This is a genomic window from Verrucomicrobiota bacterium (genome assembly GCA_027622555.1).
In the GTDB taxonomy this organism is placed as follows: Bacteria; Verrucomicrobiota; Verrucomicrobiia; order Opitutales; family UBA2995; genus UBA2995.
The window spans coordinates 1-42681 of record JAQBYJ010000041.1; the positions used below are offsets into that span (position 1 = coordinate 1).

Annotated in this window: 26 protein-coding genes and 1 pseudogene; 5 read left to right on the top strand and 22 right to left on the bottom strand. The window is 48.4% G+C overall.

All coding sequences use genetic code 11. The annotated features are described in order from the left end of the window. Positions 1-39: 39 nt before the first annotated feature. The 22 genes and pseudogenes from O3C43_12230 to O3C43_12335 form a co-directional block, all read right to left on the bottom strand. Positions 40-708 carry a sulfatase-like hydrolase/transferase gene (locus O3C43_12230; protein ID MDA1067260.1) on the bottom strand — a complete coding sequence of 223 codons (669 nt, stop codon included), beginning with the start codon at positions 706-708 and terminating at the stop codon, positions 40-42. Between the two features lie 139 nt (positions 709-847). Continuing rightward, positions 848-1618 carry a ThuA domain-containing protein gene (locus O3C43_12235; GenBank protein ID MDA1067261.1) on the bottom strand — a complete coding sequence of 257 codons (771 nt, stop codon included), beginning with the start codon at positions 1616-1618 and terminating at the stop codon, positions 848-850. Positions 1619-1815: 197 nt separating this feature from the next. Beyond that, a complete protein-coding gene (locus O3C43_12240) occupies positions 1816-3294 on the bottom strand; it encodes a sulfatase (GenBank protein ID MDA1067262.1) in 1479 nt (492 codons plus the stop codon). A gap of 247 nt (positions 3295-3541) precedes the next feature. Then, the gene (locus O3C43_12245) at positions 3542-5650 is read right to left on the bottom strand and encodes a PQQ-dependent dehydrogenase, methanol/ethanol family (protein ID MDA1067263.1); all 2109 of its coding nucleotides are present in this window, start codon (positions 5648-5650) and stop codon (positions 3542-3544) included. 85 nt (positions 5651-5735) lie between these two features. Further along, the gene (locus tag O3C43_12250; protein MDA1067264.1) at positions 5736-7787 is read right to left on the bottom strand and encodes an NAD(P)-binding domain-containing protein; all 2052 of its coding nucleotides are present in this window, start codon (positions 7785-7787) and stop codon (positions 5736-5738) included. A gap of 344 nt (positions 7788-8131) precedes the next feature. Further along, positions 8132-8269, bottom strand: a complete 138-nt coding sequence (locus O3C43_12255) for a hypothetical protein (GenBank protein MDA1067265.1) — start codon at positions 8267-8269, stop codon at positions 8132-8134. Between the two features lie 425 nt (positions 8270-8694). After that, positions 8695-9051 (bottom strand): DUF488 domain-containing protein, encoded by a 357-nt coding sequence (locus O3C43_12260; GenBank protein ID MDA1067266.1) that lies wholly within the window; start codon positions 9049-9051, stop codon positions 8695-8697. Between the two features lie 70 nt (positions 9052-9121). Next, the gene (locus O3C43_12265) at positions 9122-10591 is read right to left on the bottom strand and encodes an amidohydrolase (protein MDA1067267.1); all 1470 of its coding nucleotides are present in this window, start codon (positions 10589-10591) and stop codon (positions 9122-9124) included. A 507-nt stretch (positions 10592-11098) separates the two neighbouring features. After that, positions 11099-11395, bottom strand: a pseudogene (locus tag O3C43_12270) (glycerophosphodiester phosphodiesterase family protein). A gap of 438 nt (positions 11396-11833) precedes the next feature. Next, positions 11834-12544: a DUF6090 family protein gene (locus O3C43_12275; protein ID MDA1067268.1), complete on the bottom strand. Its 711-nt coding sequence runs from the start codon at positions 12542-12544 to the stop codon at positions 11834-11836. A gap of 18 nt (positions 12545-12562) precedes the next feature. Next, entirely contained in the window at positions 12563-14026 is a 1464-nt protein-coding gene (locus O3C43_12280) for a sulfatase (protein ID MDA1067269.1), read from the bottom strand. Positions 14027-14260: 234 nt separating this feature from the next. Next, a complete protein-coding gene (locus O3C43_12285; GenBank protein MDA1067270.1) occupies positions 14261-16411 on the bottom strand; it encodes a PQQ-binding-like beta-propeller repeat protein in 2151 nt (716 codons plus the stop codon). An 18-nt stretch (positions 16412-16429) separates the two neighbouring features. Continuing rightward, a complete protein-coding gene (gene dgoD / locus O3C43_12290; GenBank protein MDA1067271.1) occupies positions 16430-17698 on the bottom strand; it encodes a galactonate dehydratase in 1269 nt (422 codons plus the stop codon). 126 nt (positions 17699-17824) lie between these two features. Next, positions 17825-18646, bottom strand: a complete 822-nt coding sequence (locus tag O3C43_12295) for a TIM barrel protein (GenBank protein MDA1067272.1) — start codon at positions 18644-18646, stop codon at positions 17825-17827. A 127-nt stretch (positions 18647-18773) separates the two neighbouring features. Next, positions 18774-19625, bottom strand: coding sequence for an isochorismatase family protein (locus O3C43_12300; GenBank protein ID MDA1067273.1), 852 nt, complete (start codon positions 19623-19625; stop codon positions 18774-18776). Positions 19626-19757: 132 nt separating this feature from the next. After that, complete coding sequence (locus O3C43_12305) at positions 19758-21092, bottom strand: sulfatase-like hydrolase/transferase (protein ID MDA1067274.1); 1335 nt, start codon at positions 21090-21092, stop codon at positions 19758-19760. 57 nt (positions 21093-21149) lie between these two features. Further along, a complete protein-coding gene (locus O3C43_12310) occupies positions 21150-22070 on the bottom strand; it encodes a peptidyl-alpha-hydroxyglycine alpha-amidating lyase family protein (GenBank protein ID MDA1067275.1) in 921 nt (306 codons plus the stop codon). Positions 22071-22228: 158 nt separating this feature from the next. Continuing rightward, entirely contained in the window at positions 22229-23746 is a 1518-nt protein-coding gene (locus O3C43_12315; GenBank protein ID MDA1067276.1) for a sulfatase-like hydrolase/transferase, read from the bottom strand. A 31-nt stretch (positions 23747-23777) separates the two neighbouring features. Continuing rightward, positions 23778-25964, bottom strand: coding sequence for a sulfatase-like hydrolase/transferase (locus O3C43_12320; protein MDA1067277.1), 2187 nt, complete (start codon positions 25962-25964; stop codon positions 23778-23780). A gap of 38 nt (positions 25965-26002) precedes the next feature. Beyond that, positions 26003-27406: a sulfatase gene (locus O3C43_12325; protein MDA1067278.1), complete on the bottom strand. Its 1404-nt coding sequence runs from the start codon at positions 27404-27406 to the stop codon at positions 26003-26005. A gap of 175 nt (positions 27407-27581) precedes the next feature. Then, positions 27582-28922: a sulfatase-like hydrolase/transferase gene (locus O3C43_12330; protein ID MDA1067279.1), complete on the bottom strand. Its 1341-nt coding sequence runs from the start codon at positions 28920-28922 to the stop codon at positions 27582-27584. Positions 28923-29050: 128 nt separating this feature from the next. Then, positions 29051-30670: an arylsulfatase gene (locus O3C43_12335; protein ID MDA1067280.1), complete on the bottom strand. Its 1620-nt coding sequence runs from the start codon at positions 30668-30670 to the stop codon at positions 29051-29053. 377 nt (positions 30671-31047) lie between these two features. Here O3C43_12335 and O3C43_12340 point away from each other — a divergent pair, with 377 nt between their 5' ends. The 5 genes from O3C43_12340 to O3C43_12360 all read left to right on the top strand — a co-directional run bounded on the left by O3C43_12340 (position 31048) and on the right by O3C43_12360 (position 42635). Further along, positions 31048-32430, top strand: a complete 1383-nt coding sequence (locus O3C43_12340) for a sulfatase (protein MDA1067281.1) — start codon at positions 31048-31050, stop codon at positions 32428-32430. A 239-nt stretch (positions 32431-32669) separates the two neighbouring features. Next, on the top strand, positions 32670-34106 hold the full coding sequence (locus tag O3C43_12345; GenBank protein ID MDA1067282.1) for a sulfatase: 1437 nt from the start codon (positions 32670-32672) through the stop codon (positions 34104-34106). Positions 34107-34286: 180 nt separating this feature from the next. After that, positions 34287-38540: a c-type cytochrome gene (locus O3C43_12350; protein ID MDA1067283.1), complete on the top strand. Its 4254-nt coding sequence runs from the start codon at positions 34287-34289 to the stop codon at positions 38538-38540. A gap of 102 nt (positions 38541-38642) precedes the next feature. Further along, a complete protein-coding gene (locus tag O3C43_12355; GenBank protein ID MDA1067284.1) occupies positions 38643-38918 on the top strand; it encodes a hypothetical protein in 276 nt (91 codons plus the stop codon). A 168-nt stretch (positions 38919-39086) separates the two neighbouring features. Continuing rightward, positions 39087-42635: a hypothetical protein gene (locus O3C43_12360; protein MDA1067285.1), complete on the top strand. Its 3549-nt coding sequence runs from the start codon at positions 39087-39089 to the stop codon at positions 42633-42635. The last annotated feature ends 46 nt before the right edge of the window (positions 42636-42681 follow it).

The window sequence follows — 42681 nt, forward strand, 5'->3', positions numbered from 1 at the left end:
TCATATATAACCTTCTTATTGTATATAAGCAACTGACTGTCAATGAGTTAATTTATCAAAGTGCCCTTTATTCTTTTGGATAAACTCCAAAGTACGATCCATCAGAAAATCGGTCGCATAGGATTCCTCATCGGCTTCGCCCACTTGGTACCCGGGAATCCCATCTCTTCCAGCCGGGGCATCTACGCGAGCCCCGTCCTCCGTTTCTTCAAACTTTTTATAATGCCCGCGATTGAACATGAAACGGTTGTCTTGCCAACCGAACTTACGCTCAGGTTCCCATTGCGGCTTGCCGTCACCATCCAAATGCCATTTCCCGATATAGCTCGTTGCATATCCGTTTCGTCCCAGGACGTCCGCAAAAGTAACCATATGGCCGTGCATGGGGATATCGTTGGTAGGAACCCCAGTCAGATGCGGATACATACCAGTGACGAATGCGGCTCGCGAAGGTGAACACACCGGTGATGTCACATAAAAGCTCGTGAGAAGCGCGCCTCCCGTGGCCAAAGCATCAATGTTTGGTGTATCTACCTTCACACCCTTCCCCCACATAAACGCCTGATCCTCCGACATCTGATCCCGATAGCAGCCCAGTGTTCGGAAGTTGTGCTCGTCTGTCATGACGATGACAACATTGGGTTTGCTGGCTGCAAAGGCGGATGACCAAGTTAACAGAACAAGAAAAACGGTAATAAAATGTTTCATATACATTGATACTTTAAAGTGAAATCCTGAACAGATATCTGAATATAGAAATGTACAAGCTGCTTTAGCTGCGAATTGTAGCTTGTAACAAATCGCAGCTAAAGCAGTTCCTACACTTCCTTCTAAATTCTGCCTTCAATTACTCCTTCCCAGCAGCCCACAGAAATCCGTGTGACAACAAGTTAATGAAAACAGGATCTCCAAAGGTGGCATCTGAATGACCGTAGGTCGTACCGAATACGCGGGTACCCTCAAAATCGTTAACCCAGACAACGGGATAGTCGTTTCCATCCTTTTCACTTTTCGACGTCGCTAAAGCTGTGGCGCTCGGCCAAAGTTTTTCAATGATGTATAATTCATCCATAGGCGTTACCCAATCGCCAGGCGTACCCTTCATGGCCGGATGATTCTTTTTTAAAACCTTCACAGCATAATTACTCTGGTGATCATGCTTTTTACTGGTCACTCCGAGAAACTTGCGCCAATCATCGGCTTCGATATCGCGATAGGTGTGCATCGCACAATGAATTACTATTCCCGGCACACCGGCATTTTTATGACCGTCCGCTACTTGCTTAATATAGTTGGTATTGGTAACTTGAGCAAAACACTCGTTGTGAATTACAATATCATAAGGCTTCGCCCAATTCGGATCTGAATAAAACTCCGACTCGTGATCTTTTCCAGTTCCTCCTTCATGGAGAATCGTCCAATTCACATCGGTAATCTTACTGATACCTTCAGTTATGGCGCTCGTTTGGTAGTGGTAATTGTGACAGCACCCGCCTGTAATAATGAGCGCTTTAATCGGTCCAGCTGAGGCCGGTTTCGAAGCGTGACGAGCGGCTGATAATGAAGAAGCCAACAAGGCTCCAAGAGCCAGAATTCCCAGGGTTTTAAATAGTTTCATAAGGTAAATAATTAATCAGAGTCAAAAGCTAGCACCTCAACGAGCCTTTGAAAAGGATTACCTAGCAGATTCTGAAGGAGGCAGATAATTTAGAAATTGAGACCCAGCCGGCGAAGATTCATAAAGAAGATCTCGGGGTAAAGCCGATTAGTGAAACGCGTGGTTTTTTATGATTACTTGGATGAAAAAATATTTCTTCACCGCGGCCCATGCCGATTGATCTCGGATGCGAAATTCGATTCGCCTGGTGTTTCGTGTCGGTAGCTTTGGTTCGCCACAACCCGTTCACCGGTTTCTTTGTGGAATTCATCCTGAGTTATGAGTGCGGGATTTGAGTCTCCGGTTTCCTGCATCCAGATCTGCAATACTCCGGCAAGTGCTTTTTGAATTCCTGCATAACTATCGTTTTCCGCAAGGTTGTTCGTCTGGTAAATATCTTCATTCACTTGGTAGAGCTCTTTATCGGGACGCGGAGCGATAAACACATCTTCCTGCACCGGGTTTAGCTTACCTTCCTTAAAGGCCGCCAAAAGTTGTTGATGCGAGGGCGACCTCACGGAGTCAGCCGGTCCCTGCCAGGCTTGTTCAGAGCGAAAATTCTCAAGGTATAGCCAATCCCTGGTTCTAACACTTCGCCCCAAGGCCTCGTAGTCATGCCAGTTGTGTTCTGAAAAGGCATACTGCCGAATCTCAGCTTTATTGTCGGTGAACAGTGGCAACATGCTGACACCTTGAAACGTTTCACTGGTTTCGCCTTCGGCTACCTCGACGATAGTCGGTGCCAAATCGATTACGCTCACCAGGCTATCACAGGTACCGGTGGCCTCAATACCGTCTGGCCAGTGCGCAACCAACGCTGTCTTCATGCCTGAATCATGCAAACGTGTTTTCGCCCGGGGAAATGGGCGTCCGTTATCGGCGAGTACAAAAATCAAAGTATTATCCAACACATCTTGCTCTTTCAATTCTTCGACTACTTGCCCGATGAAGTAATCGAAGCGCTTTATTTCATTGTAATAACTAGCCAGGTCCTGGCGGGTTTCCGGAGTGTCTAAAAGAAAAGGTGGCACAGTAACATCGGCAATATCAGTCATGGGACCATATTGATCCGGCTTCCAGTCTTTATCCCCATCCCACTGCCGATGCGCATCACTGGATGCAAACCAGAAAAAGAACGGTTGGTCTTCAGGACGCTCCTGAGTGACTTCGACCCAAAAAGCTTCCCCACCCTGATTACCTGGTTCTTTGCCGCCATCCTCATGATCCCAAAATTCTTCGTGCGATCCGTCCTCACGCTTCATGTGATTCTTACCGGATAGGGCAGTGTAATAACCTTCATACTGTAAGAGCTCCGGTAACCATGGCAGGTGATCAGCGATTGCGAGATGCAACTCTGCAGCCTTTCCATTGTTATGAGGGTACCGACCCGTTATAATACTGGAGCGACTGGGACTGCAGCTACTGGCCGTCAAATAAGCGTTGGTAAATTTCAATCCGTTGGCCGCCAGTGCGTCGATATGGGGTGTCCTTACTCCAGTGTTTCCATAACAGCCAAAATCATTCCAGCTAACATCGTCAGCGATGAAGACAATGATGTTGGGTTGGTCTTGAGCGGAAAGACTGGCAAGGAGAAGGGCCAAACCAAGCAAAAGGCATATTAATCTTCGATGAACCATGGGACGACATTGGAAACTAGGTCCGCCATTAATTCTAGCTCAAACTTCCGATTAATACAACAAGCAGCACAGCAAGATGCTATCGACCCACTAACATGACCGATGGCACCGTCAGACTCTTAGCGACAGGAGAGAATTTTTTAGAGAACGTTGTGTTCCAGTGCCAAGCTGGGGCATGGCATTCCCAGAAAATGTCGCGAATAAATTTGCTCCTACATTTTGCAGAACACGAAATCGAACACTACAATTAATTATTCTCCCTTTGCTCAATTCGCTTTGTCAGCGCCTCGGCCAATATAAAGTGTTTCACATCCAGAATATCCTGATCCGATAATCGGTCGCCAAAGTTTGGCATGCCCTTTCCCAGAAAAGCGCCCTGCCCGACAATCATAGGAAAAAGCTCAAAGGTTTCCCGTGTAGCGGTTTTTAAATCCGGAATGATGCCACCAGCATGGCATTTTCCACAGTACGCACCATAAATCTGCCTCCCGTTTGCCAGTTCTTCCTCGCTGGCCTCGAAGGAAAGATCAATCAGTGATCTCGAAGTAAGTTCAGGAAATTCGGGAATTTTTTCATCCCTTCCAAGGGCAAATGTATAAACTGTTCCTGGATTGATCTGCTTCGTTCGGGGTGTCTGGTAAATTCCATATACCCCACCCCAGCCAACTGCGATGGTCAGATACTGAATACCGTCCACCATGTAAGTAATGGGCGGGGCAATGATGCCGGTCTCTACCGGAAAAGACCACAGGGTTTCTCCAGTTTGAGCATCATATGCTATGAGTAATCCTTCAGCGGTACCCTGAAATACAAGGTCTTTTGTAGACAGCACGCCGGAACTCGCGGTCGTGTCGTAGGAAATACTCCAGGCTTCCGCTTGTTTTACCGGATCCCAGGCAAGTAACTTTCCATAACGTTGAAGTGCTTTCTCATCGTCCCGGAGCATTTTGTCATTTGATGGATCGGCACCAATATTGAAAACCCGGGGATCAGGATTGAACACGAAGTTATCGGGTTGACCTCGCACCACGGAAGTTTCTTTGGCCGGAATGTAAACCAAACCAGTATAAGGATTAAAAGCCATGGGATGCCAGTTGTGGGCTCCACCGTGGTAGGGAGCTATTCGCACATTCTGGTCGATGTACCGTGCGAAGGAAGTCTCAATCGGCCGACCTGTCATGTAGTCCACTTCTGTGGCCCAATTAATATAGGCGAACGGTTCAGCGGAAATAAATTCACCGTTGGTGCGATCAAGGACGTAGAAAAAACCATTCTTGGGAGCCTGCATCAAAACCTTGCGTAGAACTCCTTCGATTTCGAGCTCTGCCAAAGTGATTTGCTGCGTTGCCGTGTAATCCCAGGAATCACCCGGCGTTGTCTGATAATGCCAGACATATTCGCCCGTATCAGGATTCAACGCCACAATAGATGACAAAAACAGATTGTCTCCCCCACCCGGACTACGGATTTCACGGTTCCAGGGAGATCCATTCCCAACACCGATATAGAGTAAGTCGAGCTCCGGATCATATACCATGGAATCCCAGCAGGTTCCTCCTCCTCCCATGGTCCACCATTCGCCTGTCCAGGTTTTGGCTGCTTCTTCCATCGCCTGGTTCTCGAATCCCTCTGCGGGATTTCCAGGTACCGTATAAAATCGCCAAAGTTGTTCACCCGTCATGGCATCGTATACGGTGACAAAGCCTCGGACTCCATACTCGGCACCACCGTTTCCTATAATTACTTTTCCATCAAAAACTCGAGGGGCTCCTGTAATGGTATAGGCCTTTTTCTGATCCACCGTGATGACAGTCCACACTTGTTTTCCTGTGGCGGCATCCAAAGCTACCAGTCGACCATCCAGAGTGCCGACAATAACGAGCCCTTTGTAGAGAGCGACCCCCCGGTTCACCACATCACAGCAGGCTTTCTCTCCAAACTCTCGCGGGACTTCCGGATCATGGATCCAGATAATTTTTCCTTTCCGCACATCGATCGCATAAACCACGCTCCAGGGTCCGGTCAAAAACATGATACCATCCACCACTAAAGGGGTCGCTTCAATGCCGCGCGTTGTGCCGAGATTAATACTCCAGGCAAGACCCAACTCATTGATGTTATTCTTATCGATTTGATCTAACGGACTAAACCGATCCTCCTGATAATTCCTGCCATGCAACAACCAATCTCCCGGGGTGTCGTTCGCGGACAATAACCGCTGATCATCAACCGCCTCAGTCACAGCCCGGATATGTTCCACTGAACCTGGCTTCGGTTTTTCTTTTGAACCACAGCCCGCAAATAAAAATGCCAGGCCGATGAAGAACAAAAGTTTGGGGTGGGATTCTGAGGTCACAATGATTGAGACGCTGCTAAGAAAATGAGACTAAAGCAAAAATAAAAGAAGTTCACTTCCTGCGGTTTGACTCGCGACAAAGGTCTTAAGACTCAACAGCCGAGCTTTTCTCTTTTCGAGCATCGTTGTCAAAACTCAGGACTTCCATCGGACAAACCGTGATGCAGATTCCGCAATGGATGCAGGATGAATTGGTATTATCGAAAGCTTCTCCATTTTTGGCAAAGGCCATGACATCGACTCCCACCTGACAATAGGTGGAGCATTGAGTGCAACTGATACATTTTTCGTTGGAACTGATTTGAAGGGTTCCATACCACTTCGACAGGATTTGCATGTATTTGGCCAAAGGGCACCACATGCGACACCATACCTTGCCTCCGAAAAACGGATACAGCGCGACAGGGATAACCGCGACTAACCAGAAGTCGACGATGAGCGCATACAACCCATGCCAAACGCCAGCAGTTCCGGTGTTACCGCCATAGGCAAATAAAATAACACCCGCAGAAATAAATGCCCAAAACATAATGATGGTTCCGACGGTTTCCCATTTCTGAGATCGAACACCTTTGGGTGCCAGGTGGCGCCAACGATCCCCAAAGGTTTCGGCAAGTCCACCACAACCACAAATCCAGGTACAAAACCGCTTTCCATGCCAACGAACCGAAATAGGTATCACCACAAAAGTAATCAATGCCCCTATCCCGATGATAATCCATTGCATCATGGCTTGATCGGATCCGCTCCAATTATAAAAGGAATCGAACAACAGGGGAAAGGGATTATTCCAGGCGTAAAACCTCCACCAATGCTGTGGAAGAAAAACAGCAGCCAGTACTTCTACACCAAGGAAACTGATAATTTGAAAACAAATTAAAGAGGCAAAGCGGTAGGTCTGATAAGTATCCTTTCCACCAAGATTCCAGCGCTTCATCGCTTTCAATCCGAAATAGGTCATGAGGAAGGTATACAATAACGAATACCACAGCGACGGATGGGACAATATACCCGGCAGGTCTTTAATTCCGAATTGATAAGGAAAAGGCCAGAACCCTTTTTTCCAGGCATAAAGGGTATATACAACAAGACTGGTGATTCCCAGCCAGGTCCACCGCGAACTTGTCCACTGAGACTCGAGACGGATGCCCACTTGTTTTAAAAATCCAATAGGCAGTTCGGCACCGATCATTTCAAAAACGGTATCATTAGGCAGGCGCTGCGGCTCTTCATCACCCGTTTTAAAACCAACATCCTTCTCACCGACGCCAACCAAGGCAGAATTCAAATAAACCGAAACCTGCCCGGCTTTTTCGAGCTCTCTCAGTTTGTCGATATTACGTTTCTTAGGAAAAATAAGCTCTTTATCTATAGTGACCAAAGTGACTCGATTGTGCGGTGCCAGAGCTATCGCTGCCTCCATGGCCACATCTCCACCGCCATAAATAAGAAGATCCTGATCTTGATAATCGGCTGGATCGATCAGTCGGTGAAGAATCTTTTCAGCGTTTTCTTTTTCGCCAGGTACGCCCGCTTTACGTGGATTTCCACTTTTACCAATCGCGAGAATGACATACTGGCTGGTAAAAGAGTCCTTGTTGGTGGTAACCAAAAACCGACCGTCCTTACGCTCAATGCCATCGATCTTTTCGTAGCTTCGAATTGGGAGCTGTTCCTCGGTTACAACCTGGTCCAACTGCTCAAGCAAGGTTTCCTTCGTTCCCTCCTTCAATTCCCAGCCACCTTCAAACTCCATACTAACCGGTTCCAAATAAAGCGGCTTTCCTTTGGTAAAATCTCGAATGGTTTGGAAAGACTGGCGCGCATCGATTCCCACACTATTGATTCCAAGTTTGTGCAGTTGACGCAGGCTTCCCATACCAGCGCAGCCACAACCAATCACGGTAACCTGATAATCACAAGCGGAGTCTTCTTTTCCTTTTAACCGGCTGGCAATTTCGTTCGCAGTTTTGAAACCTTGATTGATCGTCATCTTGATCAATGCGGTTCCCGAAATATCGCCTATCACAAACAATCCAGGAATATTGGATTCGGCATGGTCATCGATCACAGGAAGATCGGGGTAAGAAGGCCCGAGAACCTTTTTGCCGAACATGACTTTAAGCGTATCTATCATAATGGTGAAAACCTGGGCAACCTTACGTCAACCGGAGCGAGATTCGAGAGTTAAAGGAGAAACTCTTGATATTTATTTAGGCTATTCGATTGGGAGCGTTGAATGATATCAATATTCCATCCTGGCTGAGCAAGCTGCTTTCAGGAATGTAAACCGTGGGATGCCAATAGCGAGAAAACCTATTCGCTCAAAAGAAATTCCCCAGGAATAAATAATCCCCGGGCAAGCCCTCGACCTTGCGGTCGCCAGCCGCTTCGCAGCTGCGGGGTATTTGAGATTTGAAATTGGAAATTTTAGAACGCCGCAAGCGGCGGGGTATTAGACCCGTGCCGAATAAATAAAACTCAAGCTGTCGTACTCCGGCCAGCCCGACCAGGCCAACCAGAAAGATTTCCATCCTCGGAAATATATTTGGGCGAAATGGTGTAACTGAACTTTACCAGCTCATCCACGAAGATGCCTTCGTAAACGACCGTTTTCAAAACTTAAAGTCCAAAGGGCACCTCCTTTCACATCCATTCCTTTAAACCAGTTGTATTGAGACGGATCTAATATGTCCTTTGTTTTTGTTTTCGCCAGGTAGACTCCGCTGGCCCGATTATAACCAAAATAGAGGTAGACAAAATCATCCGGAGCATCCGCATAATCAGGACCAAACTGACAAATACCGCGAACTCGAAAACCATCCGGTACTCGGGAAACGCACGCCCCTCAGACAAACTCCAGGACTCTCCATGGTCATTGGAAACAGCGGTGTAGGTGTTCTCCGAAAACACTTTACTCTTCCCCTTCGTCCAAAACATGAAGAGCTTATCAGCGATCGGTCCCTACCTTGGGTTTGGGAAATTTCGGTAGGGCGGTTTCGCCGAAACCGCCGTTATTTTTTCCCTTTTAAAAAATCAAACTTCTATTTAATCGAGCTCTCCAGGTATTCTTTCAAAGCCACTGCTTGGTTATGTTGAGTATCACGAGCTGAGTAAAGAAGAGTAAGTATTTTCTCCTTCGAGACCAATTGCTTAAATTCAGAAACCAACACCGGCGACGACTCCAGTTCCGCAAAATAATGTTTCTTAAATTCATCCCATCGGTCCGGGTCGTGATTGAACTCTTTGCGTAACTCAGTGCTCGGTGCAATTTCCTTAAACCAGATTACCCCTCTAAGATCAGACTTACTAACACCACGCGGCCAAAGGCGATCTACCAGGATGCAAAAGCCGTCTTCCGGTGATATCGACTCATAAACACGCTTCGTACTTATTCTCACAATAACAGTCTTATCCAATTCCTTCTATTACTTCTGGTCCAACAAACGCTGTCTTGATAATCGATTTAGGCTAAGGTTGTTTTAGTTGTGGATAGCTAATCCCCAATTGCTCCAGGTAGGTTTCGTATTTAGACGGATCGTAATAGAACTCCTTCAGCCGGTCTTTGAACTCAGCCATGATTCCCACATTTTTTTCGATGGCGGGTGGATCGTCATCCGAGATAAAAGGCTGATAGGTTTCTTCTGCGGTTTGTACGTCCTTGAAATAGGTCCAGGCATCTTTAAGTAACTGTTCGTCCTGCAACATATCCAACATGGTAGCGGCAACAACCTTTGCCCCGGCATTTGCTCCCTTGTGGGCGATTGGAGTAGCCATGGCCATAGCACTGGACCAGTGATGCGCAATCATTCCACTCACATTTGAAGGATATCTCAATGTTACTGTGGGGACGTTCCAGGAAACATCACCTATGTCATCGGAGCCACCAGACACTGGATCTTCTTTGGGTTCACTGATTCCACTCAATTTGGTAGCCAAGCCTTCGATTTTCTTTACCTTCATGAATTCCTGCAGGGCTTTGGCAAAGATCTGATCATCATCGCTCCATGGAGGCAAACCCACCGCTTTGATATTTTCATCCATGGCAAGGGCAATGGGTTTGTTAAAGTGGCGCGGGTAGGCAGTTCCAATGATTCTCCTGCTGATAGTCGTATCCGTCATCAACGCCGCGCCTTCAGCCATTTTCTGTAGTGTGGCAAAGTTTTCACGAATCCCTTCGGCCGTAATTTCACGAATAAAATACCAGACCGTTGCTTTGGAAGGCACGACATTGGGTTGATCGCCACCGTCTACAATCACGTAATGGGAGCGTTGCAGTGGATGAAGGTGTTCACGTCGAAAATTCCAGCCGACATTCATCAACTCGACCGCATCCAACGCACTTCGACCCTTCCAGGGAGCTCCTGCGCCATGAGCCGCAACCCCGTCGAAGGTATATTCAACAGAAACCAGTCCAGTCCCGTTGGGATTCCCCCAACTCACATTCATATTATTAGCTACGTGAGTGAATAGAACCGCATCTACCTCTTTGAATAAACCGTCACGCGCATACCAAGCCTTGGCGGCGAGAAGCTCCTCCGCAATTCCCGGCCATATAACAATGGTCCCGGGCAGACCTTCTCGTTTCATCAGGTCCTTTACGGCCATCGCCGCGGTAATAATCACAGCCATACCCGAATTGTGCCCCTCTCCATGGCCCGGCGCTCCATCGATCATAGCTTGTTGATAAGCGACGCCCGGTAATTGCGAAGCCTTCGGGATACAATCCACATCCGTTCCCAGAGCGATAACAGGTTTGCCACTCCCCCACTTCGCCCACCAGGCAGTGGGAATTCCGGATACTCCGTGCTCTACTACAAAATCATTTTTCTTTAACAACTTCGTCAGGTAGCGTTGGGTTTCAAACTCCTGAAAACCCAATTCAGAAAACGAGAACAGGCTATCGACAATTTCCTGATTCAGCTTGGCGAGATCATCGATTCGATCAGCAGCTTCCGCTTTTAAACCGGTTAAGGCCTGATGCTCTCTTCGCTCATTCGAATAATCACCAGCAGAGATACGTTCCAAAGTTGCCCGGAGCTTTTTTGGATCATCAGCTCCGAGCGAATCCGGTTTATGAACCAACAGCCCGAGCGTTTCTTCCATTTCGCCTGTTCCGCCATTGAGATGCAACTTCTTACCTGTGCCCCTCACGCGTTTTACAGGTTCATCTCCTTCAGTCAGCCAGTGGGGCCAGATTCGAATAAACTCTGTACCCGCTTCGGCAAATGCTTCAACATCCTGGACCGTTGGAATAAGTCCCAATTGCTTGGCCTCCGGTAGCAACTTTCTAAAACGTTTCGCCTGCTCCACGCTCCGAACGCCAACCAAGGTTTTTGCAGGATCACCATATTCACGAACCACTCGAGCAACCTGTTGATCATAGCTTTCACCTTGTTCTTTCAAATCGAGCAAGAGATCAATTTTACCACGGCAAAGCTGTGCTACTTCAATCAACGAGGGGATTCTCTCTCCACTAAACCTGCTATCGTAATGTGAACCCGCATCGAGCCGCTGAAGTTCCGCCAGCGTCAATGCATTCGCAGGTCCTTCTCCATTCGTAGTCCGTTCAAGAGTCGCATCGTGCAAAACAAACAACTGACCATCCTTGCTGGTACGCACATCCACCTCCGTAGCGGTAGCACCCACCTCGATGGCTCTCACCACGGAAGCGAGTGTGCATTCCGGACGTTCCGCGCTAGCACCACGATGGGCAATGACCTGTGACACCTGGCTCGCCGCCATTATAAGATCCTGCCTCGAAGCGAAAGAGTCCGATATAAGCCCAGCGAAAAATAGCAAAATTGTAGTCTTTGCAAACAGCTGGTTATTTGGAAGAATAGGAGCATTCATGGCATCCAATTTTGACAAGCTTGTTAGCACAAACGCAAGGAGCCATTTCTCAACAATCAGATATGCGTGTGATTTCAATCAGAGTCAAAAGTGCCACATAACAAACGAGCCATTTTAAGGCAGGAACTTCGCGTTTTTGGGTAATCCGGTCTTTCTGTTCAATGGTAGGGAAAGAGCGTCATCGCTCTGCCGACGTAAACCAGTAAGAAACGGCATCGCGAGGATGCGATTGCCCTACCGAAAGACATTTTTTTGACATGTTTTAAAATCACACCGAAAGATCAGCTCGATCGGCAGAAATATAGAAAAATTAAAGTGCCTCCAAAGCAGCTAGGATTTCTTCGGTTGTCGCCTATTCAAGCGATGCTTTAAATCGAAATGAGCGTAGACTTCTTTGCGCGAAATAAATTTGCGATATTCTTCCTCCGACAAGTTATATGACTCGGGAATATACCGAGTACTCGCAAAACTTGACCACAAAACATTCAAAGTCCCCAATTGCTTACTAATTTCCATAAATGAACCTGAATCACTAAAATTGATTCCAACTCCAATGGAGTCATAATATTGCAAACGATTGTTATGATGCTCAAATTCGACAAGTAAGTTATTTAACTCAGAATCTCCGAGAAGTGCTATTGAACCGGTGGATATTGCGGCCCGATAAAAACCAAGAAATGGCTCGAATCTATTATTCGGCCTGACATTTTCTGCCAATGTTTTAAGCTCATCGACGGTCAAATCGCTGTTATCTCCAGTGGCATTTTCAAGGAAAGTTTCCAGACCGGATTGAAGTTCCTCAACATCGGCAATGACCTGTTCCACACTTTCAAGATTCCTCTGAAAATCCGATTCCAAATTCTTTATGAGCTTCAATCGCTGTTGCTCAACCTTTCTCTCTTCATTCCAATTATTAACCGATAAGGCCAACAGGATACCAATCATCACCAGCAGGATTTCACCTATGGCATACTTAAGATACTTCAGCACTTTATTCTCATTGATAAGGCCCTGGCGAATGGTTCTGAAGAATCGGATCATCGGATTATTTATTTAATACTAAAAGCTACTGTTCTTTTCTGCTAATCGATCACGCATTTGCCTGAGAGCGCTTGCGTGGTCTTTCGAACCAGCCAGGTTGGTAAACTCATTCGGGTCGTTGACAATGTCGTATAGCTCCTCGTCTCCCCCAGACCAATAATTGTAGCGGTAGTGATTCGTGCGGATGGATTCTCCCATTCTATTTTTATTTCCTACCACCGTGTAAGCTTCCGTCTTCCCTTTCGCGCGGGCAGGATCCTTCATCAAACCAGTCAGACTCATACCTTCCAGGTTAGATGGGGCCTTCTCCATTATTCCCGTGAGCTCAGCAATGGTTGGATACAAATCAACAAGCTCAACCAAGGCATCCGTGCTCTTACCCGCTGAACTTTCGAACCCCGGAGCAGATATTAACAGAGGCACCCGAGCACTATTCTCGAACAAACTGCCTTTCTGCCACAGAGTATGGTGTCCTAAATTGTAACCATGGTCAGACGTAAAAATGACGACCGTGTTTTTGCGCTGATCCAATCTATCGAGTGTATCCAACAAGCGCCCCACCTGGTCATCCATAAATGAGACACTGGCATAGTAGGCAGCGAGTGACTGCTTTTGCTGAAGCTCACTCATGCCGTATTTGAGTTCGTTGGCATTCGTTGCTGCCATGGCTGGAATATCATCGAGGTCCCCCTCAGGAACATAAGGCAATACCGAGTCATCTTCCGGGTATTTATCGAACAGCGACTTCGGAGCAACCAAAGGCACGTGAGGTCGCACGAATCCAACAGCCAGAAAGAAGGGTTCGTTTGGCCTTAAAAACTTTGAGTGATCTCCGTCACGAGCTCGACTTTCCAAAATCGCTATCGCCTGGTTGGCCGCCAGGATATCGGCCTGGGTTTCAATACGATCATCAGGCACAATGATTCGGGCGAAGTTGGAGCCGTAATGCGCTCTTTTAGGAGAGAGTAATTCCAAGATTCCAGGACTCGCGGTCTCGGGTGCCATGACGTTGAACGCGCGATCCCAGGAATCGGGCTCATCGCCGCCAGCATCGCCCGCTTCAATCCCTCCCGGAACACCCATGTGGTATATCTTAGATACCCGGAGTGAGACATAGCCATTGGTGCGCAGCAATTCCCCGATACTCGGGTGATCCGCTAACGCCGAATTAAGCACCTTATAACTTCCAAGCGTGTAGTCGTTACCCAGCATCTTTGTGCGCTTCGGATACAAACCACTCATGAAGGACGCGCGCGACGGCCCGCACACCGGATACTGACAATAGGCCTTGTTGAACTGAACGCCTTCACTGGCCAGACGATCCAGGTTCGGGGTCTGGCAAACCTCGTTTCCGTAGGAGCCAAGGCAAGCTGTCAGGTCGTCACTGACGATAAACAGAATATTAGGTTTGGCGGCCATAAGAGCCGTGGTTAGACAAGCCAGACCAAGCGAGATAAAGGCAAAGAGTTTTCTAAAACTCATATTGAGTACGGGTTAATTTTGAGAAGCTTAGGGTGAGACAATAAGTGAACTTATTAGTTATCTTCGGGCAATCTATAAAAAACAGGAGAAAACTCCTCTGCTATAAGCATCGAGCAATTGCAAAATAGTAGTGTCAGTTGCTTGCAACTCGACCTCCACCACCAATACAAGCATCGAAGCGAGCACGAGCCCTACATGCGTACTGAATCACCGACACGGCAAACACCTCCAGAATCATTCAGGCAAGGCGAAGGCGATAACGGCGTCCCCACTGGGCACCGGCGTTTTAGGCCCTCCTCCTGCGCAGATCACGACATACTGTTTTCCATTCAGCTCAAACACCGCAGGTGTGGCATTTCCGGCGTAGGGCATTTTATACTCCCACAGCACCTTGCCGGTAGCTGCATCGAACGCTCGCATTTTTTCATCAGCAGTTGCGCCGATGAAAACAACACCTCCGGAAGTCGCGACCGCCCCACCCCAGTTGAGCGTACCGGTATTTCGTATACCTTTGGCAACGAGGTCCGGGTATTCCCCCAACGGAACCTTCCACTTGATCTCTGCCGTGTTCATATTCACGGCAGCCAGACTACCCCAGGGAGGTTTTATGGCAGGGTGCCCTTGATCGTCGAAAAAGCGCTTGTAACCATCCATGAGATAAACGGTTTTCATGGGCCTTGCCATCCTGTCCATTGGCTTGTCACTGGGATCCCTCAGAAATGCCAGCAAGGCCTGAATATTATCATCCGGCAAATTTTTAAACGGAGGCATGGTCCCTTTACCCAGACGAATGGACGTAAGGATATCCGTGTCGCTTCTTGCAGATAGGTCCTGCAGTGATGGCATGACAGGTGGCGCACCTTGAAGCTCCAGGCCATGACAGGCGACACAGTTAGCCTGGTAAAGTAAGCGACCTTTGTTTTCAGGACTGAGTCCTCTATCGTCTAGCAGGGTCGTAACCGGAAGCATATCAATCAGGTTGGGCATCTCATTCACGTTCACAAACAGCGTGCGACTGCCGGGATCGAAAGAAGCGCCATGCCATTCCATGCCACCACTCATTCCGGGCAGTTGCACGGAGGGCTCCAAGCTCGAAGGCGTAAACATTTTCGAGCCCTTGTATTTCTTAAAAACTTCACTCACATAAGCGTGAATCTCAGGTGTTACATCCGATAAATCCGCTTCGTTAAATTCCTGACGGACCAAAGCGGGAGGCTTCAACGGATATGGCTGAGTTGGCCACGTTTTTTCGCCGGGTATAGTTGACGGCGGCACCGAACGTTCTTCCACTCCAAAAACCGGCTCACCCGTATTGCGGTCGAGGACAAAAATGAACCCCTGTTTCGTGAGCTGAACAACGACATCCCGATCATACCCATCTTGCGATATAGTGATGAGGATGGGCGCTGGTGGATTGTCCATATCCCAAATGTCATGGTGTGTTGTCTGGTAGTGCCATATTCGTTTTCCAGTGCGTGCGTCCAAAGCAAGAACACAGTTTCCAAACAGATTTTGTCCATGCCGATTGGCACCATAAAAATCATAAGTCGGAGAACCCACCCCGGCAAATACCCATCCTCGATCTTCGTCGACCGTAAGCCCTCCCCAGGGATTGGCACCTCCGTAAGTTTCCCCTTCAACCCATTCCCAGGTATCGTATCCAAATTCTCCTTCTTGAGGGATCGTGTGAAAAATCCAACGAAACTCTCCTGTGCGAGCATCCCAGGCACGAATATGACCTGGGGTAGAGCCAAACGTCTCACCTGTCCGCATACCTAAAATATAAAGGTCTTCAAAAATGACTCCAGGCGTGGTTGCCGACACAGATACCGGCACATCTCCAGCATCCATATTCTCACCTATATCCACAATACCATCCACGCCAAACTCCTGAACCAATTTTCCTGTTTTCGCATGGATAGCATAGAGAGACATTTCCATCGTATAAAACAACCGACCTTCCCCATCTTCTTCGAAATAAGTAAGTCCCCGATTCACAACCGAATAATTACTGTCAATTTGCTCCTGCGTCCTCGCATCGAAATCCCAAATCTCACGACCCGTTGCCGCGTCCAAGGCAATAACACGGCCCCCTGGAGAAACTATGTAAAGAAAGCCGTCGATCATCAATGGATTATTCTGAAACACAGAACGGTTGGTATGATCGCCTGTATTGAATTGCCAAATGGGCTCCAACAGATGGACGTTCTCCTTGTTTATCTGGTCCAACTCGGAAAACTGGTTCGCACCCTGGTCACCCCGATAGATACCCCAATCCCTGTAATTGTTAAAGTCGCTTCGTTTCTGAACGTTTTCAATTTTTCCACAGCCAGCCCAAAGGCCAACAAAGCATATTCCAAGAAGCAGGGAAACAGGTCTAATCATAGATGTCGTTTACAGTTTTTAGAAATCTCTTACAGATCCATCCTTGGCCTGCAAGTATGGTTGCATCGGAACTTTTCCAAAAGGAATACTCGCAGCCTCTGCCTCATCGAAGCTGACTCCCAGTCCGTTCCCTTCCAGGGGAAGAGCATAGCCATCGACAACCGTTGGGAAAGGTCTAACTACTTTTGGATCCTGTTCAGCCCGATTCACCCAGCCTCCTTCCATCATGGTTACGTTCGGGATTGCCAATGCGGCATGTAAAGTAGCGGCGGAACCAAGAGGGCCTGCGTTGTTATGAGGCACCAGGTTGATATAATAGACCTCGGCCATGGCGGCGATTTTCTTCATTTCGCTGATGCCGCCACAATGATTCACATCCGGACGAATGTAATTTACATACTGCTTTTCAATTGTCTCCCGGCAATCCCACTTACTGTGATACCGCTCACCAATCGCCAGTGGCTGGTCTGTGTGCTCACGCAACCATTTCAAAGCCTCGGGATTTTCATGGCGGATAGGGTCTTCAATAAAAAAGGGCCGGAAAGGCTTGGCTAACTCGAAAAGTTTTAGAGCCCATTCAGGATCGTAGCGGCCGTGAACTTCCAGAATCAAATCGACATCCTCACCCACCGCCTCACGCATGGCTTCCAGATACTCGATTTGCTGGTACACTGCGGTCTTGTGGTCGTGAAAATCATTGGCATCGTGATTATGAAACGCCCGGAAACGTATCGCCGTGATCCCACGCGAAGCTCTCTCCTTGGCCTGAGTTGCCGCTTCCGCAGCTGTCATTCCGGTCACATGACCATACACTCTGACCGAGGTGCGAGCTAACCCGCCTAGTAACTGATAAACCGGCATACCAGCAAGCTTGCCCTTGATATCCCAAAGCGCCTGATCAATTCCGGCGATCGCGGTGCCCGTGGACGGTCCTCCCCGTTGGAATCGCCTGCGGAAACAACTCTGCCAGAGGTACTCAATTCGCTGGGGATCTTCGCCGATCACATAAGGCGACAGATCCTTGAGCATTCCTTCCACGCTATAAGGTAGAAAATGATTGGTCGCATCGCCATACCCCACAATCCCGGCATCTGTTTCAATTCGAACAAAGACGTCCCGACCCGTCATGATCGTATCCATTTTGGTGATCTTTATTTTGGGGATCTTGCGATTGGACAAATCGACGGGAATTCTTGGTGTGTTGTTCTGAGCAAGCGATGGAGCTGCACCGATGGCCAAAAGGGCACTGCTTCCAGCGAAGGTCTTGAGAAGTTTTCTGCGATTCATAAGTGATTTGAGTAGAATTTTGTACTAAAAAAGGGGGACTTAAGAGGTAGAAGCGAGCTTGCTCGCGAATCGAACTCACAAGGATTTTCGCGAGCAAGCTCGCTCCTACATTCTTATTCGGCAATCTCACAATCTTGATTGGATGGCACGTAATCCTTCAAGGTTTTCCTTGAGAGCGATCTCTGCATCCAGATCACTCTGATGACCTAGAATTCCAATAGGGCCGTCGTAGCCGGATTCCTTGATAATCCTTAACAGCGCTTCCTCATGCTCACCCTTGCCCAAGGCCAGTATTTTGGGATCAGGATCCGTATTCATTCCGTTCAGATTCAGGCAGTGAAGGTAAGGAAGCATAAGCTCCAAAGATTCCTTAAAATGGGAAATGTGCTCATGACCGTGATGCAGGTTGTAAACCAGTCCCACATGTTCAGCATCCGTGTTCGCTCGCAGCCAATCTACAACAGCCACCAGATTTTCCGGTTCACCTCCCCAGCCTCCATGGTTATAAAGGCCAAACTTGCAACCTAGCTCACGTGTTTTTTCAACCAAGGGCAGCAGACTCTTTCCAGCCAACTCCACACGCTCCTCTTGCGAATTTCCCTGTGGAGATGGTAAGGTCTTCCAGATTTGTGGGTGCAAATCATACTTCTCAAACAGGGCAAACGCTTCGGGGTGCTCTCCCCAGAAAGCAAAATACTCGATACCATATTTCTGGCACATCAAAATCTCTTCCTCAAATTCCGGCACATGTTTTTCACGCCAGTCGTAGGCGAACTTTCGGATTCCAAGCCGCTGTAACATTTGGGCCCGCTCTTCCGGGGAGCGTTCGTTTTTGTCGAAAGGAACAATACACCAGGCAACCAGATTGTCCTGACGGAATAAGTCGGAGGCAATTTTCTGATCAGCGCACCCCGCGACAAAGACCAAAAAGACCATAAGCAGCTTCATTTCAGTATTAGAAAGGATGGTGAAATTCGAATCGGCAGCAAGCTACCTCCTACACTTCGACTTGAAGCCGACAAATGTAGGAGGTAGCTTGCTGCCGAAAAACGGAGTCCTATGCGCGATAATCTGATCACTTTTTTATCCCCGCAAATACGAAGGGTTTACCGCCAAGAAAATCCGCACTGGTGATGGTTGGACACCAGTATTTTTCGACATGATCGACGACTAAATCAGTTCCGGAAAAATGGTCCACATAAGGTGGCATGCGAGAATTATACATCGTATCGGTCAGATCACGCATCAGGAATACATTTTGATCCTGGTAAACCATCTGCCGGATAGAGAATGGCCGCCCCAAGACGCACATATTCAAATGTACTCCCATAGCGATGACATTGGTGATACCTCGTTGCTTCATCAGGTTATAGGCTTCTGCAGAATCAGTGATCGCGTCACCGTCTTTTATCTCTATGGCTTCTATCTGACGCGACCATGCTTTATAGTTTTTACACATTGGTTCGTCGTCACAGCCTCCATCAGAATCGTCGATGGGCAACGCCGCTTCGTTTTCGGGATCAAGGTGACACCAGGTTTGCAAAGGAACCTTGGCTTCCACAACCGGTGCCGACATAGCCAATTTCCGGGCAGGATGATCTTTGTAGAAATCCAAAGTATTGCTCGGGCAATGGATAATCAATACACCCTGCTCACGGGCTTTTGAGATAACTGCATTCATCCTGGGAGCCATTTCGGCCACTCGCTGCGTTGCACCTTTACACCAGTGTTTATCCCACATGTCACAAACGACAATGGCGGTTTGTTCAGCTACTAAAGTCCTCTTTTCATTCATCAGGCCGAAGGTGCCATCAGCCGTTTTATTCTGATACCGCGTATTTAAATCCAACTCAGTTGCGACGAGGAGGCTCTCGTTAATGGAAGCTAAAACAAACAGGAAATAGAATATTGCCGTAAACTTTCTCATGGGATCTGACACGCTTTGTAGGAGCTGCTTCAGCTGCGATGCAAAAATGGTCATTCTTATGAATAGCACTAACAGACAATCGCAGCTGTCTCCTACATTTTTAAAATAGTTATTCGAAATTACAGTGGCCATTCAATTCACCACTTTTGGTAGAGTACCTTGCACGCGATCATAGTCTATTCTTTTCCCTTGGGACGGATAGGAATCCAGTACCTCCTGAAGTTTCTCACGCGCGCGTTTAACACGGTTGTTTTCGCTCCCTTCTTTGGAAGGTTTCTTTTCCAGCACATCCTCAATGGCGTCATAGAGATCACCGTTTCCGTAAAGTTTGTAACGCTCATCCCTCGCATAACGTACTTCCCAGTGATTATACATTTCGTCAAATTTTTGACTGTAGGGACGAGGGAAATAGTAACCGTAAATAAAATCCCGTTTGGTCCCCTGTTCACCGATACACTGCGGCCAGAAGCTCCATCCGTCACCGTCGGAGATGGCCTTGGGAGGCAGGCCAGTCGCTTCCACTATGGTTGGGAAAAAATCCGAGAAGGCAATCAGGTCCTGGTTTAACTGACCTTGAGGAATGGTACCAGGAAGATTAACGATGAGAGGAACGTGCGTGCCATGATCCTTGGTAAATCCTTTTCCACCTTGAATTTGCTCACCCTTGAATTCCGACGTCAGGACATGATTCGTTCCATTGTCCGCTGTAAAGACAACTAAGGTATTCTCCCGTATGCCCAACTCATCCAGTGTGTCTACGATCCGACCAACCAGAAAGTCTACGTATTGAACCATATCGATGAAGTTCTTCTTATCATCCTTAGACTCTTTGTCAGTACTGTGAGGAGTTGGTGGAAATGGATTATGGGGAAGTATCAAAGGGTTATATACAAAAAAGGGTTTATCTTTGTTCTCCTTGATGAAATCCAATAAGAAATTGTTAACTACTGTGGGGCCATAAGATCCTTCAGGCAATTCGAGCACCTTGCCATCTTGGTCAATCGACGGGTTCCAATAACGTTCACGCCCGGTAGTGGGCAAATTCCAAAGACAGTAGGTATCGAACCCGGCTTCCGTTGGCGATATTCCATCGTCATTATTCATCAGCTGCCACTTGCCACCCACCGCCGTTTTGTAGCCATTCTTTTTAAAATGATTTCCGAATGTCGGCTCTCCTTTGGGGAATATGCCAAAATCCACATAATTAAACACATTGGATTTACCCGTCATCAGATTCACCCGGCTCGGGGTGCACAAGGGAGTTGAATGACAATTTTCAAATCGTATCCCCTCTTCAGCCAGTTTATCCAATCGAGGCGTCGAATACTCCTTACTGCCATAACTACTGAAGCACTCAAATCCAACATCGTCGCAAAGAATAAGTACAACATTGAGCGGCTTGACTCCGAAGGTCGAAAGGCTTAAAAAAAGAAAAGTCGTCAGCAGCGTGGTCCAAATACGTATCATCGTAATATCAGTTTTGAATAATTAAAGTAGAAGCTAACGGTTACTTGAGCTTGCCCTTTACTTGGAGAGTACAAATTTCTGGATACGTTGGTTGACCGTCTCGGCAGTGTAGATGGCACCCTCATCGTCGACAGCCAGGCTGTGCACCTGGTGCAACTGACCCGGGGCTTGACCAGAAGAACCAAATCCACCGAGTACTTTGCCTTTGAGAGAAAGTTTCTGAACACGTCCAACGTCACCATCGCACATCCAGATCACTTTTTCACGAAGATCGAAGGCGACATTCCACGGCGTTCCGAGTCCATCCCACTTGGCGAGAAATTTTCCATTCTTGTCGAAGACCTGAATTCGTTTGTTTCCGCGATCTGCCACATAAATACGATCACGGTCGTCGAGAGTCAGGCCATGAACGAGGTTGAAAAGTCCGGGCGCGTCTCCTTGGCCTCCCCAGTGGGTAATGTAATCACCGTCAGGACTATACTTCGCCACGCGAGTATTTTTATAACCATCAGCGACATAGGCGTTCCCTTGACTGTCAAAGGCGACTCCGGCGGGGCGATTGAATGCGTAGTGCGTATCATCGGTCCCTTGTTTGGCACCGAAACTGCCAATGGTGAGTAGTGTTCGTCCCTCTTTCGAAAACTTAAATATCGTATGCGTCTCGCGGTCAACGAGCCACACGCCCCCGTCGGGGCCGATCCCCATGCCATGCGCCGCTCCCTGATGATTGGAAAGCGCTATGTCCTCAGGCCAGGCTTGAAGCAATTTTCCTTTTTTGGTGAATTGCATCACTGGCAGGGCGCTTCGAGTGTAATACCAAATAGAACCGTCGCCGGCGACGGAAACCGCCATACCTGCACCTGTGACGTAGTCGGCGGGCAGCGTTCCCCAGCCTTTGACCGGCTTGTAGGCTAACTCGGGCTGTGCCAGTAACGGCAGAACTGAAATAAACAAAAGAAAGAGAATTCGTCGGGTCATAATAGTGCTATTAAGGATTTATTCGAGTGGTGGAGTCTTAGATTTGGGGCTTTAGTGAAGAAGAAAAACAGACTTCATTGCGTTCTGCTTTCAATGTTTGTGAATGAATTAAGGAAACACAACTTGAATCCTGTTGATCGCTTCATTTGAAGACCATCCTAATACTTAAGCGACGATGAAGACACAGGATCTTGTAAATACACCAGTGCCGGATCATTGATCTCTTCCATTCGGCTCAGGAGCTTTTCATCAAGCTTTGCTATCAGTGATCGATGTGTTGGATTTGTTATTTCATTTTCTAATTCTTCGGGATCATCCGCCAGGTTAAAGAGCTCGTCGCGTTCAGATGCTAGTAAGTAACGAACAAGTTTCCATTGTGGAGTTCGCATCATACGCATCTCATCTACAAATTGACGCGCATACGCTTCACTGCTTGAATAAAAGCCAAACATATCGTTATCCCACTCGGTTGGAGATTCTCCCCGAAGGAGTGGTAAAATACCACGTCCTCGAAGCAATTTGTTTTCCGGATTGGGGATCCCTGCCATTTCGAGCAGAGTCGGATACCAGTCAAGATTTGATGTCGTCTCAGGAATACGAGTGCCTGCGGGTATCACGCCGGGCCAACGAACCATACTGGGAACGCGCACTGAATGGTCGTACATATTGGGGCGCATGTTGGTTCCGACATTGTGCGTCGCAGGAACCTCGTGATTCAAAATCCAGATACCGTTCCCTTTGTGCCAGATTCCATGATGCCCCATGTTGTAACCATGATCGGACGTAAAAATGACGACCGTATTTTCACTGAGTTTCAACTCATCCAAAGTCTGCATCACCCGTCCGAGGTTTCTATCCACGCTCCGCACAGATGCAAGATACTCGCGCATCATACCCGTAACCTTTTTTGTATCGAGGTCCGGGTAATCGGGTATCGCAATTTCGAGCTCACCTTCATAAGGTTCCATGTCCTCGGGTGCCACCGGTAGCCATTTGGTATGGGGAGCCCGTGTGTTCCAACATAGCAAAAATGGTTGCTTCTGATAGTCTGCAACATGCCCTTTTAGGAAGCCAATCACATGGTCGCCCAGAACATCCGCAGTGAGACCCTTATATTGTTTCTTCATTCCCTGTTCTTCCAATTCGGGATCTACCGTTTTGAAGCCGCCATGCCGATGGCCCATGAAATAATCGAATCCGTAGTTGGTCGGATAATAACGATCATTCATCCCCAGGTGCCACTTGCCAACCAGTCCGGTATGGTAACCAGCTTCTCGCAAGGCTTTGGCAAAGGTTGTTTCGTCGAGATTCAATCCATGATCCTGGTCAGCCGGCATAAACCAGTTGAATACACCTACTTCAAAACCATAACGTCCCGTCAGCGTAGCTGCCCGCGAAGGAGAACATACCGGCGTACTTACAAACGAATTTACCAAATAAGCACTTTGAGAAACCAGCTGATCCATGTGAGGTGTAAAAGCTTGTTCATTGCCAGAAGCGCCCAATGCCCATGCCGCCTGATCATCGGTACAGATGAACAGTATATTCGGTCGAGCCTGTCCGGCGGAATTTTCGGCAGGAGACCCGTTCGACGAATCGGCTCCATGGGTCCGGAGCAAAAAGCCAACCAGAACGAACAAGACTAAGTTCCGCACATGTGATATCCGCGCAGGCATGACTTCAACCAATTAGAAAAGAATAACCAGGTTACCGTCCATAGACTGGCGGCTTCCAGTCGTTTGGCAATTTTCCTTGAGGACGAACACCGAGCGAACCTTCAGGAATAGGATGATCTTCCGGTTGTTCAAGAGGTAAATTATCGGGCAGGTGTTTGATCTTGAAATCCTTGTATTGAATTTTCATCTCAGGGCCCACATGTACCTGGACAGCTAATACCCCGTCCAACGTCCGCCCTGCTTCATCGAAGTCGAGTAGGTCCGCGGTGGGATGGCCGTCGATCCAGTGTTGGTGATGATTGCCACGAACCAGAACGCGATAGTCGTGCCACTCGCCAGGTGCAAATTCCTTTACTGGCATGGTACCGACGACCCAAGGTTGTCCGTCGGGATCGACAATTACTTTTTCGCCGGTGTGCGACAGAATGCGCCTACCCTTTTCTTCATAGAGCATGCCGTTGTAGTTGGGGTTGTTGGCGACAACGTCTGCCTGGTAACCGGTCACAATATCCAAACCCAGCTCGGGTGCCATAACTCCGCGATATTGAAGGCCACTGTTTCCACCAGGAGTGACTTTCACCTTCACGCGAAGATCGAAGTTTTGGATGGTTGATCCTTTCCAGGAAATGAAACGGTTCATTTTAAGGGAGCCATCGGTAACGCCGGTAAGAACACCTCCTTCGCCAGACCAGTATTGTGGATCCCCCGACCAACTTCTGAGAATATTACCATCCAGTAAATCGACAAAACCATCGGAACCCGGTTTAACGGTGACTGCAGCGGACGCTACGGGGTACGGATCGGTGGACTTGGTAAACGCACCCTTTAGTGGTTCAAGTGGTCCGCCATAAGCGGTAACCGTTTTGTCGGTACGCTCGCGAAGGTCTTCAAGAACCTTTTTAAACTTCGAGCTACCTACCAGGTTAACCAGCTCGTCGGGATCGTTTTTCAGATCATGCAGAAATTCATGCTTACCGTGATCGACATAGCGGACATATTTGTAGCGCTCAGTGCGGATACCTTCATAGGCGGGAATCCGATTCCGCACGGCAAAGTGTTCATGAAAGGTTTCGGCCCGCCAATCCTTCGGCTTCTTTCCGGAAACCACAGGAGCCAGACTACGTCCCTGGTATCTTTCCGGCACGGGAACGCCTGCCCAATCAAGGAAGGTCGATGGCAAATCTAGGTTCAATGCCAACGCTTCAGTTTTCTTACCTTGCTGACGGCGAGAAACTCGAGGGTCCATGATTATCATGGGCACACCAATGGATTCCTCGTAGTGAGACCACTTGCCTGCAAAACCTCGGTTACCCTTGTGGTAGCCGTTGTCAGCCGTGTAGACGATGATCGTATTATCGGCCAATCCGGCTTCTTCCAATGCTTGAACAAATCGACCTATAGCTCCGTCGATACCGCTGACCATGCGGTAATAAGCACGCATGTTGATCTGATATTTCTCATCGGTATTCCATCTCCAGAAATAGCGCTCACGATTAATGGTGGTTTTCAAGAAGTCGGGTTGACTATCGAAAATCTCTGGTGTGTCCAAACGGGGAGGATCGAAGGTAACATCCTCATACATTCCATCCACCGCACGCGGCCAGGGAAAGTGCCCGATGCCTGGACGGCGATCACTATCCTCCGCGTGGCAGGCGTTGAACCACATGTTAAGAGCAAAGGGTTTGTCTTTGGGTTGGTTCTTCAAGAACTCAATACCCCGATCGACGATGATCTCGGTTTCGTGCCGAAGAGATCCGTCAGGCTGTTTTTTATAGAAAGGATTACGAGAGATTGCTTCGAATTCATCAAAGTGATCCTCCGGCTTGTAACCCTGTGGCATTTTAGCATGCCATTTCCCGAAATACCCCGTACGGTAGCCACGTTCTCTCAGGAGATCCGAGTAAAGTGTCTCCACCGCATCAGCCCGCGCCTGATCGTGATTGCCTGGCGTTCCATAACTGCGACCCGTGAGACCAGTAAGAATCGTTGTGCGACTCACCCAGCAAATGGCCTGGCTGACAAATGCATGTTGAAAAAGGGTTCCTCGATCGGCCAAACGATCAATGTTCGGGGTCTGAACAATTGGATTTCCATAACAGGCCAATGAGTCGGAGGTCTGATCATCCGTGAAGAAGAATACAATATTTGGGGGTCTTTCGTTAGCAGCGAATAATGCATTCGCGCACAGGACGAACAAGAAAAGGAACTTAGATTTCATGATAATTGAAAAGTATACAGAGGAGTCTATTAATTTTGTTAACCGCGTTGCAAGCCAGCGGCGGCAACTCTGGCATTGAGTTTTGCTCTTTGCGTTACAAGCACTCTGGCATATTTTGGATCTCCTGCCAGGTTCGTAAACTGCTTGGGATCTTTTTTCATATCGTACAGTTCCTCAGTATCATCTTTATAGTGAATGTAGGTCCACGCATCGCCACGAATGGCGAAACCACTTCCGCCATTTCCCACACTGAAAGCTTCTTCACGAACCGAACCACCCGGGTTTTTTAACAGTGGAACCAAACTCTTCCCCTGGACCGTCTCTGGAACTGAGATCCCCATCAAATCTGAAACGGTGGGATACATATCCACGAGTTCCACGAAGGCATCTGACCTGCCCGGCTTTAATCCAGGAGCCGAAATAATAAGAGGCACGCGTGTAACGTCTTCATGCAAATTGTTCTTCTGCCAGAATGTGTGCTCTCCCAAGTGATAGCCGTGATCGCTCATAAACACGATGGCGGTGGATTCGCGCAATCCCAGCCGCTCCAATTCCTCCACAATCCGGCCCAGCTGTTCATCCATGTAAGTGATGGTCGCGTAATAGGCGGCCCACATACGCTTCTGGTTATCCGGATAAAGCCCGATCGGATCGGTATCGCTTCTCACAGCGGTGTATCCAATTTCCGGAATATCGTCGAGATCGCCTTCCACTTGTTCGGGCAATGATACATCCGTGTAGGGATACTTATCGAAATATTGTTGCGGCGCGACATTGGGGTAATGCGGTCTCACAAATCCCGCGGCGATAAAGAATGGTTTGTCTTTGTGCTTTCGCAGAAGATCGATTGTTTTGGTGGCTGTTTTCCAATCGGGTTGATCCGAGCCGTCGCCTTCGTATTCCACGGAAACAAACCAACGATCTTTCTCCGCTGTGCTGGCCCGGTCCTTCATGCTCATGGTAAAAATATTGTGGTTAAACAGTGAATACTTTCCAGCGGTGTGGACTTCCAGGCCAGGCGAGTTAAACCGTTCTGTCCAGCACTCGGCATAGTCCTCACCGTTGGCGCCCTCAACGATATCACCCGGAACCTTCATATGGAAAATCTTTCCTACCCGGGCACTGTAAACGTCGTTGTTGATAAAATTCTGTCCCAGACTGGTTCCATGATCGCCCTTGTATCTACTGAACATGAATGATTGCCGGGATGGCCCGCAGGTCATGCCCTGACAATAGGCTCGATTAAAAACAACTCCCTGGGCAGCCAAGGCGTCGATGTTCGGCGTCTGCACGAGTGGATCGCCATAGCAGCTCAGAGTGCTGGCTTTCAAATCATCCGAAATCAAAAGGAGTACATTTTTTATTTTTGATTCAGCCGCAGAAGAAATCGTAAGAGTCAGACTAATACCAAAAAAGATCCGCAATTTTTTAAGATACATCATAAGTAATATTTTTGAATTATCAGCTTCACGCTTTTATTCTTAATGTTGGATGAATGGTAGGAGTAGCTGAGATAGGTTGAAAGGTGCCAAGCTGGGGCTTGGCGTTCCCGGGAAAATCGCAGCTAAAGCAGCTCCTACATTTTGATAGCAATTGATATGTGAAAAAAACATCTGCTTACTTTTCCAATCCCTTCGGACCGAATTCTGGCCGAAGTTTAGGGGATGTTTTAGGCATGGAATCAAGTGCCTTTTGTAGCATCTTCCTCGTGCGCTCGGCCTCTTTATTTCCAGATCCCTTTTTAATGTCTTTAATCTCCTGATGGTCCTCCACAGCGTAGTAGGACCCATCGTCATAGAGTTTATAATGCTGGTTTTGGGTCCAGATGATCTCGAGATTCCGAATTCCTTGACCGTGAGGCAAGGCAGCCGGAGTAAATTTAGGAAAATGATACTGATAAATCCAATCCCGAGGATTGCCTTTCTTGCCCTGTAACTGGGGCAAGAAACTAACTCCATCTAGCTCCACATCCGGAAGCTTGGCTCCCGCAATCTCTGCCAAGGTCGGGAGGATATCTGAGAATTCTATCAAATCGTCAGAGACAATTCCTTTCCGCACTAATCCAGGAGCATTCACAATGAGCGGCACATGAGACCCTCGCTCCGTGGCCAATCCCTTTTCCCCTTTTCGCTGCTCCTCGTGAAACGGATAGGTCAACGTTCGATTGGTTCCATTGTCTGCGGTAAAGATGACTATGGTGTTATCTCGAATCTTCAATTCCTCTAATTTGTCTACAATCTTACCCACAATTTTGTCGGCGTAGGAGACCATGTCTCGATAATTCTCCAGTGCTTCTTGCTGTTTGCTTCTTCCTTTGACTTGCACACTGTCCGGAGTCGGATCGAACGGATTATGGACTAGGATCATTGGATAATAGGCAAAAAAGGGTCCGTCCTTATTCTCCTCCATAAAGTTCATAAGGAAGTTCGAGACGATATCTGGGCCATAATCCGTTTCCTTTGTCTCAAGCAAGCGGCCATCCTGAACCAGACTAGGATGCCAAAACCGCGAAAGTGCTCCGCCAGGAAAATTCCAGAGACAGAAAGTATCAAAACCGTGATCCGAAGGAACTGAGCCATTGGGTTCACCATGAAGCTGCCATTTACCGGCCACGGCTGTTGCATAACCTGCATCCTTCAGCATACTTCCGAAGGTCTTCTCTTTATTGTCCAGACAGCCAAATATGACATAGTTTCGCACATTGGATCGCCCGGTCATGATTTTAACCCGGCTGGACGTACAGACCGGAGTCGAATAAGCGTGGTTAAACTTCACTCCTGATTGAGCCAACTTATCCAGACGAGGGGTGTGAAAATAATCACTTCCATAACAACTGTAGTTATCGACCGCCGAGTCATCCGCCATGATGAGGATGATATTCGGCTTCTTATCAGCTCCATCCGACAGTGGCAGAAGCACAGAAAAGGGCAGCAGATAGATGCCGATGCGTTTAATCAAAATGGGAACCGTTCTTGGAATTTTAGGGTATGACACATCACAAGAGAGAAACATTTGCGATGCCTAGGCAAGGCCAAGGTTTTGACCATTTTTCCTCCGATCCAGGAATGGGATGCCAATAAACTCGTCTAGATACTTGGAACCGATTCATGAATGTGGACAATGGGAGCGTTCGGGTCGACTTCCGCTGTAGCTCCAGGACCACCAGCACCACCAGGGCGACCGCCACCAGGACGACCACCACCTGGACCTCCGCGACCACCGCCGCCAGGACCACCGCGACCACCGCGACCACCGTCTGCAGCTCTAACAACTGCAAATTCAGCTGCATCGACTACCTTGTCCTGATTCGTATCAGCACTGTTGAAGGCATCAAGATCAGTATCCTCTATATCCCTCAAATAAATAATGTCATCGCCATCCGTATCATAACGACGCAGACCGCCCCGATTGCGACGATTTGTCTGAGGTGGAGCCTTCCTCACCCAATCGGCAGCAAATGCACTGTTACTAATTATTTTTTTAACTACAGCAGGGTATTTATCCGCCACATTCGTAGTCTCATTGGGATCCTCGTATATCTTGAAAAGCTCAATCAGTTCCGAGTCGGTTCCTTGGTTGGCACTTAAATTTGAATGAACCAACTTATAATCGCCCGAGTGCACAGAATAGGAGCTGGCATTACCGATAATCATATCCGTTTTCCGAGGACGGGCTTTACCGGTTTGCAGCGCATCCCAGACACTTTCACCATCAAAGGGCGTGTTTAGTTTTGTTCGAATGCCTAAAGCATCCACGAGGGTTGGGAAAACATCGTAAACAACCATTTGTTGTTCGCTCTTTACATTGGAAGGAATTTTCCCAGGCCAACGAATAGCCGCAGGCATCCGGGTTCCACCTTCGTACACCACTCCTTTGCGTCCGCGGAATTCACCGTTATCCGCACCGGCAGAGCCACCATTATCAGAGAAAAAGAGCACAATCGTATTATCCCGGATACCTTCGTTGTCGATGGTCTTAAGAATATTTCCGATAGCCACATCCAACACTTCCACCATGGCGCAATAGACCCGTCGGTCCATGTCTTCGATATGGGCGTATTTATCTACAAAGGACTGAGGTGCCTGCAAGGGTGTATGCGGCGCGGTGAAAGCGACATAGGAAAAGAATGGTTTTGATGTATCGCGTTCCCGAATCAGTCGACTGATTTCATTTCCAAATAAATCGGTCGCGTAACCGCCTTCATGAACGGTTTTTCCATCACGCCCCCAATCTAAATGATCGCCTCTACCATGCGTCCAGTAGTCGGGCCCGGCGCGCAAGGAACCGTAAGTATGATCGAACCCGCGGTTGATGGGCAGGTCACGTTGACTCAACATTCCCAAATGCCATTTGCCAGCCGTCATAGTCATATAACCGGCATCCTTGAAAGCTTCATTCATTAGCTGCTCGTCGTGTGTCAGAGTCATATTTCCCGGCATGGGGGAAAATATTCCGTGACGCATGGAAATGTGTCCTGTTAACAGGGAAGTTCTGGTGGGCGAGCATATCGGGTAAGCATAAAATCGGTTCAGCTCCGTTCCGTCTTTTACCAACTGATCGATATTGGGTGTTGAGGGTTCACCTCCGTGGTAACCAACATCCATCCAACCCTGATCGTCAGAAACTAAAATCAATACATTGGGTTTTGTTGTGGCGGCTGACAAACCCACGTTTGCAAACAATGCGCCCGTGAGGGTGACAAGCATTAGGAATAATCTTAAGAAATGCATACGCTTTCCAAGAAGTTCAGGGTTCGAGTGAGAAGCTGGGGGATTTGGAGCTAATTTCATCATTAGTTGAGCTAGTTGTTTTGTCCCGAGAGCTGAGTTCGAGCACGAAGTAGTTTTCCAAATTGTATACTTTGAAACGAACATCAAGAATGGAATTTGACACCCGACCGGATCCCCGACCTCAACGATATCTAATGTGTCCGCTCGTTCGAAATTGACCCATCTCGGCGCTTACCCATTTAGTTGATTGTTACCCAAGGTAATATCTCATAAGAAATGGTTCTTCGCTATTTTTAGTGGATCAATATAAAGCAGGCATTTTGAGTTTACCGGCTACGAAGTAAAAAATCATCATGAAACATACTAGTCTACTAACCTTCGCCTTAACTTTCCTCTCTATCGGTTCCTTTCATCTAATATCGGCCAAGAGTCCAAATATAGTGCTCATTCTAACAGACGACCAGGGCTGGAGCCAAATGTCTGATTACATGGATCCGGATTTGAGGTCATCCCGATCCACTTATCTTGAGACACCCAATATGAATCGTTTGATGAATGAGGGTCGGCGGTTTACCAGTGGTTATTCCCCTGCCCCACTCTGCACGCCAACCCGTCGGAGTATTCTGTGTGGCACCTCAGCCCCCAGAAGTGGAACGGAATTTGCAAGCCCCTCCTGGATCCCTTCGGAACATCTCACGATCCCCAAGGCACTTAAGTTAGCAAATCCGGATTATAAAACCGCCCATTTTGGTAAATGGGGTGAGCAAATGATTTCAACACCGGAAGAAAGCGGCTATGACCTCAGTGATGGAATGACCGGAAATATAACGGGAGGAATGCCAAAATCTTTAGGCATTGAATCAGGGAGTCACACCGAAGGACCTCCCCACTTCATCGACAACGAAGACCCAAAAAGAACCAAAACCATTACGCAACGTGCCATTGGGTTCATTAAAGATCAGGTCGAAAGCCAAAAACCTTTTTACGTCCAGGTCAGTTATTACGCGCAGCATCTCTCGGTGGTAACTTCCGATAGGATGCTAAAAAAATACCAGGACAAAGGTCCGACCGACCGGGCTTATCCCCACGCGTGGGCCGCCATGATGGAAGAACTGGATACAGGAATTGGTCAATTACTCGATACTTTGGCAGATTTAAAAATCACCGACAATACCTACGTGTTCTTTACAACGGATAATGGTGGTCGCGGAACGGTACCTGGTGGAGACAACACCAAGACAGCTCCGAACGCTCCGCTAACCGGTGCCAAGCATCATCTTTATGAGGGCGGCATCCGTGTTCCCTTTATGGTGTCCGGACCGGGAATAAAACCAGGATCCCTAAACAGAACGCCGGTGGCGGGCTATGACTTCCTTCCTACCTTCCATGCACTGGCCGGAGGAAACCAAAAACAACTGAGCAATGAAATTGATGGAGTCAGTTTGGTTCCTTTGTTTGCAGATTCAACGGTCGATTCATTCAAAAGACCCCAAGAAGCATTGTTCTTCCATCGCCCGCGAAACGGATATTCAGCCATTCGCCAAGGCTCCTACAAGCTCATGCTCTTTTGGAACAAGGATGGCTCTATAAAAAACCTCGAGCTGTCGAAAGTGGATAAAAACCCGACCGAAGAAGGAAGAAACATCGCCACTTCGCAACCAGCCATGGCGGAAGCACTGCAAAATAAGTTACTGGGATTCCTCTACCTGGTGAACGCTGAACGCGTAGTAAAGTAATCCGCTTTTTACGAAACAAGCTACATCCGTTTCCAGCACAAGTTATTCGCGAAGTAGTAATTGCAAGTAGGCGTCATTTTCGCCCGCCTGGGTTTGAGTTCTGATCAGTTGTTATCAATATGGTCTTCCAAAATCTTTCAATGACCCTACTCCGGTTTTTCAATTAGTATGGCACTTGACCGGGTTCAATCATGAGTGAACAATAGCCCCAGAATTTACCCTATTCACCATAAAGTTCCATGACTCGATTCTCACGTTCCCTAGGCGCTCTATTACTATTGTCTTTTCTGGCACCAATTTCCTATGCGGCTGAAAAGCTCCTTCGACCGGCTCAGGACAGGCCGAATTTTATCATCATTTTCTGTGACGATATGGGCTACGCGGATATTGGACCCTTCGGCGCGAAAGGTTACGAAACGCCCAACCTCAATCGCATGGCAGCGGAGGGAATGATTTTCACGGACTTCCATGTAGGTTACGCAGTTTGCAGTCCTTCGCGTTCGGCTATCCTGACGGGATGCTATCCCAAACGCATTAGCGTGAATGGTAACTTCGGGCCAACTTCCAAGACAGGTCTCCATCCCGACGAGATGACCATCGCGGATGTGCTGAAACAAGAGGGTTACGCCACAGCCTGTTTCGGGAAATGGCATTTGGGTCATGAAAAAGAGTTCTTACCGACCAGCCAGGGGTTTGATGAATTCTACGGGCTTCCCTACTCGCACGACATGTGGAATCTTCATCCGGAAAACGGTACCCGCTACAATTTCCCCGTGTTGCCTTTGTATGAGGGAACCAGGGTTATTAAAACCGAGTTGACCGTAGAGGACCAGAAATCCCACACGAGAAAACTGACCAGCCGAACGGTACAATTTATTGAGAAGAATAAGAATCATCCCTTTTTTATCTACTTGCCTCACCCACTACCTCACGTGCCGCTTTATACGGGTCCCTACTTTGAAGGAAAAACAAAACGAGGCACTTATGGCGATGTCGTCGAAGAGCTCGATTGGAGCGTAGGCCAAATACTCAAATCACTAGATAACAACGCCATTCGAGAAAACACCTTGGTGGTGTTCACCTCGGACAATGGACCCTGGTTACGTTATGGTGACCACGGTGGAAGTGCTGGCCCGCTGAGAGAAGGGAAAGGCACCTTTTTCGAAGGCGGCTATCGAGTTCCGGGAGTCATGAGTTGGCCAGGCAAGATCGAGCAAGGTGCCATTAATGATAAATTCGCTTCAACCATCGACCTCCTGCCCACCTTTGCCAAACTGGCTGGTGCAAGCTTGCCGAAAAACCGGCCCATTGATGGTGAAGATATTGGGCCACTACTCATGGGCAATGAACCCGAAAACTACAGCCGCGGTTTTTTATATTGGTCAGGACGTCGCCTCAGTGCAGTTCGCGGCGGAAAATGGAAACTCGTATTCCCCGGCAACTATACTGTTTGGAGTGGAGGCGGAGGCGGTTTACCCGGTCATGGCGAAAGCAGTGAGTCGATTGAACTGAGTCTTTTCAATCTTGATACCGATGTCGGTGAAACCACCAACGTGATCGACCAATATCCCAACATCGTAGCACGACTGCAAAGATTCGCCGCAGAAGCCCGTCTCGACCTCGGGGATGCGGAGACGCCCGGAACGGGCATAAGACCTTTGGGAGGACAGAAGTAACGAAACGAAATATTTTGTTTAAAATCCCAAGTTTTTCAGATCACATGAAAAAAGATTTTGCCCCATTTTTTATTTTGCAGGAGCAAATTTATTCGCGACCAATTACAAAGATCTATCGCGGTTAAAACCGCTCCTACCTTTTCAAGTGTTACCTAATAAAATTACAGTGCCTAATATCCTATGAAAACTTTCTCCATTTTTTTCCACTATGTTTTTATTAGTGTTCTCTCATTATCCTTACACGGACAATCTCAGTCAGGCTGGAAGTCGACCACGCTCCACAACGATTTCTATGCAGAAGGGGCAGGATTCGGAGATATTGATGGAGACGGAAAAGGCGATCTGGTTAGCGGCCCGTTCTGGTATAAGGGACCTGCCTTTGAAGAGAAGCATGAGTATTATGAACCGAAGCTTTTCGATATCCGCTCCTACTCTGATAACTTTTTCGCCTACATTCATGACATCAACAGCGATGGATTAAACGACATCCTTATTTATGGATTTCCTGCCAAAGAAGCGCGGCTCTACATTAATCCCGGCCGGGCGGCATCTGCAAATCGCTGGCCGATGAAAATCCTCGCCGACGATATCAGTACCGAATCTCCCCATTGGATAGATCTGATTCCTGGTGGACTGCCAGAGATGGTATGCGGACAAGGATCTGCATTTGGATATTATGAAGCTGGCGATGACCCTACCGAACCCTGGATTTGGACGGCGGTTTCCGACGAGGGCGAAACGCGAAAATTTGATCATGGCTTGGGTGTTGGGGACTTGGACGGTGACGGACGACTGGATGTCATTTCAAAAAGTTTCTGGTGGAAGCAACCTTCTGGCGAATCCAAAAAGGCAAATTCAAGAAGGTCGATTAACCGCCGTCGACCTGCTCAGTTTGTTAAAACAGACGACACGGATTGGACCAAGCATACCTGGAATGAAGAGATCTATCCGGGCGGTGCCCAGATCATTTTATATGATGTAGATGCGGATGGCGACAATGACATCATAACCAGTCTCCATGCGCACGGCTTTGGCCTCGCCTGGCATGAGCAAACGTCGCCTGGCGATTTCGCCGAACACCGCATCATGAATTCAAGCTCCACCGATAATCCATATGGAGTAAGTTTTTCTCAACTACACGCGCTTGAGCTGTCAGATATCGACGGCGACGGAATCAAGGACATCGTCACAGGTAAACGTTGGTATGCACACCACGGGAAAGACCCAGGTGGCTTACAAGATCCGGTCTTGTATTGGTTCCGGCTGGTAAGAGGTTTGGACAGCGTCGATTTCATCCCTCACCTGGTCCATGATGATTCAGGCGTTGGCGTTGAAGTACTGGTCGACGATCTTAACAGTGATGGACGACCCGACATTGTAAGCGCAAATAAGCACGGACTCGCGGTCCATATCCAGGATCCAGGTACGTCCATGGTCGCAGTGGAACGTTGGAAAGTTCACGGGGGACGATCCCAGGACAATTACCAATTGGACCTGAAGCCTGAGGAGTCACTCAAGCTCATCGACGTGCCGGAAGGATTCGATGTGGATCTGATTACAGCCGAGCCGGACCTGGTTCAACCGATCGCCATGTGCTTCGACGCCAAAGGAAGGATTTGGGTGATTGAAGGAACAACCTATCCAAGACGCGCACTGGAAGGCGAAGGGACCGACCGCATACTCATTTTTGAAGACAAGGATGCCGACGGTTCATTCGAATCGCGCAAAGTGTTTGTTGACGGCATCAACCTGGCCAGTGGTTTGGAAATTGGATTCGGCGGAGTGTTTGTCGGAGCCGCACCCAATCTATTATTTTTCCCCGATGCCGATGGCGACGATGTTCCCGACAGAGAGCCTACGATACTTCTCGATGGTTGGGGATTTCACGACACGCACGAAACGCTGAACAGTTTTACCTGGGGACCCGATGGTTGGCTCTATGGCACACACGGCGTATTTACCTATTCCAAGGTGGGAAAGCCGGGGACTCCAGACGATGAACGCCAGGACTTCAATGCCGGTGTGTGGCGCTACCATCCGACCAAGGACGAATTTGAAGTCTTCGCTTTCGGAACAAGTAATCCATGGGGAGTCGACTTTAACGACAAGGGTGACTTTTTCATCAGTGCCTGCGTGATCCCACACTTCTATAATATGATTCAGGGTGGCCGTTATATTCGCCAGGGATCGGCGTCTCATTTCAATCCCTACATCTTTGAAAGCATTGATACCATCGCGGACCACGCCCACTACACAGGCCGAATCCAGGAACACGCTTTTTGGCAGGAAAACAAAGCCCTTCGCCCAGCAGCTCCAGCTGATACATCCGCACTCGGAGGAGGCCACGCACATGCCGGACTCGCACTCTATTTGGCCGATACGTTTCCGGAAAATTATCGCGGCGAAGCCTTTTTCCACAACCTGCATGGCCATAGAATTATTCGGGAAGCACTCAATCCGAATGGCTCAGGCTATACGGCACAACACAAGCCCGGATTCATGTTCACCAACGACCACGACTTTATCGGCGTCGGAGTGATGCTTGGACCCGACGGGGCTCTTTATTTTTCCGACTGGCATGATGCCCAAACCTGTCATCACCGCGACGTGGAAATGTGGGACAAAACAAACGGTCGAATTTTCCGCGTGCGTTATGGAGACGTAAACAAAGTCAGCATCGATCTCACTCAAGAGTCCGATGCGGCATTGACGGACTACCTGGCAAATTCCAACGCCTTCTATGCACGCCAGGCTCAACGCATTTTGCAAGAACGCGCCCATTCTGGTAGCTTGGATAAAAGCACCATTAAGCTTAGCCTCGAAACTCTGGCTTCCGAGAATGAACCTCAAACCATTCGACTACGAGCAATCTGGACACAATGGGTTTGCGGCCTTCTGGATGAGGCTGACCTATTAACTCAACTCAAGGACAACGATCCCTATATTCGAGCATGGTCCCTTCAGTTTCTGGGCGAAAGCAAATCTCCACTAAGCAAAATGGCTCTATCGGTCGTTGAATCCCTGGCCAAGAATGAAAGCTCACTAGTGACCCTGCGCTACGTGGCCAGCCTCATGCAGCGCATTCCTTTGGAACAACGTTGGGGAATCGCAGAAGCTTTGCTCAAACAACCTGATGGATATTCACACGACATCAATCTACCCTATTTACTTTGGTATGGCATGGAGCCACTCGTCGGGGAAGATCCGGTCCGAGCCATGGCCATGGCCGAAGGTACCAAGTGGGAAAAATTGAAAAGTTTCATCTTCCGCCGTGCAGCGGTCAAAGAAGCCGGCCGAGCCCTTCTGGTTGCATCACTAAGCAAGGCTCCCAATGCCGTTACCTACAAATCACGCGCCGACCAATTGCTCCTGGCTCTGGAGGAACTGCCTCCGGTTGAAAAACCTGCTGGCTGGGATCAAGCCCGAAATCATGGCGAGAGCTTGGCGAAGAAAGCCAATCAATTGGATGAAGGAATTTTACAGCTCAGCACCCGCTTCGGAGATAGCGATACCTTTCCAAAATGGAGGGAGATTGTTCAAAATAAAAAGGCCCGCTTTGAAAATCGAGTCGAGGCCATGGAAATCCTGTTGGCTGGAGGCGACGAACAACTGGGAGCTATTTCCAGGCTATTGGTAAAAGAAAGGCAAATGCGTGAGGCCGCCTTGGTTACCTTGGCTTACTTCCCCGGTCCGGAAACGGCACAAGTTTTAATCTCAACGATAAACAATCTGCCTCCATTCATGCGTAACCAGGTTGTCAATACCCTTACTTCGACACCCGATATGACAGTGGCTCTTTTGAAAGCGGTGGACACGGGGGAGCTAGACACCTCGCTCATTTCCCCGGTACTTCTCGATCAAATCGGACGGTACGATAACGAGGACATTCAATCATTAATCGCAGCTAACTGGACACGGACCAGCGTCAAGGATGTCGAAGACCTGGAAGCCGCGATAAAAGAATGGAAGGACGTAAAATTGACAGCAGGCATACGCTCCGATGGAGATGCCTCACGAGGCCGCGCCGTCTTCCGCAACACCTGCGGCACTTGTCACAGCATGTTCGGAGATGGTGTGGATATCGGACCCAACCTCACTGGATCCAACAGAGCCGACCTCGACTACGTTTTGGAAAATGTGTTGGCACCCAACGCCATCGTTTCCAAGGATTACCTGGTCAACATTTTCAACCTCAAAGACGGTCGCGTCATCAGCGGAATGATCCAAAAGGAATCGCCCGAGGCCATCGCAGTCGCGATGCCCGGAGGAACAACCATGGAATTTTCTCCAAGCCAGGTAATGGACCGCACACAGCTAAACCAATCGCTCATGCCCGCCGGTCTTTTTAACGCACTGACCATCGAACAGGTCAGCGACCTCATTGCCTATCTCGCCAGCCCGGAACAAGTGCGCTTGCCATCTGGCGAGCTCTAAGCTGAGGAATAACCGGTTCCGCCGGAGTCTGCTCTGATTGTAGGACCATTGAAACAGGAGGCGGCCGGGGCGCAACCTTGGGACCAGGCGTATTTCTGAATTATGATCCCGATTAAAAGCTGCGGTTTCTTCGGAGCTCGCTTTGAATCACTGCGGTTTCGTATCGATGACGACGGCATCGCACCTGGAGGTGTAGGTGAAGATAAAAACTTTTGCTTCATCGCAGATGCACGCTACTCACCCAGTCGAGCGATGCAATTTTCAGCTTTTGCCGGCACCAAATTCTCCGGCACTCTAACCCTGGACGACAAATCCGGGAATCGACAAACGGATACCTTTGATTGCTTTGCGCGTACACGCTATTGCGAAGAATTCTAGAACCCAATTTCCTTATCCGAATTGATGGAGAAGATTATACCCCAACTTGGGTGTCAAACAGACAAAGAAAAGGACATTTAACAGGCGAACCTTCTAAGGCTACAGACCAGGCGAAAAACAGGGAAAAACCCGCTTGGAAAGTATTCGAGAATCGGATAGATTCAAATAATGTCTTTCTTTCGCGCATGCTTGCTGGCAGCCCTGTTGTCGCTGACCGGTCCACTTACCGGGGCTGTTGTGTCGATCGCAGTCGAAAGTGGTGTGACACAGGACGAAGGTGCTAATACATTTTACTTTGCCAATGATGACTTCATTCACCTGACGCCCAACGGCAGAATTCTATTCAATGGGCGGACAGATCCATTGGGAGACGATGATATGCTTGTATTGACGCTTCCTGGACAAAGTCCGGAGATCCTTTATCAGGGAGTTGATGGTAACAACTATGATCAATTGGTCTACAACGGCAAACATACGGTGGCCTTGGAGGATGAACTGGAGAACCTGCAGGCCGTCAATGTTTCCAGCGGAGAAGTGATTCAACAGGGCAGCCTGGTATACGGCATCCTGGATGTCTCCGATGATGGGCGTGCCCTTTACGTCGCCTGGGATGAGAATGCGAACATTCAACACGTAAGGTTGGGTAACGACCTTATTTACACGGAGTCTGAAACCTTTGAATCCTACGCAACCTTTGGCTTTGAGTGGGATGATGTAATGGTCGACGGTGATGGGAATGTTTTTATTGGCATAGAAGGTGCATCGGAGGAATCCGGGCAACGTGTTCTGCTGACAAAAAATGGCGATCTGCTTCAGACGTATGTCCGCTCCGATTTTGCTAGCATAAGGCCGGGAAGCGGCTCCGATTTTATTCTTCACTTAAATGATCCCGGACGCGCTTTGCTGAACGGCGAACACACTTTCTTAAAGAGCGATGACAGCGTTCCTGACATTCGTCTTGGATATACCGTACTGACCGGAGATGGGGATATCTATTTTAATGGCGGTGGTGAAATCCTTTTTTATGATGCCTCAGCGCCCATTACTGACAATAAGGCTGTGGTTGAAACCGTTGTTACTTCAGGGACTGAGGGATTTCCCTCGGTCGACTTTCCGGTAGGCGAGAGCAGTCGAGGCGACCTGGTCTTTAAAGCCCACGGACCGGAAGCCGGTAACGGACTCTTTTTATTCGACGCAGAAAAGAAGGAAGTGAGATCCCTAATTCGACCCGGTGACCAGGTAGAGGGACGTACGGTTTCATCCATAAACGTATCCTATGAACGCGAACATCTCATGGGAGTGGGAATGGCGAACAATCAGGTGGCGGTTGCCGGTCGCCTGGAAGATTCAAATTCCGATATTGTGTTCCACATAGATCTTTATCCGTTAAATCCCGTGGTTACGCTTGAGATAGAAAGTGGAGTAACTCTGGATAAAGATGGCAACACGATCTATATCGGTGAAGAGGATTACATCTACATGACGCCTGAAGGATCTATCCTGTTTCACGGTGCGATCTCGCAGTTTGACGATCCTTCCCTTATCTTTTCCAGTAAACCGGAAGAAACGCCAAGCGTCCTTCATATCGGACCGCTGTGGAACGATTCCATCTATGATATCACCGACCTGATCTACACGGGCGATCGATACCTGGGTTACATCGATCCGAGTGATAACATCCAGGTTCTGGATGTCACAACGGGAGAAGCGGAGCAACGGGGGGCGCAGGTACGGGAATTTTTGAGCTTAAGCGACGACGGACAACCACTCTATGTCGCCTGGGATGAAGCGGACAGTTACGACCGTGTGTGGTTGGGCAATACGCTGCAATTTATTGAACAATCCAATTTTGGTGACTTCACCACCGGCAGCTTTGGCCCCTACCAAGACCAATTCGCCGTCAGCGCGACAGGAGACGTCTACATCGCTCTTTCTGCCCATAGTGAAGCAACCGGTAATGTGGATCTCGTCCTGAAGAATGGTGTCCAACTATTTGAACTGGAATATAGCGAATTCGAATACCTCGTTCCAGCGACGGGTGACAATTTCCTGTTATTCAAGAATTTCTCCAACTATTGGGCTTCCCTAAACGGTGAACACGACCTGAAGGCTCCAGACGGCACAGATCCCGACCTGTCATCCGGCTATAATCTCATCACGGATGACGGGGATATCTATCTGACCGGCGGAGGAGAAATCTGGTATTTTGACGCATCCCAGGAACCCACCGAAAATGGTGTAATAGTTAAGAAAGTACTGTCGGTCCAGGATCATGGATTATCCTTTAACTTCGCTCCCATCGGCGAAACCAGCAAAGGTGACCTGGTATTCGCAGGCAGAGACCTGGAAGCAGGTGATGGTATTTTCCTGTATGAAGCCGGAACGGATCAGGTAATTCCTTTGCTTACCGAAGCGGACGAACCGGAAGGCAGGATAATTGCACAAATTAATTGGAATTATTATGGGCAAATATTAGCGGGTGTAGGATTCGCCAACGATCAGGTGGTGGTATCCGCGGAATTGGACGACACGGAGAATTGGGCCATCTTTCGCATAGAAATCTACGGGGAAAGCGTCCCGGGCAATACCGCCCCGGTCTATACCGTTTCGGAACTCTGCCCGGAAGTCCCGGCCGGTGCACCGGAAGCCGGGGAGCAACTCTACCCCGACCCATTCATGGCCTCCGATCCCATCCAACTCAACGAAGGCCCCTGCGGCGGCGATTGGCATATGCGAATCTGGAAAGATACGGGGACCGGGAAGGATATTCCTGGTTACACACCCGGTATTCCCGGCAATGAGGATGTCATTGTCAGGGTTGAAGAAACCGACCTGGCCCTTTCAAAGGATCCAATTGAACTCGAGGCTGTATTTCTGACAGGATCTTTTCAGCTGAACAATTCCCTTACCCTTAGAAACGATTCCGCTATTGAAGATACAACTATTAACGCCGACCTCGAAACGAATGGGCAATTGGTCCTCTCCGGCCAATCAACATGGTTGAGTGGAAGGTTGCTAGGTACGGGCGAGGTTAATATACCAGCCGGGGAAACAAACCATCTCCTCTGGAATGCCGGAGCACGCGCTTTAGGGCTTCGAATGACGATTGCCGGAAACCTGACGCAAGGTGGAGGTGAGCTAAATTTATTGGATGCAGCCGGCGAGATAGTAATTACAGATGGAGGAAAGTACACGATAAACGCACAAACGGTTTCTGGAGAGCGGTCCGAACCAAACTTTCTAAATTCAGGAACTTTACTGAAAATCTCAAATACTGAAGCAGCAATCGGTACGCCTTTCAAAAATACTTCAGGTGGAAATGTTCAAATCCAACAAGGGACACTTAAATTTTCGAAATCCAGCATCTGGCTAGGCAACGTGAGTATCGCTCCTTTTTCGACCGCCGTTTTTAACTCGGGTCCGCATAAAATTGCTGAGAACGGCGGTTTTGTGGCGAGTGGATTTGGCGATTTCATTCTAAACGATGCGGAGGTTATCCTGTCAGGAGATCAAAACCAGTTTGATATTTCAGCAGGAAAGGGAAGTCCGAACGTACCCGAAACTTTTTTTGACGTGGCAGGAGGAGTGGTAATCCAAGGCGAGACAATTATCAGTGGCGAGCATCCCTATCGGAATATGGGAATAACGTTTATGGAGGACGGTCTGATCTCGGCTCCCATAATAAACGATTTGAGACTAGTACCATGTAACACATAAAGTTTCGTATAGACAGGCTTCTGAGATTGCGCCATGTTTGAGTCAT

Bases quoted from the DNA above. Each gene is read 5' to 3' on its own strand.
- O3C43_12340 (MDA1067281.1), top strand. From the start codon at position 31,048: ATGAAACATACTAGTCTACTAACCTTCGCCTTAACTTTCCTCTCTATC.
- O3C43_12345 (MDA1067282.1), top strand. From the start codon at position 32,670: ATGACTCGATTCTCACGTTCCCTAGGCGCTCTATTACTATTGTCTTTT.
- O3C43_12305 (MDA1067274.1), bottom strand. From the start codon at position 21,092: ATGATACGTATTTGGACCACGCTGCTGACGACTTTTCTTTTTTTAAGC.
- O3C43_12295 (MDA1067272.1), bottom strand. From the start codon at position 18,646: ATGAAGCTGCTTATGGTCTTTTTGGTCTTTGTCGCGGGGTGCGCTGAT.
- O3C43_12355 (MDA1067284.1), top strand. From the start codon at position 38,643: ATGATCCCGATTAAAAGCTGCGGTTTCTTCGGAGCTCGCTTTGAATCA.
- O3C43_12350 (MDA1067283.1), top strand. From the start codon at position 34,287: ATGAAAACTTTCTCCATTTTTTTCCACTATGTTTTTATTAGTGTTCTC.
- dgoD (MDA1067271.1), bottom strand. From the start codon at position 17,698: ATGAATCGCAGAAAACTTCTCAAGACCTTCGCTGGAAGCAGTGCCCTT.
- O3C43_12310 (MDA1067275.1), bottom strand. From the start codon at position 22,070: ATGACCCGACGAATTCTCTTTCTTTTGTTTATTTCAGTTCTGCCGTTA.
- O3C43_12280 (MDA1067269.1), bottom strand. From the start codon at position 14,026: ATGAGTTTTAGAAAACTCTTTGCCTTTATCTCGCTTGGTCTGGCTTGT.
- O3C43_12240 (MDA1067262.1), bottom strand. From the start codon at position 3,294: ATGGTTCATCGAAGATTAATATGCCTTTTGCTTGGTTTGGCCCTTCTC.
- O3C43_12250 (MDA1067264.1), bottom strand. From the start codon at position 7,787: ATGATAGATACGCTTAAAGTCATGTTCGGCAAAAAGGTTCTCGGGCCT.
- O3C43_12275 (MDA1067268.1), bottom strand. From the start codon at position 12,544: ATGATCCGATTCTTCAGAACCATTCGCCAGGGCCTTATCAATGAGAAT.
- O3C43_12230 (MDA1067260.1), bottom strand. From the start codon at position 708: ATGAAACATTTTATTACCGTTTTTCTTGTTCTGTTAACTTGGTCATCC.
- O3C43_12300 (MDA1067273.1), bottom strand. From the start codon at position 19,625: ATGAGAAAGTTTACGGCAATATTCTATTTCCTGTTTGTTTTAGCTTCC.
- O3C43_12325 (MDA1067278.1), bottom strand. From the start codon at position 27,406: ATGATGTATCTTAAAAAATTGCGGATCTTTTTTGGTATTAGTCTGACT.
- O3C43_12315 (MDA1067276.1), bottom strand. From the start codon at position 23,746: ATGCCTGCGCGGATATCACATGTGCGGAACTTAGTCTTGTTCGTTCTG.
- O3C43_12320 (MDA1067277.1), bottom strand. From the start codon at position 25,964: ATGAAATCTAAGTTCCTTTTCTTGTTCGTCCTGTGCGCGAATGCATTA.
- O3C43_12335 (MDA1067280.1), bottom strand. From the start codon at position 30,670: ATGCTTGTCACCCTCACGGGCGCATTGTTTGCAAACGTGGGTTTGTCA.
- O3C43_12235 (MDA1067261.1), bottom strand. From the start codon at position 1,618: ATGAAACTATTTAAAACCCTGGGAATTCTGGCTCTTGGAGCCTTGTTG.
- O3C43_12360 (MDA1067285.1), top strand. From the start codon at position 39,087: ATGTCTTTCTTTCGCGCATGCTTGCTGGCAGCCCTGTTGTCGCTGACC.
- O3C43_12285 (MDA1067270.1), bottom strand. From the start codon at position 16,411: ATGATTAGACCTGTTTCCCTGCTTCTTGGAATATGCTTTGTTGGCCTT.